General features: G+C 73.9%; 43 protein-coding genes, 1 pseudogene and 1 riboswitch. Of the genes and pseudogenes, 26 read left to right on the forward strand and 18 right to left on the reverse strand.

Annotation, left to right across the window (positions count from 1 at the left end; genetic code table 11):
• Nucleotides 1-152, reverse strand: a 152-nt coding sequence (locus tag ACH4EB_RS36140; RefSeq protein WP_398352682.1) for a glycosyltransferase, incomplete at its 3' end; no start/stop codon positions are given.
• 636 nt (nucleotides 153-788) lie between these two features.
• Between ACH4EB_RS36140 and ACH4EB_RS36145 the strand changes: the two genes are divergently transcribed.
• On the forward strand, nucleotides 789-1,523 hold the full coding sequence (locus ACH4EB_RS36145; protein WP_398352683.1) for a lysophospholipid acyltransferase family protein: 735 nt from the start codon (nucleotides 789-791) through the stop codon (nucleotides 1,521-1,523).
• A gap of 69 nt (nucleotides 1,524-1,592) precedes the next feature.
• Here ACH4EB_RS36145 and ACH4EB_RS36150 read toward each other — a convergent pair whose 3' ends face one another.
• The 7 genes from ACH4EB_RS36150 to ACH4EB_RS36180 all read right to left on the reverse strand — a co-directional run bounded on the left by ACH4EB_RS36150 (nucleotide 1,593) and on the right by ACH4EB_RS36180 (nucleotide 8,625).
• The gene (locus tag ACH4EB_RS36150) at nucleotides 1,593-1,814 is read right to left on the reverse strand and encodes a ferredoxin (RefSeq protein ID WP_398352636.1); all 222 of its coding nucleotides are present in this window, start codon (nucleotides 1,812-1,814) and stop codon (nucleotides 1,593-1,595) included.
• Nucleotides 1,815-1,818: 4 nt separating this feature from the next.
• Complete coding sequence (locus ACH4EB_RS36155; protein WP_398352638.1) at nucleotides 1,819-3,072, reverse strand: cytochrome P450; 1,254 nt, start codon at nucleotides 3,070-3,072, stop codon at nucleotides 1,819-1,821.
• A gap of 74 nt (nucleotides 3,073-3,146) precedes the next feature.
• Nucleotides 3,147-3,941, reverse strand: coding sequence for an ABC transporter permease (locus ACH4EB_RS36160; protein WP_398352639.1), 795 nt, complete (start codon nucleotides 3,939-3,941; stop codon nucleotides 3,147-3,149).
• The gene (locus tag ACH4EB_RS36165; RefSeq protein ID WP_398352640.1) at nucleotides 3,938-5,014 is read right to left on the reverse strand and encodes an ATP-binding cassette domain-containing protein; all 1,077 of its coding nucleotides are present in this window, start codon (nucleotides 5,012-5,014) and stop codon (nucleotides 3,938-3,940) included. The genes ACH4EB_RS36160 and ACH4EB_RS36165 overlap by 4 nt, the downstream gene beginning before the upstream one ends.
• 100 nt (nucleotides 5,015-5,114) lie before the next feature.
• Nucleotides 5,115-5,951 carry a DUF4097 family beta strand repeat-containing protein gene (locus tag ACH4EB_RS36170; protein ID WP_398352641.1) on the reverse strand — a complete coding sequence of 279 codons (837 nt, stop codon included), beginning with the start codon at nucleotides 5,949-5,951 and terminating at the stop codon, nucleotides 5,115-5,117.
• A 102-nt stretch (nucleotides 5,952-6,053) separates the two neighbouring features.
• Nucleotides 6,054-6,584, reverse strand: a complete 531-nt coding sequence (locus ACH4EB_RS36175) for a hypothetical protein (RefSeq protein WP_398352642.1) — start codon at nucleotides 6,582-6,584, stop codon at nucleotides 6,054-6,056.
• A 451-nt stretch (nucleotides 6,585-7,035) separates the two neighbouring features.
• On the reverse strand, nucleotides 7,036-8,625 hold the full coding sequence (locus tag ACH4EB_RS36180) for an alpha/beta hydrolase (RefSeq protein WP_398352643.1): 1,590 nt from the start codon (nucleotides 8,623-8,625) through the stop codon (nucleotides 7,036-7,038).
• A gap of 296 nt (nucleotides 8,626-8,921) precedes the next feature.
• Here ACH4EB_RS36180 and ACH4EB_RS36185 point away from each other — a divergent pair, with 296 nt between their 5' ends.
• From ACH4EB_RS36185 to ACH4EB_RS36225, 9 genes are all read left to right on the forward strand, one after another.
• The gene (locus ACH4EB_RS36185) at nucleotides 8,922-9,611 is read left to right on the forward strand and encodes a histone deacetylase (RefSeq protein ID WP_398352644.1); all 690 of its coding nucleotides are present in this window, start codon (nucleotides 8,922-8,924) and stop codon (nucleotides 9,609-9,611) included.
• A gap of 281 nt (nucleotides 9,612-9,892) precedes the next feature.
• Nucleotides 9,893-11,215, forward strand: a complete 1,323-nt coding sequence (locus ACH4EB_RS36190; RefSeq protein WP_398352645.1) for an MFS transporter — start codon at nucleotides 9,893-9,895, stop codon at nucleotides 11,213-11,215.
• 197 nt (nucleotides 11,216-11,412) lie between these two features.
• Nucleotides 11,413-12,930: a non-ribosomal peptide synthetase gene (locus ACH4EB_RS36195; RefSeq protein ID WP_398352646.1), complete on the forward strand. Its 1,518-nt coding sequence runs from the start codon at nucleotides 11,413-11,415 to the stop codon at nucleotides 12,928-12,930.
• 137 nt (nucleotides 12,931-13,067) lie between these two features.
• The gene (locus ACH4EB_RS36200; RefSeq protein WP_398352647.1) at nucleotides 13,068-16,271 is read left to right on the forward strand and encodes an amino acid adenylation domain-containing protein; all 3,204 of its coding nucleotides are present in this window, start codon (nucleotides 13,068-13,070) and stop codon (nucleotides 16,269-16,271) included.
• Entirely contained in the window at nucleotides 16,268-17,428 is a 1,161-nt protein-coding gene (locus ACH4EB_RS36205) for an acyl-CoA dehydrogenase family protein (protein ID WP_398352648.1), read from the forward strand. The genes ACH4EB_RS36200 and ACH4EB_RS36205 overlap by 4 nt, the downstream gene beginning before the upstream one ends.
• 83 nt (nucleotides 17,429-17,511) lie before the next feature.
• The gene (locus tag ACH4EB_RS36210) at nucleotides 17,512-19,419 is read left to right on the forward strand and encodes an amino acid adenylation domain-containing protein (RefSeq protein ID WP_398352649.1); all 1,908 of its coding nucleotides are present in this window, start codon (nucleotides 17,512-17,514) and stop codon (nucleotides 19,417-19,419) included.
• A 1-nt stretch (nucleotide 19,420) separates the two neighbouring features.
• Entirely contained in the window at nucleotides 19,421-21,274 is a 1,854-nt protein-coding gene (locus tag ACH4EB_RS36215; RefSeq protein WP_398352650.1) for a non-ribosomal peptide synthetase, read from the forward strand.
• Nucleotides 21,271-24,261 (forward strand): condensation domain-containing protein, encoded by a 2,991-nt coding sequence (locus ACH4EB_RS36220; protein WP_398352651.1) that lies wholly within the window; start codon nucleotides 21,271-21,273, stop codon nucleotides 24,259-24,261. Before ACH4EB_RS36215 ends, ACH4EB_RS36220 begins: the two co-directional genes overlap by 4 nt.
• 171 nt (nucleotides 24,262-24,432) lie before the next feature.
• Nucleotides 24,433-25,317, forward strand: a complete 885-nt coding sequence (locus ACH4EB_RS36225) for a trypsin-like serine peptidase (protein ID WP_398352653.1) — start codon at nucleotides 24,433-24,435, stop codon at nucleotides 25,315-25,317.
• A 25-nt stretch (nucleotides 25,318-25,342) separates the two neighbouring features.
• Here ACH4EB_RS36225 and ACH4EB_RS36230 read toward each other — a convergent pair whose 3' ends face one another.
• The 8 genes from ACH4EB_RS36230 to ACH4EB_RS36265 all read right to left on the reverse strand — a co-directional run bounded on the left by ACH4EB_RS36230 (nucleotide 25,343) and on the right by ACH4EB_RS36265 (nucleotide 31,410).
• Entirely contained in the window at nucleotides 25,343-26,182 is an 840-nt protein-coding gene (locus ACH4EB_RS36230) for an urease accessory protein UreD (RefSeq protein WP_398352654.1), read from the reverse strand.
• Entirely contained in the window at nucleotides 26,179-26,880 is a 702-nt protein-coding gene (gene ureG, locus ACH4EB_RS36235; protein WP_398352655.1) for an urease accessory protein UreG, read from the reverse strand. Before ureG ends, ACH4EB_RS36230 begins: the two co-directional genes overlap by 4 nt.
• A gap of 121 nt (nucleotides 26,881-27,001) precedes the next feature.
• The gene (locus ACH4EB_RS36240) at nucleotides 27,002-27,676 is read right to left on the reverse strand and encodes an urease accessory protein UreF (protein WP_398352657.1); all 675 of its coding nucleotides are present in this window, start codon (nucleotides 27,674-27,676) and stop codon (nucleotides 27,002-27,004) included.
• A gap of 43 nt (nucleotides 27,677-27,719) precedes the next feature.
• Complete coding sequence (locus ACH4EB_RS36245) at nucleotides 27,720-29,441, reverse strand: urease subunit alpha (RefSeq protein ID WP_398352658.1); 1,722 nt, start codon at nucleotides 29,439-29,441, stop codon at nucleotides 27,720-27,722.
• Nucleotides 29,434-29,745, reverse strand: a complete 312-nt coding sequence (locus ACH4EB_RS36250) for an urease subunit beta (RefSeq protein WP_398352659.1) — start codon at nucleotides 29,743-29,745, stop codon at nucleotides 29,434-29,436. Before ACH4EB_RS36250 ends, ACH4EB_RS36245 begins: the two co-directional genes overlap by 8 nt.
• Nucleotides 29,746-29,762: 17 nt before the next feature.
• On the reverse strand, nucleotides 29,763-30,065 hold the full coding sequence (locus ACH4EB_RS36255) for an urease subunit gamma (RefSeq protein WP_398352660.1): 303 nt from the start codon (nucleotides 30,063-30,065) through the stop codon (nucleotides 29,763-29,765).
• 588 nt (nucleotides 30,066-30,653) lie between these two features.
• Nucleotides 30,654-31,007 carry a type II toxin-antitoxin system Phd/YefM family antitoxin gene (locus ACH4EB_RS36260; protein ID WP_398352661.1) on the reverse strand — a complete coding sequence of 118 codons (354 nt, stop codon included), beginning with the start codon at nucleotides 31,005-31,007 and terminating at the stop codon, nucleotides 30,654-30,656.
• A gap of 100 nt (nucleotides 31,008-31,107) precedes the next feature.
• Nucleotides 31,108-31,410, reverse strand: a complete 303-nt coding sequence (locus ACH4EB_RS36265) for a hypothetical protein (RefSeq protein WP_398352662.1) — start codon at nucleotides 31,408-31,410, stop codon at nucleotides 31,108-31,110.
• 482 nt (nucleotides 31,411-31,892) lie between these two features.
• Between ACH4EB_RS36265 and ACH4EB_RS36270 the strand changes: the two genes are divergently transcribed.
• The 5 genes from ACH4EB_RS36270 (at nucleotide 31,893) to ACH4EB_RS36290 (ending at nucleotide 35,625) form a co-directional block, all read left to right on the forward strand.
• Nucleotides 31,893-32,528, forward strand: a complete 636-nt coding sequence (locus tag ACH4EB_RS36270; RefSeq protein WP_398352663.1) for an ATP-dependent Clp protease proteolytic subunit — start codon at nucleotides 31,893-31,895, stop codon at nucleotides 32,526-32,528.
• A 7-nt stretch (nucleotides 32,529-32,535) separates the two neighbouring features.
• On the forward strand, nucleotides 32,536-32,841 hold the full coding sequence (locus ACH4EB_RS36275) for a hypothetical protein (protein WP_398352664.1): 306 nt from the start codon (nucleotides 32,536-32,538) through the stop codon (nucleotides 32,839-32,841).
• A 546-nt stretch (nucleotides 32,842-33,387) separates the two neighbouring features.
• A riboswitch (cyclic di-AMP (ydaO/yuaA leader) is annotated at nucleotides 33,388-33,553 on the forward strand.
• A 3-nt stretch (nucleotides 33,554-33,556) separates the two neighbouring features.
• Nucleotides 33,557-34,027 carry a C40 family peptidase gene (locus ACH4EB_RS36280; RefSeq protein ID WP_398352665.1) on the forward strand — a complete coding sequence of 157 codons (471 nt, stop codon included), beginning with the start codon at nucleotides 33,557-33,559 and terminating at the stop codon, nucleotides 34,025-34,027.
• A 238-nt stretch (nucleotides 34,028-34,265) separates the two neighbouring features.
• Complete coding sequence (locus ACH4EB_RS36285) at nucleotides 34,266-34,874, forward strand: DUF6328 family protein (RefSeq protein WP_398352667.1); 609 nt, start codon at nucleotides 34,266-34,268, stop codon at nucleotides 34,872-34,874.
• A gap of 526 nt (nucleotides 34,875-35,400) precedes the next feature.
• Nucleotides 35,401-35,625: a hypothetical protein gene (locus ACH4EB_RS36290; protein ID WP_398352668.1), complete on the forward strand. Its 225-nt coding sequence runs from the start codon at nucleotides 35,401-35,403 to the stop codon at nucleotides 35,623-35,625.
• Between the two features lie 51 nt (nucleotides 35,626-35,676).
• Here ACH4EB_RS36290 and ACH4EB_RS36295 read toward each other — a convergent pair whose 3' ends face one another.
• Nucleotides 35,677-36,099: an ATP-binding protein gene (locus ACH4EB_RS36295; protein ID WP_398352669.1), complete on the reverse strand. Its 423-nt coding sequence runs from the start codon at nucleotides 36,097-36,099 to the stop codon at nucleotides 35,677-35,679.
• Between the two features lie 311 nt (nucleotides 36,100-36,410).
• Between ACH4EB_RS36295 and ACH4EB_RS36300 the strand changes: the two genes are divergently transcribed.
• Both ACH4EB_RS36300 and ACH4EB_RS36305 read left to right on the forward strand, forming a co-directional pair.
• The gene (locus ACH4EB_RS36300; protein WP_398352670.1) at nucleotides 36,411-37,298 is read left to right on the forward strand and encodes a helix-turn-helix domain-containing protein; all 888 of its coding nucleotides are present in this window, start codon (nucleotides 36,411-36,413) and stop codon (nucleotides 37,296-37,298) included.
• A gap of 10 nt (nucleotides 37,299-37,308) precedes the next feature.
• Nucleotides 37,309-37,545 carry a DUF397 domain-containing protein gene (locus tag ACH4EB_RS36305; protein WP_398352671.1) on the forward strand — a complete coding sequence of 79 codons (237 nt, stop codon included), beginning with the start codon at nucleotides 37,309-37,311 and terminating at the stop codon, nucleotides 37,543-37,545.
• 47 nt (nucleotides 37,546-37,592) lie between these two features.
• Here ACH4EB_RS36305 and ACH4EB_RS36310 read toward each other — a convergent pair whose 3' ends face one another.
• Nucleotides 37,593-38,849: an 8-amino-7-oxononanoate synthase gene (locus ACH4EB_RS36310; RefSeq protein ID WP_398352672.1), complete on the reverse strand. Its 1,257-nt coding sequence runs from the start codon at nucleotides 38,847-38,849 to the stop codon at nucleotides 37,593-37,595.
• Nucleotides 38,850-38,995: 146 nt separating this feature from the next.
• Between ACH4EB_RS36310 and bioB the strand changes: the two genes are divergently transcribed.
• The 9 genes and pseudogenes from bioB (at nucleotide 38,996) to ACH4EB_RS36355 (ending at nucleotide 49,192) form a co-directional block, all read left to right on the forward strand.
• Complete coding sequence (bioB, locus tag ACH4EB_RS36315) at nucleotides 38,996-40,192, forward strand: biotin synthase BioB (RefSeq protein ID WP_398352674.1); 1,197 nt, start codon at nucleotides 38,996-38,998, stop codon at nucleotides 40,190-40,192.
• Complete coding sequence (locus ACH4EB_RS36320; protein ID WP_398352675.1) at nucleotides 40,185-41,495, forward strand: adenosylmethionine--8-amino-7-oxononanoate transaminase; 1,311 nt, start codon at nucleotides 40,185-40,187, stop codon at nucleotides 41,493-41,495. The genes bioB and ACH4EB_RS36320 overlap by 8 nt, the downstream gene beginning before the upstream one ends.
• 80 nt (nucleotides 41,496-41,575) lie before the next feature.
• Nucleotides 41,576-42,268, forward strand: coding sequence for a dethiobiotin synthase (bioD, locus tag ACH4EB_RS36325; protein WP_398352676.1), 693 nt, complete (start codon nucleotides 41,576-41,578; stop codon nucleotides 42,266-42,268).
• A gap of 69 nt (nucleotides 42,269-42,337) precedes the next feature.
• Nucleotides 42,338-43,009: a class I SAM-dependent methyltransferase gene (locus tag ACH4EB_RS36330; RefSeq protein ID WP_398352677.1), complete on the forward strand. Its 672-nt coding sequence runs from the start codon at nucleotides 42,338-42,340 to the stop codon at nucleotides 43,007-43,009.
• A 159-nt stretch (nucleotides 43,010-43,168) separates the two neighbouring features.
• Complete coding sequence (locus ACH4EB_RS36335) at nucleotides 43,169-44,023, forward strand: ABC transporter ATP-binding protein (protein ID WP_398352678.1); 855 nt, start codon at nucleotides 43,169-43,171, stop codon at nucleotides 44,021-44,023.
• Nucleotides 44,024-44,027: 4 nt separating this feature from the next.
• A complete protein-coding gene (locus ACH4EB_RS36340; RefSeq protein ID WP_398352679.1) occupies nucleotides 44,028-46,604 on the forward strand; it encodes an ABC transporter permease in 2,577 nt (858 codons plus the stop codon).
• A gap of 150 nt (nucleotides 46,605-46,754) precedes the next feature.
• A complete protein-coding gene (locus tag ACH4EB_RS36345; RefSeq protein WP_398352681.1) occupies nucleotides 46,755-47,645 on the forward strand; it encodes an LLM class F420-dependent oxidoreductase in 891 nt (296 codons plus the stop codon).
• Nucleotides 47,646-47,698: 53 nt separating this feature from the next.
• Nucleotides 47,699-48,653: pseudogene (locus ACH4EB_RS36350) on the forward strand (IS5 family transposase).
• 65 nt (nucleotides 48,654-48,718) lie between these two features.
• Nucleotides 48,719-49,192, forward strand: a complete 474-nt coding sequence (locus tag ACH4EB_RS36355) for an NUDIX hydrolase (RefSeq protein WP_398352684.1) — start codon at nucleotides 48,719-48,721, stop codon at nucleotides 49,190-49,192.
• The last annotated feature ends 169 nt before the right edge of the window (nucleotides 49,193-49,361 follow it).

The raw sequence follows: 49,361 nt of genomic DNA on the forward strand, positions 1-49,361 counted from the left end.
CAGTCGTCAACAATCACCACCTCAACATCCCCGAACGACTGCCCCAACACCGAATCCACCGCAGCAGGCAACCGCTCGGCATCGTTATAGACGATGACAACTACAGATATCTCAGTCACAGCACACCATCTTCGAAGTAAAGGTTCGTCCATCCCTGTCGGACGCACCCATTTCTCACGGCCGGAGGACCCCACAGCCGATACCGATACCGAAAGGACACTGCGCACGGACGCTTTCGGGTCCGTGCGCAGGACGACCGTCGCGTCGGACGCACCCGGTCAGCAGGTCAGAACAGCAGGTTGGCGATGGACCGGCCTCCTCCGAACGGTACGGAGCCGCCGGACGGTACCGGGCCCCGGGCGCCCCCGCCCTCGCGCGGTGTCGGCAACCCGGTTCCCCCCTGTGAGACCTGCGTGAGCGCCGTCTTGCCCCTCATGTCCGGAAGACGGACGGCATCAGCCGCTTTCCGGGACGATACCTCCAGTTGACCGATTGGCGGGCCCGGGATGAGCGCCTGTGACGGAACGATCGAATAACAGGACCGTCCGTCACCGCGTGGCCACGGTGCGCGTACACGCGCCCGCCCGACCGCCACCACCCAAATGATCATGGGATCAATCGGCCGTCCGTCGGGCGGATCGGCCTCCGGACGCATCCGGTCCCCGACGGGTGGTTACGGAATGCCGGTGCCCGCACCTAGACTATTTGCCCTTGCACCTCGCCTGACCTGCGAAAACAAGGCGCCCGACGCCGTTGATCCGGTCCCGGAGAGTGAGGGGGAAAGCCCTGTGTTCTACCAGGTCCTCAAGTACGTGATTCTGGGGCCGTTGCTGAGGCTGCTTTTCCGGCCGCACGTGGAAGGGCTGGAGAACGTACCGCCGGAGGGAGCGGCGATCATCGCGGGAAATCACCTTTCGTTCTCGGACCATTTCGTGATGCCGGTGATCGTGCCGCGCCGGGTCACCTTTCTGGCGAAGGCCGAATACTTCACCGGCCCCGGAGTGCGGGGCCGGCTGACCGCCGCTTTCTTCCGCGGTATCGGCCAGATTCCGGTGGACCGGTCCGGCGGTAAAGCGGCACAGGCCGCTCTGCGGTCCGGGCTGGCGGTGTTGCGTAAAGGGCGGGTCCTGGGAATTTATCCGGAGGGCACGCGGTCGCACGACGGCCGGCTGTACAAAGGCCGTACGGGCGTGGCGGCGATGGCGATCACGGCGCAGGTGCCGGTGGTGCCGTGCGCGATGATCGGCACCTTCGAGGCGCAGCCCACCGGGCGGCGGCTGCCGCGCGCCATGCGCATCACGATCCGTTTCGGCAAGCCGCTGGAGTTCGAAAGGTTCGCCGGGCTGGACGGCGAGCACGCCGCGCTGCGCGCCGTGACCGACGAGATCATGTACGAGATCCTGCGGCTCTCCGGTCAGGAGTACGTGGACATGTACGCGAACGAGGCGAAGGCGCGGCAGCAGGCGCCACGCGGGCTGGCCCGGCGCTTCCGCCCGGAGCGCGGCGTCCCGTCTTCGGATTGAACTCCGGCCCGGGTGGGCCCGACGGCGAAACAGCCGCCCGGGCGGGGGCGGCTGTTCGTCGTGCTCGGTTCACGGTGTGGCGGACGCGTTCTCGTCCTCTTCGGTGACGGTGATGGTGGCGGCCGGGCAGAGCCAGGCCGCCTCCCGGGCGCCGGCGTGGTGCTCGCGCGGCGGCCGTGGGTCCAGGAGCCGTACCCGGCCGTCCTCGGTGTCCTGGTCGAAGAGCGCGGGGGCGGTCAGCGCGCACATTCCGGCGCCGTGGCAGCGGTCGCGGTCGACGCTCAGTTCCATGGGTCTACTCCCCGTCCCAGGTGACCGGGAGCCGGCGCACACCGTAGATGTTCGCGTTGGTGCGCAGCGGTACCTCCTCGGGCGGGACCGCCAGGCGCAGCGTCGGGAACCGGGTGAGGAGCGCGGGGAAGGCCACGCGCATCTCGACGCGCGCCAGTTGCTGGCCCAGGCACTGGTGGGCGCCGTGCCCGAAGGCCAGGTGGCCGGTGGCCTTGCGGCGCAGGTCGAGGGTGTCGGGGTCGGGGAACCGTGCCGGGTCGCGGTTGGCGGCGTGGAGGGAGAAGGTGACGGTCTCGCCTGCCTTGATCGAATGGCCTGCCAGTTCCAGGTCCTCCCGTGCCGTGCGCGCCCCTGTGTCGGCGATGGTGAGGTAGCGCAGCAGCTCTTCGACCGCCTGGTCGGCGAGGCCCGGGTCGGTGCGCAGGACGGCGAGCTGGTCCGGGTGACGGAGCAGGGCGAACGTGCCGTGCGCGAGCATGTTCGCGGTGGTCTCCAGACCGGCGCCGAGCAGGAAGGCCCCGGTGCCGGTCAGCTCCTCGTCGGTGAGGTCACTGGTCGCGAGGTCGCTGAGCAGGTCGTCGGTGGGGGCGGCCCGCTTGGCCAGCACCAGTTCCCGCAGGTAGTCCTGGAGCACCGTGAAGGCCCTGGCGTTCTCGTCCGGGTCGAGGCTGTGGTCGGACAGGATGTCCTCGTACGCCAGGAAGTCGGCACGCTCGGTGTAGGGCACGCCCAGCAGTTCGCAGATCATCAGGGCGGGTACGGGGCGTGCGAACGCCTGCACGAGGTCCACCGGCCCTCCATGGCGCTCCATGGCGTCGAGGTGGTCGGCGGTTATCCGCTCCACGCGTTCGGTGAGCTGCCGCATCCGGCGGACGGTGAACTTGCCGGTGAGCAGGCGCCGGTAGCGGGTGTGCTCGGGCGCGTCGACCCCGCTGAGGTCGCCGGCGGAGGCCGGCGGCAGGACGTCGGGGCCGCCCGGGATCGGGAGGTGCAAAAGCTCGTACCGGGCCGAGAAGCGGGGGTCGGCCAGGACGGCGCGGATCACGGAGTGGCCGGTGGCCAGCCAGCCGAGGTGGCCGTCGGGGTAGCGCATCCGGCGGAGCGGGGCTTCCTCGCGCAGCCGCGCCATGCCGTCGTACGGGTCGAAGGGGCAGCCGGCGGCGCGGGTCATCGGCAGTTCGGTGAGGGGTGCCGGCTGTTCCGTGCCATCGGCGGCGGAAGTGGGAGCGGCCGGGGCGGTCGACGGTTCGTTGTGCATGGCGTCCTCCGGTGAAGGGCGAAGTGCGGTGGGCAGCGGCATGGTGGGTGGGGGCGGGGTGCGGGCGGGGCGGCTCACCGCTGGGCGGAGCGGTCGAAGACCTTGCGGGCCCAGAGGTAGCCGGCCAGCGTGAGGCCGACGCACCAGGCGAGGGCGGCGAGTCCGCTGCCGCCGATCTCCGTGCCCGTCAACAGGCCGCGCAGCGTCTCGATGACCGGCGTGAACGGCTGGTATTCGGCGAACCAGCGCAGCCCGGTGGGCATGGACTCCGGCGGGACGATCGCGCTGCCGAGGAACGGCAGGAACGTGAACGGCATGGGCAGGTTGCTGGCCGTCTCCGGGGTCTTCGCCATCAGCCCCATTGCCGCGGACACCCAGGTCAGGGCCAGGCTGAGCAGCGCCAGCAGGCCGGCGGCCGCGAGCCATTCGACGGGGGTGGCGGCGGGCCGGAAGCCCATGAGCAGGGCCGCGCCGACGACGAGTGCGATGCTGAACAGCGTCTGGAGGACGGTGCCCACGACATGCCCGGTCAGGAATGCCGCGCGGGAGATCGCCATGGTGCGGAACCGGTTGACGATGCCCTCGGTCATGTCGACGCAGACGCTGACGGCGACGGCCACGGAGCCGGAGGTCGCGGCCATCAGGATCATGCCGGGCGCGATGTAGTCGATGTACGCGGTGCTGCCGCCGGCGGGCGCCCCGCCGATTCCGCTGCCCAGGGCGCCGCCGAAGACATAGTTGAAGAGCAGCAGCATCAGCAGGGGCATCGCGACGACGGAGACCGTCATGCTCGGGTAGCGCAGCGCGTGCTTGAGATTGCGCCGCAGCATCGTCACGGAGTCACTGACGGCGTAGGTCAGGGTGCTCATCGGGCGTGGCCTTTCCGGGAGTCGGCCGAGGGCAGGTGCTCGGCACCGCCGCGGTCGGTGAGGGTGAGGAAGACGTCGTCGAGGTCGGGCGTGTGCACCGTCAGCGACTCGGCGCTGATCAACGAGGTGTCCAGGACGTCCAGGACGGCGCGCAGGGTGGCGATGCCGCCGTCGCCGGGCACGTGCAGGGTGAGTGTCTCGCTGTCGCGCGTACCGGTCCCGAACAGGGCGGCGGCCGCGTCGAGGTCGTTCTCGTCGGCGAACCGGAGGCGGATGTGGCTGCCGGGCACCAGCCGTTTCAGCTCCTCCGCGGTGCCCTCGGCGACCAGCTTGCCGCGGTCCAGGACGGCGATGCGGTCGGCGAGTTGGTCGGCTTCCTCCAGGTACTGCGTGGTCAGGAAGACCGTGACGCCTTCGTCGGCGACCAGCGCGCGGATGATCTCCCACATGGTGCGGCGGCTGCGCGGGTCGAGGCCGGTGGTCGGTTCGTCGAGGAAGATCACGCGTGGCGCGCCGACCAGGGTCATCGCGAGGTCCAGCTTGCGGCGCATACCGCCGGAGAAGGTGGCGACGGGCTTCGTGGCCGCGTCGGTCAGGTCGAAGCGGCGCAGCAGTTCGGCGGCGCGGCGGCGGCCCTCGCGGCGGCCGAGGTGCCGCAGGTCCGCCATGAGCAGCAGGTTTTCGCGGGCGTTCAGCAGGTTGTCCAGGGCCGCGAACTGGCCGGTGACCCCGATGGCCGCGCGGACGGCGTCGACCTCCCGCGCCAGGTCGTGGCCCGCGACGCGCGCCTCGCCCGCGTCGGCGGAGATCAGCGTGGAGAGGATCTGGACGGTGGTCGTCTTGCCCGCGCCGTTGGGCCCGAGCAGCGCGAAGACGGAACCCTCCGGGATGCGGAGGTCGATGCCGTCGAGCACCACCTTGTCGCCGTAGGACTTGGTGAGGCCGTCGGCGGTGAGGGCCGGGGGTGCGGTGGCCGGGGGCGCCCAGGCCGGGGCGGTGGTCGTGGAGGGAGCGGGCGCGGTGCCGGTGGCGTACCCGGCCGGGGCGGGGTGCGGCGCGTGCTGTGCGGTCATGTCGGTGGTGCCTCTTCTCCGTGGTGGTGGTCGGGAGCGGCGTACGGGCCGATGCGGCGAACGCGTCGATACGGCGGGCGCGTCGGGACCGGCGTACCGCTCAGGAGCGGTGGATCACGATGTCGCCGATGCCGGTACGGGCCCGCACCTCGACGGTTTCCTCGTCGGCCGCGGGGCCCTCGGCCGGACCGAGGTCGTTGCGCACGCGGCCGAGCTGGGTGTTCACTTCGATCCAGGCGGTGGTGGACGGGCGGATGCCGACCGCCAGGTCGCCGGCCGCGGTCTGCAGGACGGCCCGGCCGCGGGCCACTTCCCCGATCCGGATGCCGCCGTTCGCGGTCCTGGCGTCGACCCCGGCGTGCGCGATGTCGACGGAGACGCGGCCGGCGGTCGCGTTGACCCGCAGGTCACCCATGACCTCGCCGACCGTGGTCTCGCCGCTGCCGTTCTCGATCGTGGCGCTGCCGGTGACCTCGCCGACGGTGATCCGGCCCGCCGCGACGATGTCGACGTCGCCGGCCACGCGGTCGATGCTGACGTCGCCGTAGCCGCTGCGCAGGTCCACCGTCGCCGCCGTGGCGAGCTGGAGATGACCGGCCGAGGTCTCGATGCGGCACGCGCCGAGCGGCCCGGCGCAGCGGAAGTCCGCCGCCGGCGAGTTGCCCCGGATGTCCGACCCGGCCGGCAGGTCGACGCTCACGTCGATCGCGCCGGACTTGCCGAACGGGGAGCGTTTCCTGGGCCCCTGGACCAGCAACGTGCCGCCCGAGCAGGTGACGGCGGTCTGCTGAGCGGCCCGTACGTCCGCTGTGTCGGCGCTGTTGACCGGCCGTACCTCGACGACCGTGTCCGTGCGCTCGCTCGCGGTGATCCGTACCGACGCGATGTCGAAGTCGAAGGTGGCCGTGATCGGTTCCGGGGTGTCAAAAATTGGCATGGCTGTTCCGTCCTCATGGCTGTGGAGTGCGTTCCCGCCGGTGAGGCGGGTGAAGGTGGAGTGGGGCGGGGCGGCCCGGCGGTCAGGGTGCCGGGCGCCCGGTCAGCGGGCCCGGCCCGTGCGGTCCGGCCGGCCTGTGGGGTGCCGGGGCCCGGCCGGGCGGCCGTGCTCGCCGGGTTCCAGTGCCGTGGCGACGGCCCGTACGAGCCAGGCGTTGACCGACAGTCCCTCCTGGCCCGCCACGTCCTCGGCCCGGGCCTTGAGGCGGGCGGGCAACCGGAAGTTGATACGGGCCGTGCCACCGTCGCCGCCGTCCGGGGGGATGGACGGCGCGGCCGTCCGGGCCTCGCTCGGCGCGCTCGCGCGCCCCTCCTCGTACGGCTGTGGGGCCGGCGGCGGTGTCACCACGAACTCGGGGTCGAGTCCGCGCAGCCGTACGTCGACGGATCCCGGCGCGAGGTCACGGGTGATGTCCCCCATGGCGGCGGACAGCGCGTTGAGCAGGGTGAGACGGACGGCCGACTCCAGCGGCGCGGTGAGCCGCTCGGCGAAGGCACGGGCTTCGTCTCCCCCCGCGTCCGCGGCCACCGCGAGTTCGCGTCGTAGGTTGTCGACGAAGGGCGTCAGGTCCATGGCGTCATGATGGCACACAAGTGGCACCACTGCCAGTCATGACAGGTGGGCGCTGGCGCCACAGTTCGCCCGGCGGAGCGAACGGATACCTCCGCAGGACCTACGACCTGCGAGTATGGCCAGACCTGGCGGCCCGGCGCCCGTACCGGGACATCCTCATGCCCGACCACGAGCAGCGACGGATACGCGCCCTTGAATACCGACGAAGGTGGCAATACGGCACCCACCCGGCACCATGAGCGCCACCCCAGGCGCCATCTCAACGCCACATGCGACGCCAAAGGAGTCAGGGCGGCGCCACTCCATTTCGCACCTCCTCTACACATCCTCTACGTGGCACCACGGCGGCACCCCGCAGCGCCTCGCGTACCACGCCGTGAACGCACCGGGCCCCGTGCATCCGCAGGCTTTTCAGCCGCGGGTGCACGGGGCCCGGTGGGCAGGCGGTCGGTTAGGCCTTGCTCGGCTCCGGGGTGGCGTGCGGCGCGCACGTCACGTCCTTGGAGCCGGTCCTCCCGGTCAGGAAGTAGGTGTCGACCCGGTCGTTGATGCAGGGGTTGACCAGGCTGGTCACCCCGTGCGAGCCGGCGCCCTTCTCGATGATCAGGCGCGAGCCCTTGAGGCGCTGGTGCAGCTCGACGGCGCCTTCGAACGGGGTCGCCGCGTCCCGGGTGCTCTGCACGATCAGGACGCTGGGCAGGCCCTTGCCGGTCTTGACGTCCACCGGGGTCCGCTGCTTCTCCGGCCAGGTGGCGCAGGGCAGGTTCATCCAGGCGTTGGCCCAGGTCATGAACGGCGCCTTCTGGTGGATGCGGGTGTTGTCCCGGTCCCACTTGCGCCAGCTCGTGGGCCACTTGGCGTCGTTGCACTCGACGGCCGTGTAGACCGCGTTGCTGTTCTCGGAGGCGGCGTTGCCCGCGGTGTCGCCCATGTCCGGGCCCGCGTTCTGGATCAGCGGCTTCTCGTCACCCGACAGGTACGCGCTCCACACCTGGGCGGTCGAGGCCCACGCGGAGTCGTAGTAGGGCGCGTTCTGGAAGAAGCTGGTCAGCTCGGCCGGGCCGACGACGCCACCGATCGGGTTCTTCTTGGCCGTGGCGCGCAGGCGCTCCCACTTCGCCTGGACCTTGGCCTCGGTGTTGCCGATGTGGTAGACGGCGTCGTGCCGGGCGACCCACTTCTTCCAGTCGCTCCAGCGCGTCTCGAAGGCCAGGTCCTGGTCGAGGTTGGCCTGGTACCAGACGCTCTCCCGCGACGGGTTGACGACGGAGTCGACGAGCATCCGGCGGACGTGGTCGGGGAAGAGCGTCGCGTACACGGCGCCGAGGTAGGTGCCGTAGGAGACGCCGAGGTAGTTCAGCTTCTTCTCGCCCAGGGCGGCGCGGATCACGTCCAGGTCGCGGGCCGTGTTCGGCGTCGTCAGGTGCGGCAGCAGGGCACCGCTGCGCTCCTTGCAGCCGAGCGCGTACTCCTTGGCCAGTTGGCGCTGGGCGCGCTTGTCGGCCTCGCTGTCCGGCACCGGGTCGGCCTTGGGGGCCTTGACGAATTCCTGCGGGTCGGCGCAGGAGATCGGGGCGGAGTGGCCCACGCCGCGCGGGTCGAAGCCGACGAAGTCGTACGCCTTCGCGGTCTTCGCCCACACCGCGTTCTTGCCGGTGACGCGGGTCGGGAACTTCATGCCCGAACCGCCGGGGCCGCCGGGGTTGTAGATGAGGGAGCCCTGGCGCTCCTTCTTGCCGCCGGTGTTGCCGATACGGTCCACGGCGATCTCGATGGTGCGGCCGCCGGGCTTGGCGTAGTCGACCGGGACGGTCACATAGCCGCACTGGATGGGGGCCTTCAGGCCCCAGTCGGCAGGGCAGGCCTGCCAGTCGATGCCCTTCTCGGCCGCGCGGGCGGCGGCGATCCGCACGCCGCGGTCCTCGGCCGAGTCGCGGTGGTGCTGCTGGCCCGCGCTGGCGGGCGTGGCGGCTATCGCTCCGGCTATGAGCGTGCCGGTCACCAGGGTGCCGGCGGCGCCGAGCACTGCTGTTCGTCTCACGTGGGGGTCCCCCTGCATAATGCGCCGCGCGCGGCGGCGGTGATCACAGAGCTGCACGGTGGATCCTGGTCCCTGCCACCCTCCCCTGAACAGGGCTCACTGCCATTTCTTTACCAAACCGCAGGATTCGTTCAGCGATCTGCGGTACCGGCGGGCGCACCATGGCGTACGACTCGGCCTCTGCCCCGGCGTACGGCGCGACGTGGCAATCGCCCGGGTCGGGCGGTGTGTTCGGTTGGTGCGGGTCGGGAAGGTTGTGCGGCTTGTCCCGGGTCCGCGGGCGAAGGGACGATGCGGTGCACGTCTGGTACGTGTCGTACGGCTCCAACATGCACGGCGCACGGCTGCGCCACTACTTGGCGGGCGGGCGCCCGCCGGGCGGCATGCGGACGTGCCCGGGGTGCCGCGATCCCCGCCCGCCGGCCCGTTCGGTGCCGGTCGTGCTGCCCGGAACCATGTACTTCGCGCTGGAGTCGCTGAACTGGACGGGCGGGGTGGCGTTCTACGACCCCGACGGGCCCGGCGAGGTGTGGGCCCGCGCCCATCTGGTGACCCGGGGCCAGTTCTCCGACATCGCGGCCCAGGAGATGCACCGGGCCCCCGCGGCGGACCTGGACCTGGCCGAAGTGCTGGAGCGCGGCCGGGTACGGCTCGGCCCCGGCCGTTACGAGACGCTGGTGTGTCCCGGCTCGCTGGACGGGCTGCCGCTGCTGACCTTCACGGCGCCGTGGAGCGCGGGTGAGGTCCCGCGTACCCAGCCGACCGACGCCTATCTGGCGCATCTGACGTCAGGGCTGCGGGAGGCGGGCGGGTGGGACGACGAGGAGATCACGGAGTATCTGGACCGGTGCCGGCTGGGTCTGACCGTACGCCCGGGGACGGGCCGCCGGGACCGGCGTTCCCGGGGCGCGGTACCCCGGGCCCTGGAGCCGGACCGCCGGGCCGGGTTGCCGCCTCGGGAAGTCGGGGGTCCGCGGCCACGCTGAGTTCACGGCTCGTAACACACTTCGCTCCGCACGTCAGCAGTCCTTACGGATTCTGAACACATCCCTATGCACTAACCGGACATTCACTCGACGACCGAAAATCTGGTCGCGTGGTGAACGTTTGGTGAGGATGTAGCAGGTCACCTCAGGGCAGGGTGGACCGGAGAGAACGGACGGTTTACGACAAAACCTTCAGACGGCGTCCGGAATGCGGATCAAGCTGTCCGGAAAACCTACGGTCGTTTTGACCCGCCCCCTCTTCATCACCAAATGTCAGCCATGTGACCACCTCACGAGCCTCCGGCAGCGGCGCCGGTGACGGGCTCCTCCGCCATCGCGACTTCCGACTGCTGCTCGCCGGGGCCGCGGCCAGCCAGGCAGGCACCCAGGTGGCCCTGGTGGCCCTGCCCTTGGTGGCCGTCGTCGGACTGCACGCCTCGGCCTTCGAAGTGGGCCTGCTCACCGCGGCCGAGACCGCCGCGTTCCTGCTCATCGGCCTGCCGGCGGGCGCCTGGGTGGACCGGGTCCGGCGGCTGCCACTGCTGATCCGGACGGACATGGTGCGCGCGGTGGCGATGGGCAGCGTGCCGCTCGCCGCGGCGTGCCACGCCCTGACGATGACTCAGTTGTACGTGGTGGCCTTCGTCACCGGTGTCGCCACCGTGTTCTTCGACGTCGCCCACCAGAGCTATCTGCCGAGGGTACTGCCCGGCCCCCGGCTCGTGGCGGGCAACGGAGCGCTGGAGACCGCGCGTTCGGCGGCGCAGGTGGCCGGGCCCGGGCTCGGCGGCGGTATCGTCCAGTTGCTCGGGCCGCCGGTGGCCGTGCTGGCCAACGCGGCCGGATACCTCGCCTCCGCCCTGTTCCTGCGCGGCATCCGGGTACCGGAACCGAGGCCCGAGGCCACGCCGGGTGTGTCGCTGTCGGCACAGGTCAAGGAGGGCCTGGCCTTCGTGCTGCGGCACCCCCTCCTGCGAGTGATCGCCCTGACGACCGGGGTGGCGAACTTCTTCTCGGCGATGCTCGTCGCCGTACAGACCGTCTTCCTGACGCGCGAACTGGGCCTGCCGCCCGGCGTGCTGGGGCTGATGCTGTCCGCGTCCGCCGTCGGCGGCCTGGCCGGGGCGCTGTGCGCAGGCCCGGTCGCCCGGCGGCTGGGGCAGGCCCGCATCATCTGGCTCGCCCCCGTGGTCACCGGGCCGTTCGCCCTGCTGTGGCCGCTGTCGGGGCACGGTGCGGCCGCCGGATGGTTCGCGCTCGGCTCCGGGGCCGTCTTCTTCGGCGCCGTCGTCTACAACGTGGCCCAGGTGAGCTTCCGGCAACTGCTCTGCCCCGACGCCCTGCTGGGCCGGATGAACGCCACGCTGCGGTTCATGGTCTGGGGGACCATGCCGCTCGGCGCGCTGGCCGGTGGGTCCATCGCCGGGGCGGCCGGTCCGCGGGCCGCCGTGTGGGGGTGCGCGGTCGGATTCCTGCTCGTACCGCTGCCGTTGCTGCTGTCGCCCCTGCGGAGGCTGCGGGACCTGCCGGCGACCGGGGCGGCGTCCGGAGCCGGCTCCGGGCCGGCCCCCGAGGCAGTTGATGCGCCCGGAGCGGCCGGCTGACCCGCGCCTCGGCGCGGGTGGGCGGCCGGTGAGCCGGAGCCGGTGGCCCGGCCGACCGTGATCCGCCGTGCGCGGCTACGCCCGCACTCCTGTGCTCCTGCACGCCTCACATCTTTCATTTTTCATTCTCATTCATCCCGTCCGTCACACACGTCTCGTAGCGACGCCCTGTCCGCGGCGGCGCGAGGGAGGTCATCGTGGACCCCAGCACGACAGCCGGCATCAGTACCGGCTCACCGGCCGGCTTCGGCATCCGTACCCACTTCGCCACCGGGACCGGCGACCGGCCCGGCCCCCGCACCACTGCCCGGCCGGGCACCGTCGACATCACGGAGCAGTACCTCACCCGCTACGAGAAGGCCGCCGCCGGCGTGCGCGACCCGGAGGCGCTGCTGCCCGTCACCGGCGCGCAGCGGCGGTTCCTGCTCGCCCGGCGGCTGGCCCCCGGCGGCCGGCCCGATGTCGTACCGCTGTTCTTCGCCTTCCCGCGCGGCACGATCGACCTGGCGCGGCTGCGCGCCGCGGCCGGTCATCTGGCCGCCGCGCACCCCGCGCTCCGTACCCGGCCCGATGTCCTGCGCGGCGCGCCCGTACAGCGGCTCGGTGCGCCGGAGGCGCAGGTGGACCGGGTGGTTCCGCGCCCCGGCGAGAGCGCGGCGGCGGCCCTGCGCCGGACGCTGCTGGCCTGGACGGCCGAAGGCCCGCCGCTGCGGCTGTTCCTGGCGGATGCCCACGGCGATGCCCCGGCCGGGATCCAGGCACCGGACGCCGGGGGCGCCGTGGAGATCCTGGCCCTGGCCCTGGACCACGCCGTGTGCGACGAGCAGTCGCTCGGCCGGATCTCCGCTGACCTCGGCGCGGCGTACGAGCAGGGGCTCGGCCCCGGCGAGGTGCCGCGGGACCGCGCCGCGGCGGACGTGGCCGGGTACCGGGAGGCCGTACACCTGCAACTCGCCGCGGAGCAGCGCGCGTCGGGGCCGGCCGCGCTCGCGTACTGGGCGCGCCGGATCGCCCCGGCGCCGACCGGCGACGGCGCGGCTCCCGGGCGGCGCACGGCGCGGCCGGTGGCCGCGGCGGAAGCGCCGCGTCCCACCGGAGCGCTCCAGGCGCGCCTGCCGATCCGTACCGGCGACGGGCGGGCCACGGCCTTCCCCGTCCTGCTCGGGGCGTGCGGCAACGTCGCGCGCGCCCTGGGGGAAACGCGCGCGCCCGGCCGTACGCCGCTGCTCGGCTACCCCTGGGGCGGCCGGCCCGCGGCCGCGGCGCCGGTCCTCGGCTGCTTCCTGAACACCGTCGTCCACCCGGCCGCCGCCTGCGGCCCGGACGACCTGACCACCACCTGGTGGGACGACCTCGACCACGCCGACACCCCGTTCGACGAGGTGGTCCGCGCGGCCCGGGCGGCCGGCGACCCCTGGACGGGGGAGCTGGACGGCCTGCTGACCTTCGAGGACCTGCACCGCCGGCCGCCGCTGCGGCTGGGCGGCGTCGCGGGCCGGGAGGTGCACATCGACGGGCGGCCGCTCCAGGCGCCGTTCGCGGTCTCCGTCTCGTACGGGGCCGACCTGCTCGTACGGCTGGCCTGGGACCGGGACGCCTTCCCGGACGGCCTCGTCCACGACGCCTTCGCCGCCCTGACCGCCGACCTGTCCGGCCACCCGGCCGGAAGCGCGGCGGGCCGGCGGGACGAGAACACCGCCACCCCCGTGTCCTGACCCGCACGCCGGCGGCCCGGCCCCCACCCGGGGCCGGCACCGGCTCCGCTCCCACCGCGCCACCCTCCCGGCCCCGCGTCCGACCGACGGCGGGCACCGGGCCGCGCTCCCCTCATCCACCACCCGAAGGATGGACCATGTTCGGACTCTCACCGTCCCAGGACGTCGTCTGGCTGCACGAGCAGATGCTGCCGGGCAGCCGCGCCTACAACTTCACGGCCTCGATCGACCTCTGGGGCCGGCTCGACGAGGCGGCCCTGCGCAACGCGCTCGGTGCCGCACTCGACCGGCACGCCGGCCTGCGCCTCGAACTCGTCGAGCAGCCGGGCGAGGTCCCGAAACAGCGGGTGCGCGAGCGATGTGAGCCACGGGTGCGCACGGTGGACCTCTCCCGGGAGGCCGACCCGGAGGCCGCTTTCCAGGAGCTGCTGCGGACCGAGGCCGAGACGCCGCTCGACACCTGCGAGGCGCCGTTGCTCCGTTGGTGCCTGGCCAGGCTGGGCGAGCGGCACCACCGGGTCGTGCATGTCGAGCACCACCTCATCCACGACGGGCACTCCTTCGCGATCCTGCTGCGCGACGTGTTCACCGCGTACCGCGGGCAGGTGCTCGGCGAGCCGGTGGAGCTGTCGGCGGCACGCTCGTACGAGGACCACGCGCGCGCCGCGGCCGACGCCGACCGGCGGGCGAGCCTGGCGCACTGGACGGCGGAGCTGTCGGACGCCACCTTCGACCTGCCGCTGCCCGGCCTCGCCCGGCCCGGTGCGCGGCGCCGGCACGCGGGCGGGCAGCTTCGCCAGGCCATCGGCGCCGACCTGGCGGAGCGGCTGCAGGAGAGCAGCCGTGCCCAGGGGCACACGCCGTTCTCCACGCTGCTGAGCCTGTTCGCGGAGCTGCTGCGGCGGCACAGCGGACGGACCGACATCGTTGTCGGCACGGCGGTGGGCAACCGTCCGGTGGGCTTCGAGGGCACCGTCGGGATGTTCGTCAACACCATCCCGCTGCGCCTGCGGCTGGACCCGGCGGCCGGGGCGCTGGAGGCGGTGGACGAGGTCACCGACACCCTGATCCGGGCGCTGCCGCACCAGGAGGTGCCGGTGCAGGAGCTGACGCGGGCGCTCGGCCGGCACACCACCGGCGCGGACAACCCGCTGTTCAGCGTGATGTTCAGCGCGCACGACGCGGCGCTGCCGGAGATCGAGGTGCCGGAGCTGGAGGTGGCGCTGTACGAGGGGTTCAACACCGGCACCACGCGTTTCGACCTGGACCTGGTGCTGATGCCGGACGACCGGCGGACGGTCGGTCCGCGGCAGGGCGCCGCGGGGATGACGCTGGTGTGGGACTACGACCGCGACCTGTTCGGCGAGGACGTGGTCCGGCTCCTGTCGGAACGTTTCCTCGATGTCCTGCGCGCCTACCTGGAGACGCCGGAGGCGCCGCTGGCCGCGCTGGCGGCCGCCTCGCCGGCCGCCTCGCCGGCTGCCCCGGCCGACCGTGGCATCCCGGCCACCGACGCCCTCGCGGCCGTCCCCACGGACGAGGTGCTCGACCCGGTCGCCCGCCAGGACCCCGCCCGCCCGGCGCTGGTGGGCGGTGCGCAGAGCCTGTCGTACGGTCAGCTCGGCGCCCGCGTCGACGACCTGGCGCGCCGGCTCCGCTCGGCCGGGGTGACGGCGGGCCGGCCGGTGGCCGCCGTCCTCCCGCGCGGCACGGACTCCGTCGTCACGCTGCTCGCCTGCCTGCGCACGGGCGCCGTGTACTGCCCCCTCTCCCCCAACGACCCGGCCGCGCGCCTGCACAAGCTGCTGGAGCGGCTGGACCCCGCGCTGGTGCTGGCCACCCGGGAGAGCGCGCTGTCCCTCCCCGCCGCAGGGCTCCCGCTGGCGCTGCTGGACGGTCCCGGCTTCCCCGAGGCGGCGGCCCCGGGCGAGGACACGGGCCCGGACGCCTTCAAGGACGCGGCGTACGTCATCCACACCTCCGGCTCCACCGGTCTGCCCAAGCCGGTCGTGGTCGGCCGGGCGGCGCTGGCGCAGCACGCCCGTGCCACGGCGGTCCGGTACGGCCTGACGGAACGGGACCGGGCGCTGCTGTTCGCCCAGCCGTCCTTCGACGTGGCGCTGGAGGAGGTGCTGCCGTCGCTGCTGGCCGGTGCCTGCCTGGTGCTGCCGCAGCGCGAGGTGCCCACCCCGGACGAGCTGACCGCGGTCCTGGCGGCCCGGCGCGTCACCGTCGCCAACCTGCCGACCAGCTATTTCCTGGCCGTACGGGAGGAGTTGGGCGAGGCTTTGCGGGACGGCCGCTGGGCGCCGCGGATGATCGTCCTGGGCGGTGAGCGGCTGCCGGTCGGTGCGCTGCGCGAGCTGTTCGACGCCGTGGACACCGCCGCCGGGTCGCCTTCGGTCACCGTGCTCAACGGCTACGGGGTGACCGAGGCGGCGATCACCAGCACCGTCCACGAGGTGACCCGGGAGGACCTGCGGGACGGCGCCGAGGTGCCGCTCGGCACGGAACTGCCGGGCAGCCGGGTGCGGGTGCTCGACGCCGGGCTGCGGCCGCTGCCCGCGGGCGCGGTCGGTGAACTGGCCGTCGCGGGCGCCGGGCTGGCCGACGGCTACCTCGGCAACGCGCGGGCCACCGGCGAGCGCTTCGTGACGCCGGACACCCTGGGCGGCGAGCGGGTGTACCGCACCGGCGACCTCGGCTACCGCGACCTGGCCGGGCGGCTGTGCTTCCTGGGCCGCCGCGACAACCAGGTCAAGCTGCGCGGCCACCGCATCGAGCTGGAAGAGGTGGAGGCCGCGGCCTCCGCCGAGCTGGGCGGCCGGTCGTCCGCTGTCGTGCTCGACAAGGACGGCCCCGCCGGGCCGCGGCTGATCGGCTTCCTGGAGTCCCGCGCCGGGGACGACGCCGGTCCGGACGAGCAGGAGCTGCACGCCGCGCTGTCCCGCCGGCTGCCCACCGCCCTCGTACCGGCCCGCTGGGTACGGCTGGACGCCATGCCGACGCTACAGGGCGGCAAGCCCGACCGGGCGGCCCTGGCACGCCTGGTGGCCGAGCTGCCGCCCGAGGAGGCGGCCGGGCGCGGTGCGTCCGAAGGCCCGGCCGAACCCGTCGACCCGCAGGTGGCGCTGCTCGCCGAGGGCTGGCGCGAGGTGCTGGGGCACGACGACTTCACCCCCGCGTCGCACTTCTTCCAGATCGGCGGACACTCCCTGCTGGCCGCGCAGCTCGCCGCCTGGCTGGAGCCCCGGCTCGGCGGCCGGCCGCCGCTGCGGCTGTTCTTCCAGAACCCGGTGCTGGCCGACCAGGCCCGTGCGGTGCGGGAGGTCGCGGCGTGAGCACCCAGCCCTCGTCGGTCCTGGAGGCCGACCACCGGGAACTGACCGCCTCCTTCGAGTCGTTCATCCGCAAGGAGCTGGTGCCGCTGGCGGCGGACCTGCCCGAGGACACCGACCTGCCGCCGGCCGAGCTGCGCGACTACGTACGCCGTCGTTCGGCGGCCCTCGGCTTCTACGCGGGCGACTATCCCGAGGAGCTGGGCGGCTCCGGCATGCCGTTCACGGCCGTGGTGCTGCTGCACCACGCGGCGGGCCGCAGCGGCTGCCCCCTCGCGCCGTACGCCCTCGCCGGCTCCGACGGCCCGAGTCCGCTGCTGCGGCACGGCACGAAGGAGCAGATCGAGCGCTATCTGAAGCCGCTGGTGCGCGGCGAGGCGGTGCGCTGTCTGGCGCTGACCGAACCACACGCCGGCTCGGACGCGTTCCAGCTCACCACCACCGCCGTGCGCGACGAGGCCACCGGCGAGTGGGTCCTCAAGGGCCGCAAGACCTTCGTGAGCAACGCCGAACGGGCGGACTTCACCCTGGTCGTCGCGTCGGCCGGGGGTGAGCCGACCGCCTTCGTGGTGGAGGCGGGCAACCCGGGGCTGCGGATCGGGCAGCGCTACGACGGCATGTCGGGCGAGCCGCTGCACGAGCTGCTGCTGGAGGACGCGCGGGTACCGGCGGACGCGGTGATCGGCGGTCCGGACGGGGTCGGTTCGGCGCTCGGCAACGGCATGGACAGCCTGTCGCGGGGCCGGCTGGTGGTGGCCGCGATGTGCGACGGCATCGCCGAGTACGCGCTGGAGCAGGGCATCGCGTACGCCCGTGAGCGGCGGGCCTTCGGTGCGCGCATCGGCACGTACCAGCATGTGCAGGAGCACCTGGTGACCAGCCGCGCGGAGATCGAGGCGGCCAAGCTGCTGACGCTGGCCTGCGCGCGGCTGGTGGACGGCGGCACGGAGGCGCCGGAGAACGCCGCGCTGGCCAAGCTGACGTCGTCGGAGACCGCGGTGCGGGTGGTGGACCGGGCCCTTCGGGTGCATGGCGCCACGGGCTGGGTGCGGGGGCATCCGCTGGAGTTCCTGTACCGCCATGTCCGGATGATGACGATCATCGAGGGGACCTCGGAGATCCAGAAGGTGATCGTCGCCCGGTCCATGGGGCTCGGCTGAACCGTCCGCCCTCCGGGGGCCGGACGACCGCCCCCGGCCCCGCTCCCTTACGAATGCGTGAACTTGCGAACCGCAGAGGAATCATGAGTACTTCAGCGCACGAGCGTCCCGGCAGCAGTCCGCAGGACGACCGGCTCAGCATCGCGTACGGCTCCGCCCCGGTCACCGCGGCGGAGGGTCCGGACCGTTCGGACATCCTCGCCCGGTACGAGCACTGGGTGCACGGCGCCCCCGACGCGCCCGCCGTCGAGGACGGCGAACTGTCCTGGAGCTACGCCGAGGTGGACGCCCTGGCGCGGGTGGTGACCGAGTCGCTGCGCGGCCGGGTGTCCCCCGGTGACCTGGTCGGGGTGTGCCTCGACCGGTCGGCCGCGCTGGTCGCGGTGGCGGTCGGGCTGGCCCGGCTCGGCGCCGTCTACCTGCCGCTGGGGCCGCGCCCCGGCGAGAACCGGCTGGCGACGGTGACCGAACGGCTGGGTGTGCCCTGCCTCGTCGGCGACCCCGCGCTGCTGCCCGCGGCGTACCGTACCGGTCAGGCGGTGTCCCTGCCGGTGCCCGCCGAGGGCGCCAACGCGGCCGGCAGCGTCGTGGCCGCGTTCCGCGCCGCGCCGGCCGCCGCCACCGCGCGGTCCACGCCGCCGGGCACCTTCTACGCCGTACTGACCTCGGGCTCGACGGGCACTCCCAAGGCCGTCGCGGTGGGCGGCGCGTCGCTCGGCTCGCTGCTCGACTGGTACCACGCGTACACCGGGGCCCGGCCCGGGGACCGGCACAGCCTGCTCGTCGGGGTCTCCTTCGACCCGCACGTCAAGGAGCTGTGGGCGGCGCTCACCTCCGGTGGCACGCTGAGCGTGCCGCCCGAGGAGGTGCGCTGGGACCCGGACGCCCTCACCGACTGGTGGCGGCGCGCCGCGGTGTCCGTCGCCGTCCTGCCCACCCCGCTCGCCGAGACCGTCCTCGAACGGCCCTGGCCCGACCTGCCCGCCCTGCGCCACCTGATGGTGGGCGGCGACCGGCTGCGCCGCAGGCCCGCGCCGCAGGTCACGGCCCAGGTGCACAACGCGTACGGCCCCGCCGAGGCCACCGTCGTCACCACGGTCCACCACGTCGAGGCCGACGACCGCGCCACCGCTCCGCCGCCCATCGGCACCCCCGTCGACGGTGCCGTCGTCTGCGTCACCGACGAGGCGGGCCGCGTCGTCCCGCGCGGCGAGTCCGGTGAACTGCGCGTCGGCGGCGACGTGCTGTCGCTGGGGTACCTGGACGCGGACCTGACGACGGCCCGCTTCGTGGCCCCGCCGGCCGGCGTCCGGGGCACCGGCCGCGTCTACCGCACCGGCGACCGGGTGCGGATGCGGCCCGACGGGGTGCTGGACTTCCTCGGCCGGCTGGACGACCAGGTCAAGGTCAGCGGCGTACGCATCGAACCCGCCGAGGTGGAGGCCGCGTTCGAGCACCACCCGGGCGTGCGGCGGGCCGCGGTCGCCGCACGGGCCGCCGTGGGCGAGCTCACCCGGCTCGTCGCCTTCGTGCTGCCCGTCCCCGGTGCGCCCGTACCGGCCGCGGACGAGCTGATCCGCGAGGCGCGCGGCTGGCTGCCCGAACAGGCCGTCCCCGCCGTCGTGCGGTTCCTCGACAGCTTCCCGCTCGACGCCAACGGAAAGGTCGACCGGGCCGCACTCCTGGCGGCCGAAGAGACGCAGGCCGCCGGGGCCACGGCCCCGGAGGACGACGGCGCACCGCAGCCGCCGACCGAGGAACTGGTCCTGCGCCTCTGCCGTGACCTGCTCGGCAGCCGGACCCTCGGCACGGGCGACGGCTTCGCCGCGGCCGGCGGCAACTCGCTGGCCACCGCCCGGCTGCTCACCGGCATCGAGGAGCACTGCGGCGTACGGCTGCGGGCGCCCGAGGTGCTGCGCCAGCCCGACCTGCGGGCGCTGGCGGCCCTGGTGGACGCCCGGCGCGCCGCCGCCGACCCGGCGGGGGTGTGAGATGACCACCTCCACGGCCGGCCTGCCCGGACTCGTCGCGCACTTCGCCCGCACCACCCCCGCCGCCCTCGCCGTGACCGACGGCGAAACCTTCCTGACCTACGCGGAACTCGCGGCCGCGGCCCGGGACTTCGCCCGGGCGCTGCGGGACCGGGGGGTGCGCCCCGGTGACGCCGTCGGCGTACTGCTGCCGCACTCGGTGCCCACCGTGGTCACCCAGCTCGCCGTCTGGTGGGCGGGCGGGCACTACGTACCGCTCGACGCCGAGTATCCGGCGCCGCGCATCGCCACCATGCTGGAGACGGCCGGGGCCGTACTGACGGTCGGCGACAAGGACCTGGTGGAGGCGGCGGGCATTCCCGGGGAGCGGGCGGTGCCCCCGCCCGTGCGCCCGGCGGAAGGCGCCGGGGCCGACGCGCCCGCTCCCGCCGAGGACGCCTACGACCCGGACGCCGTCGCCTACGTGATGTTCACCTCCGGCTCGACCGGCCGGCCCAAGGGCGTGGCCGTCACCCACCGGGGCATCGCGCGCCTGGCGCACCGGCCGGAGTACGTGACCGTCACACCGCGCGACCGGGTGCTGTTCCACTCCCCCGTCACCTTCGACGCCTCCGCCTTCGAGGTGTGGGGCGCGCTGGCCAACGGCGCCGCCGTCGCGGTGTCCACCGCCGACCGGCTCTCGCCGACGGGCCTGGCGCGGGACGCGGAACGGCTCGGCGCGACCGTCACCGTGCTGACCACCGCGCTCTTCCACCACCTGGCCGCCCGGCGCTCCCCGCTCTTCGGGGTGCTGCGCGGCGTGCTGACGGGCGGCGAGGCACTGTCCGCGCAGCACGCGCGCTCCGTGCTGCGCGCCCACCCCTGGCTGGAGCTGGTCAACGGTTACGGGCCGACCGAGGCGACCACCTTCGCCACCACGCGCCGCGTGACGGACGCCGACTGCGACGGCCCGCCGCCCATCGGCCACCCGGTCGCCGGGACGACCGCGTACGTCATGGACGAGCACGGCGAGCCGGTGGCGCCGGGCGCCCGCGGCGAGTTGTGGCTCGGCGGCCCGCGGCTGGCGCTCGGCTACGTCGGGCAGCCGGACCGGACGGCGGAACGTTTCATCGACCACCCCACGGCCGGCCGGCTCTACCGCACCGGCGATGTGGTCTCGGCGCGCCCGGACGGCACGCTGGACTTCCACGGCCGGACCGACGACCAGGTCAAGGTCCGGGGCTTCCGGATCGAGCCGGGCGAGATCGAGCACGCGCTGCGCGAGCACCCCGGGGTCGCCGACGCCGCCGTGGTCGTCCAGCGGCCGGCGCCCGACGACGCGCGGCTGGTGGCCTTCGTCGTACGGCAGGACGGTGCGGCCGCCGGAGCGGAGGCGCTGCGCGCCCACCTGGAGCACCGCCTCCCGGCCCACCTGGTGCCCAACGCGTGGGCGTTCGTGGACGCGCTCCCGATGACCGGGGTCGGCAAGGTGGACCGGCGGGAGCTGGCCGGCAGGCCGGTGGACGGAGTCGCCCCCGACGGGCCGGAGGCCGAGGACGCCCCGGCCTCCGGCGGCCCCCTCTCCCCCCTCCAGCAGGTCGTCGCCGACCTGTGGGGCCAGGCTCTGGGCCACCCCGTGGACGACCCCGAGGCGGACTTCATCGCGCTCGGCGGGCACTCGCTGCTGGCGCTGTGCGTCGTGGAGGACCTCCGCGAGGACCTCGGGGTGGAGATGTCGCTCGCCGACTTCTTCGCCGCTCCCACGGTCGCCGCGCAGGCGGCCCATGTCGAGCGGGCCCTGCTGCATCTGCACGAGGACCCGGGCACGCCCGGTGACGAGACGGCCGCCCCGGCCGCTTTGGAGGACCGACGATGACCAGCGCTCCGGACACCGCCCGGGAGGCGGCGCTGCTGCGGATCGCCCGGCAGCGGCAGGCGGCCAAACGCGGTGGTGCGGCCCGTACGCCCGCCGAGGCCCCGGCCGGCCCCGCGCCGCTCTCGGCCGCGCAGCGCCGCATGTGGCTGATGGACCGCCTCGGCGGCAGCGGCGCCGCGTACCACGTACCGTTCGCGACCCGGGTGCGCGGGCCGTTCGACCCGCAGGCCCTCGGCCGGGCGCTGACCGCGCTCGTACACCGTCACGAGGTGCTGCGTACGCGCTACGGGCAGCGCGACGGCGAGCCGTACCAGGAGGTGGCGGACGCGGTGCCGGTGCCGGTCGAGGTGGTGACGGCGGACGGTGACGCGGCGGAGCTGCTGCGGGAGGCCGCGGCGCGCCCCTTCGACCTGGCGAACGGCCCGGTGCTGCGCGCGCTGGCCGTACGGCATGCCGCCGAGGACCACACGGTGCTGCTGACGCTGCATCACATCGCCATCGACGGCGGCTCGCTGGCGGTCGTCGCGCGGGAGCTGGGCGCCCTGTACGGGGCGGCCCTGGACGGCGACGAAGCGCCGGGCGGCGAGCTGCCGGGGACGTTCGCGGGCCCGGCGCCGCAGTACGCGGACTTCGCGCGCCGTGAGCACGCCGCCACTGACGCCCTGGAGAACGGGCTGGAGTTCTGGCTGGGGCGTCTCGCGGGCGCCCGGCCGGTGCCGCTGCCCGTCCCGGCCTCGGACTCCGGGGCCCCGGCCCGGCGCGGACAGGCCGCGCTGCTCGCCGAGCCGCTGCCGCCCGCCGTCCTGGAAGGGCTGCGTGCGGTGGGCCGGGAGCACCGGAGCACCCTGTTCACCGTCGTCCTGGCCGCCGCGTACGCCGCCCTGCTGGAGGCGACGGGCCGCACGGACCTGGTGCTCGGCTGCGCGAGCAGCCACCGCGACCGGGCGGGGGTACGGGACCTGGTCGGCCTGTGCGTGAACACGCTGCCCGTACGGGTGGACGCGCGGAGCGCCGGCGTCTTCGGCGATCTGCTGGACCGGGTACGGGACGCGCTGCTGGAGGCGCAGCAGCACCGGGACGTGCCGTTCGACCTGATCGTCGAGCGGCTCGGCGCGGCGGCCCGAGGGGCCGACGGCCACCCGCTGGTGGACGTCACGGCCGACGTGCTGCGGGCGCCCGTGGCCCTGGAACTGCCCGGCCTGGTCAGCGAACCGGTCGAAATCGATCTGGGGACGGCCAAGTTCGGTCTCGGCTTCTACGTGGAGGAGGGCCGGGGCGACGGCGGGACGCCACGCTGCCTGGTGCAGTACGACCGGGCGCGGCTCGACGCTCGGACGGCCAGGCGGCTGCTGCGCGGCTTCGCCGGTCTGCTGGCGGCGGTGGCCGCCGACCCCGGCCACCCGCTGACCCGGCCGCGGCCCGCAGCCGCCGCCCGGGACGGCGCAGCGGGCAGCGCCTCGGGCAGCGGGGGAACGCTTCACCCGGCAGAGCTGCTCCTCAAGGACCGGCCGGAGGTCGCGGAAGCCTTCCTGCTGGAGATCGGCGGCCGGCCGCCGCTCGCGTACGTCGTACCGAGCGGCACGGGATCGCTCGAACCGATGGGCCTGCGGGCCGCTTTGCGCGCGAAGCTGGCACCCGAACTGGTCCCGGCCGCGGTGACGGTCCTGGACACGCTGCCGCGTACGGACGACGGGGCCGTGGACCGCGACCGCCTGCCGGGAGCGCCGGCGACGGCTGCGCCGGCCGACGCCGCAGGAGCACGGGAGCAGGCCGTCCTGGAGGCATTCACCGAACAGTTGGGCCGACGGCCCGCGCCGGACGACGACTTCTTCCTGCTCGGCGGGCACTCACTGCTGGCGGTGCGACTGGCCGACCGGCTCCGCGAACGGCTGGGCCTGCCGCTGACCGGCCTCGATGTGATGGAGCACCGCACCCCCCGCGCCATCGCGGTCCTGCTGGACGGGCGGGGCCGGGAGCGTGCCGCGGCACGGGCCGCCGTCCGGGCCGCGGCCCGGCCCACGGCCTCCCCCGGCTCCCGGCCCACGGCGGCCCGCACCGGAACGGTGCTGGTCACCGGTGCGACCGGCGGCGTGGGCGGCTTCGTGCTGCGGGAGCTGGCGGCGCGGGGCCGTCCGGTACGGGCTTTGGTACGGCCCGAGTCGGCGCACCTCCTCGCGTCGGACGGCGTCGAGGTGGCCGAAGGGGACCTCGGCGACCCGGACAGCCTGCGGGCGGCCGTCGCCGGCGCGGACGCCGTGATCCACGCCGCCTGCACCTTCACCTCCCCCGAGGTGGACCTGGCGGCGATGCGTGCCGCGCTGGACGGGTGGCGGCGGGGCTCCTTCGTCTTCGTCAGCAGCGTGGACGCGTACGGGCAGCCGCCGGTCACCGAGGTGACCGAGGAGACCGCGCCCGCCGGCCCGTTCACCGCGTACGGCCGGGCCAAGCTCGACTGCGAGCGGATGCTGCTGGAGGCCGCCGGGAGCGGCGGGCGGGGCGCGGCCGGCGTGGTCCGGGTGCCCATCGTGTGGGGACCGCACGCCCGGCTGCGCGACCAGTTGCGCTGGGGCGCCACCGGCCAGTTCTTCCAGGCCGCGCGGAACGGCGAGCCGATCGAGCTGCCCGCACGGGACCGCGGCTGGTACGGCGCGCCCTGGGTGCACGGTGCCGCGCTGGCCCGCGTACTGGCCGGTTGTGTGGAGCGGCCGCCGGGAGGTGTGGTGAACGCGGTCGGCGGCCACGTCGACTGGCGTGACTTCGCCGCGGAGCTGATCCGGCTGCTCGGCAGCTCCAGCGAGATCCACGCCACGCACGCGGGTCCGGACGCGGACACCACGGCGGACCACGGGGCCGGGGAGGCGGCCGGGCCGGGCTTCCTCCTGCGCCACCGCCGCCACTACCGCCCCGCCCGCGCGCTCGCCGGCGAACTGACGGAGCGTCCGGGCGAGGACTGGCGGTCGGTGCTCGCCGCGATGCTGGACGGCTGACGGGCTTTTCCTGCTTTTTGCAGATTCCTGTCACCGCGACGGCACCGATTCCGCGTGGCGGCCGTCTTGTCGGGTGCGGCGCCGCTCTCTCCCCCAGGAGCGGCGCCGCGCCGTCATCAGGGAGCGCCCGTCCGCTCCCGCCCCCGCCCCCGTCCCAGGAGATGCCGCCCGATGCGCGTTGCCCCGTCCCTCCCCCGTACGCTCGCCGCCCTGGCCCTGGCCGTCGTCCCGGCCCTGGTCACGGCGCTCCCCGCGACGGCCGCCGAACCCGCCGCCACCGACACGGTCACCTACCCGGCGCAGGAGCGGCGGGCGGCCCTGGCCCACTGGACTCCGGCCCGTATGAAGGCGGTCGGCGGCGCCGTCGACCTCGGCCCGACCGGTCCGCTGACCAAGAAGTGGACCGGCGCGCCGGTGCGGACCGTCGGCCGGCTCTTCTTCGTCAACCAGAAGGGCGAGGACACCTACTGCACCGCCACCGCGGTCAAGAGCGGCAACCGCTCGGTGGTGATGGCCGCCGGCCACTGCGCCCGGCTGCCCGCCTCCCCCGACACCACCTACACCGACCTGGTCTTCGTCCCGGGGTACGACAAGGGCGCCCGCCCGTACGGCGTCTTCCCGGTGCGTGCGTCCGTCACCCCGCGCACCTGGGCGCGGGACGGGGAGAACGACATCGCCGCGTTCGCCGTGGACCCGGTGGGCGGGCGCGCGCTCACCGACACGGTCGGCGGCCAGCCGGTGGCCTTCGGCCGCCCGGCGGGCGGGCGGGTCACCGCGTTCGGCTACCCGGCCACCCGGCCACAGCGCGGCGAGGAACTGCTGTACTGCGCGGGCCCGTCGAAGGCCGCGCCGCACCAGGAGCTGAGCGTCGCCTGTGACCTGAGCGGCGGTGCGAGCGGAGGCCCCTGGCTCGCGGACCTCGACCCGCGCACCGGCCTGGGCACGCTCGTCTCGGTCAACAGCCACGGCGACGCCCTGGACCACAGCACCGCGATGTTCGGGCCCGTCCTCGGCGCCACCGCGCGGCAGGTGCACGACCGGGCCCAGCACGCCTGACGCCGCGGCGGGCCCGGCGGGCCGCTCACTCCGGAGCCGTGCCCGCCGCGTCCAGGAGGCGCCGCACCCGCAGGGCGTCCGGTGCGACGGCGGTCGTCAGCACGGCGGGCCCGGCGAGCGGGCCGCGGACGCCCTGCCCCTCCCCCGGGCCCGCGCCCAGCAGCAGGGCCTCGGGGGGCCGGCCGTCGTACGCCGGGTCCACGACGAGGAGTTGCCCGGTGGCGCGGTTGCCGCCGAGGACCGCCGCGGTGTCCCAGCCCGGGACGCCGGGCCCGTACGCCGTCTCCTGGTCGAGGAGCGTGCGCCCGGCGCGGCGGACCGTGAGGCGGCTGCTCAGCCGCCCGGTCCGTTCGCCGCTGCGCCCCAGCACCTGCTCCTCGCGCAGCACCAGGCTCGCGGTCGGCGCGAGGTGCACGGTCGTCGTCATCCGCAGGTCGCTGCCCTCGGCGGAGATGAGCGGTTCGGGCAGCCACTCCAGCCGGGCCCCTTCGCCGACGGTCAGCTCCACGTCGTACGTGGCGTGCGCGGCGGTCCGCCCCGGCAGGGCGACGGTCGCCGCGGCCGCCGTGACGCACAGACCGGCGCCGTCCTCGGCGGTCGCCTCGATGCGCAGCCGGTCGCCGCCGAGCGGGGCGCTCATGGCACCGACGACACACACCCGGGCCTGCGTGCCGTACGAGCGGACGCGGCGCAGCGCGAGCGGACCGGCGCCGTCCAGGACGGGCAGGCCGGTCACACCGTCCGCGCCGGTCCGGGCGGTGATGCGGGCCGTGGCGCGCAGGCCGTGGGCCGCCGGAGCGGGGGCGGGCACGCGGGCCGGCTCGGGGGCGCGGGGCCGGGCCCGCTCGGGAGGCGCGAGGGTCATGCGGGGCCCGCGGTCCAGTCGGTGAGACGGGCGCGGACCCAGTCCGAGACCGGCCGCACGCCGTCCGCGGCCTTGAGGGAGGTGAAGACGACGGGCAGGTCGCCGCGCTGGGCCTTGGCGTCGCGGGCCATGCCCTCCAGGTCGACGCCGACGTACGGGGCGAGGTCCGTCTTGTTGATCACGAGGAGATCGGCGGTGGTGACACCGGGACCGCCCTTGCGGGGAATGTCGTCGCCGCCCGCCACGTCGATGACGAAGATCTGGGCGTCCACCAGGCCCTTGGAGAACGTCGCGGTGAGGTTGTCCCCGCCGGACTCCACCAGGATCAGGTCCAGCGGGCCGACCGCGTCCTCCAGGTCCTCGACGGCTTCGAGGTTGGCGGAGATGTCGTCCCGGATGGCGGTGTGCGGGCAGGCCCCGGTCTCCACGGCCGTGATGCGCTCGGCCGGCAGCACCGCCTCCCGCAGCAGGAACTCCGCGTCCTCACGGGTGTAGATGTCATTGGTCACCACCGCCAGCGACAGTTCGTCGCGCAGCGCCCGGCACAGCGCGGCCACCGTGGCGGTCTTGCCGGTGCCCACCGGCCCGCCCAGCCCGATCCGCAGCGCGCGCCGGGAGCCGTCGGGGCGCTCGGGGCCGGCGGCGCTGTAGCTGTGACGGTGCGGGAAACGCTGGTCGAGCTCGTGATCGAGATGCATGACAGCTCCATGATCGGATGCGGATGCGGATGGGGGTACGGGGACGGCGCGGCGCGCGGGGGCGGCCGTGCGACGTGCCCGGTCGCGGACGGCGCCCGCACCGCGGGCCGGGCGCCGCGGTTCACGAGGCGAACAGCCGGACCGGCCACGCCGCGTGCTGCTCGGCGGTGATGTCCAGCAGCGGCGCCGACACCGCCGGCAGCGCGCCGGTGCCCTCCACGGCCACCCGGCGCGCCGCCGCGACGGCCTGCCCGGAGACCTGGTCCAGCGGCGCCGCCAGCCGGGCCAGCACCGCGGTCGCCTCGAACGGGTCCAGGCTCAGCAGCCGTACCGCGGCGGTCGCCGGGCCGCTGACGCTCTCGTACGCGGCGGCGCAGGCCGCGTCCAGCGGCTCCAGCCCCGCCGACCTGGCCGCCAGCCCCAGCACCACCGGCTGGTGCGCGCCGCGCGGCCGGGCGGTGGCCAGCGCGTCCAGCCCGGCCGACGGCCAGGTGGACCGGGCCGCACGCATCATCTGCCGCCCCAGCCGGCGCGCCGTGCGCCGCAGCGCCGGCACCGGGGTCCGGGCGTCGGCGGCCTCGTCCAGCTCCAGCGGATCGCATCCGGCCGCCGCCGCGGCGGCCAGCGCGGCAGCGACCAGGCCCGCGGTGTGCAGCCGGCCCCGGCAGAACGCCTCCAGGTCCGCCGCGTCCCGGATCCGCCCCGCCTCGACGGCCGCCTCGGCGCCGCCGGAGTGGGCGTGCCCACCCGCCGGGAACCGGCCGTCCGCCAGGACGAGGAGCGCCGCCCTGCTCATCGCCGCACCTCCTTCTTCGGCCGCTCGCACATGTCCGGGTCGCTCAGAAGAGGAAGTAGCGCTGGGCCATGGGCAGTTCGGCGGCCGGGGCGGGCTCGACCACGTCGCCGTCGATGGTGACCGTGAAGGTGTCGGGGTCGACGTGCACGCGGGGCAGCGCGTCGTTGTTGCGCATGTCCGCCTTGGTCACGCCGCGGGTGCCGCGGATGGCCCGGAAGGACTTCGTCAGCCCGAGCCGTTCCGGCAGCCCGTCCGCGACGGCCTGCTCGGAGACGAAGTTGACGGAGTTGCTGCCCGGCGCCCTGCCGATGGCCCCGAACATCGGGCGGGGCAGCACCGGCTGCGGGGTGGGGATCGAGGCGTTGGCGTCGCCCATCTGCGCGTACGCGATCTGTCCGCCCTTGAGGACGAGCTGCGGCTTGACGCCGAAGAACGCCGGGTCCCACAGCACCAGGTCGGCCAGCTTGCCCTCCTCGACCGAGCCGACCTCGTGGTCGATGCCCTGGGCGACGGCGGGGTTGATGGTGTACTTGGCGACGTAGCGGCGGGCGCGGACGTTGTCCGCGAGCAGGTCGCCGGGCAGGGCGCCGCGCCGCTTCTTCATCACGTGCGCGGTCTGCCAGGTCCGCAGGACGACCTCGCCGATGCGGCCCATCGCCTGGGCGTCGGACGACATGATCGAGATGGCGCCGAGGTCGTGCAGGATGTCCTCGGCCGCGATGGTGGAGGGCCGGATACGGGACTCGGCGAACGCCAGGTCCTCGGGCACGGCCGGGTTGAGGTGGTGGCAGACCATCAGCATGTCGAGATGCTCCTCGACGGTGTTGACGGTGTGCGGCCGCGTCGGGTTGGTGGAGGCGGGCAGCACGTTCGGCTCGGAGACCATGGCGATCATGTCGGGCGCGTGCCCGCCGCCGGCGCCCTCCACGTGGTACGCGTGGATGCCGCGGCCCGCGATGGCCGCCAGGGTGTCCTGGAGGAAGCCGGCCTCGTTCAGGGTGTCGGTGTGGATGGCCAGTTGCGCGCCGCTTTCCTCGCAGACGCGCAGACAGGCGTCGAGGACGGCGGGGGTGGCGCCCCAGTCCTCGTGGATCTTGAAGCCGAGGGCGCCCGCGCGCAACTGGTCGCGCATCGAGGCGGCGGACATGGTGTTGCCCTTGCCCAGCAGACCGACGTTGACCGGCAGCCCGTCCATCGACTCGAACATCCGGGCCACGTGCCAGGCCCCGGGCGTGATGGTGGTGGCCTTGCTGCCCTCGGCCGGGCCGGTGCCGCCGCCGACCAGGGTGGTCACCCCGGAGGCGAGGGCCTCGTCGACCTGCTGGGGGCAGATGAAGTGCACGTGGGTGTCGATGGCGCCGGCCGTGAGGATCTTGCCGTTGCCCGCGATGACCTCGGTTTCCGGGCCGATCACGAGGTCGGGGTGGACCCCGTCCATGGTGTCGGGGTTGCCGGCCTTGCCCAGCGCGGTGATCCGGCCGTCCCGTATGCCGATGTCCGCCTTGATCACACCCCAGTGGTCCAGGACCACCGCGCCGGTGACGACGGTGTCGGGCGCGCCCTCGGCGCGGGTGGCACGGGACTGGCCCATCGACTCGCGGATCACCTTGCCGCCGCCGAAGACCGCCTCGTCACCGGCGCGGCCCGGTCCGCCCGCCCGGTCCTCGGTGATCTCGACGAGGAGGTCGGTGTCGGCCAGCCGTACGCGGTCGCCCACGGTCGGGCCGTACAGGTCGGTGTAGGCGGCGCGGGTCAGGTCAGCCATCGAGCGGGCCTCCGGTCTCGCCGCGCAGGCCCGCGACGATCCGCTTGCCCCCGACGGGGACCAGTTCGACCTCGGTGGGGATGCCTGGCTCGAAGCGCACGGCGGAGCCGGCGGGAACGTTCAGCCGCTTGCCGTGCGCGGCCGCACGGTCGAAGTCGAGGCCCGGGTTGGCCTCGGCGAAGTGGTAGTGGGAGCCGACCTGGACGGGGCGGTCGGCGGCGTTCAGGACGGTCAGCCGGGTGACGGGGAGCCCGGGGTTCAGGCGTACCGGGTCGGCGGCGTGCAGGATCTGGCCGGGAATCATGGTCGCTGCCCCCGCGCTCAGTTGATGGGCTCGTGGACGGTGACCAGCTTGGTGCCGTCGGGGAAGGTCGCCTCGACCTGGACGTCGTGGATCATTTCCGGGACGCCCTCCATGACGTCGTCGCGGGTGAGCACCTTGCGCCCGGTGGACATCAGCTCGGCGACCGTACGGCCGTCCCGCGCGCCTTCGAGGATGTGCGCGGTCAGCAGCGCGACGGCCTCCGGGTGGTTGAGCCGTACCCCGCGGGAACGCCGCTTCTCCGCCACGTCGGCCGCCACGTGGATCATCAGGCGTTCCTGCTCGTGCGGGGTCAGTTGCATACCTTCACCTCACCGTCTTCGAGCTGGGCGCAGCCGCCCAGGTCACGGGTGGTGATACACCCGCAAAAGCAGATGTATCACACAGTAATTAAAGGAGGAGCAAACTGCTCTCCAGCTCCGCTCCATCAATGACCCGTCGGCCGCAGGTTAGTTCGGCGCCGTTTCACCGGCGTTAACGCGGCGGGTCGGCCGCGGAACTTCACCGGTTGAGCCCTGCCACCGCCATCCGGGCAGGTCGCCGCGCCGCTCGGAGCGGGCGTGTCACCGCGGGCCGGTGCACCACTTCGGGTCGGCGTACCGCTCCCGGCACCCTGTGAACGGGCTGCCCGGCGACGGCTGCGGGACGGTCGCCGCGCCCCTGAACTTCGACGTGCCCGGCTCGCCCGACCCGGGCTGCTGCGTGTACGGCGACGCGCGCTCGAAGAGCTCTTCCGGGGCCACTTCGCGGCCAAGGCCGTCGACAACACGGCGCCGGGCGTCCACACCGACGCCGTCGCCGCCGCGGTTCGGCGGCTCGGCTTTGGACGCCGACCCGCCACTGTCCCTCGCCCGGTCGCCGGGCAGCGGCGGCCCGCCCGCGCCGTCCGGTCAGCGCTCCCCGGCGCCCTGGCCGCCGTGCTCGCCCGTCACACCCTGTCCGCCGGGCGCCCCGCGGTCGCCCGCCGTACCGCGGTGTTCCGCCGCGATGCCGAAGCGGCGCCACTCACCGGGCGGGGCCGGGAACGGCCGCACCGAGGAGACCGTGCTGATCATCTGCTCCTCCGCCGCGGCCGCCTCCGCCTCCCGGTACGCTTCGAGACGCTCCAGGTCGGCGGCGGACACCAGGCCCACCAGCGGCTTGCCGTGGCGCGTGACGACCACCCGCTCGCCGCCGTAGACGACACGGTTGATCAGGTCCGCCATCTCCGCCCGGGCCTGCGTCACCGGGATCTCATAAGCCATGGCTCCAGCTTAGGCCGCGGCACCGGCATCCCGGCAGGGTGGCGGCGCCGGGCGCACACCGGCGGCCCGGCAGTGCTGCCGGGCCGCCGGCGCGAGGCGCTCAGGTGGTGGTGCGGTCGGTGGGTTCGCGGCTGCCGCACTTGGCCAGACCGCGACTGATCATGTATCCGACGGTCAGCAGCGTGACATAGAGCCACGCCTGGTCGGCGGGGAAGACGTCCACATCGGTGGCGCCGCCACCGACGACGGCGGAGGCGACCAGCACCGCCGCGACGGCGGCGAGGTAGACGAAGAACTCGGTGCTCTTGAACGCGGGCTTGGTCTCCGCGCTCGCGAGCCGCTCGGTACGGGTGGCCCGGGAGCGGCCGGATTCCGGATAGCCGGCGGATGAAGCGGTAGCCATCGCGTCCTCCTGGACTCGTCTCGGCCCGAGGAACTCGGGTCCGACCGGCGGGTACCCGGGCGGTCCGGGCCGGAACGGCACTCTCCGTACGGGCGGATTCCGCAAGGGCCCCTTTGGCCAGGGGTTCGCGCGTCAGGTGTCGCCTCGCGCTGCCCCGGGGACTGCCGGCGCTGACGCGTGGGGCGGCGGAGAAGGTCCGGCACACCGCGCGCCGGGCCTGCGCCGGATCGCGCGGGGCACTTCGGCCGGAACGTTGCACCGGCGGCGCGCGGGATCACGCGCCCCTCTGAAGACACAAAGCTCACGTCCGATCAGCCTGGCGCGCTCGCAACACCCCTGACGGCCCATGGGCTTTCGCTCTCAGCGAGCGCCCGCACTTCACCCACCGAAGGCATTGCTTTGGGCCAGTGCGCCGTGCTCCCATCTAGCCATACGTACGTCCTGTACATTTTTTACAGGCGCCCAGGGAAGAGGAGCTCCCCATGAACGGCCCCCAGGCCCGTCACGTCCTTCCGGAGTTCACCGAACACACCTCCTACGGGGCCCGCACCATGGACCCGTACTCCAAGCTGCTCAGCGAGCGGATCGTCTTCCTCGGCACCCCGGTCGACGACGCCAGCGCCAACGACGTGATCGCCCAGCTCATGCACCTGGATTACGACGCGCCCGACCGGGACATCTCGCTCTACATCAACTCCCCCGGCGGCTCGTTCACCGCGATGTCCGCGATCTACGACACGATGCAGTTCGTGGGGTGCGACATCGAGACGGTCTGCCTGGGCCAGGCCGCCTCCGCGGCCGCGGTGCTGCTGGCGGCCGGCACGCCCGGCAAGCGCCTCGCCCTGCCGGGCGCCCGCATCCTCATCCACCAGCCCTCGTTCGGCGAACCGGTGCGGGGGCAGGCCGACGACCTCCGGATCCAGGCGGACGAACTGCTGCGCACCCGCGCGCTTCTGGAGGAACTGCTCGTACGGCACACCGGCCGCCCCGCCGAACAGATCACCCAAGACCTCGAACGCGACAAGGTCTTCGACGCCGCGGCCGCCGTGGAGTACGGCCTCGTCGACGCCCTCACCCGCAGCCGCAAGCAGCACCCCACACCGACCGGCGCCAGGTGAGCCCGGGATGCTGCCACCCGAACTGCCGCCGCTGCCCGCGCTGACGCGCGCCGAGGGCGAGGTCATCGACAGTTACCTGGCGGTCGTGGACCTGCTGGGCCGCATCAACCCTGGTCGCGGTACGGACACGTACGGCGGACTGCGCGCCGCCCAGGCCCTGGTCGGCAAGTCCACCGCGCTGCGGGACGCGTTGGCGCTGATGCACGACCGGGGCGAGCGCGAGCTGCACGCGGGGACGCTGGCGCGGGCCTTGCGCGTACTGGACGGCGAGCGCCGGGCGCGGCTGGTCTGCGTACCACCGCCGCGCGGTTGACGCGACGGGGCGACGCCGCGGCCCTCACCGGCGGGATGAGGCCGTGTCACGAGCGCGCGGCCGTACCGGCGCCGCCGCACAGACCGGGAGGGTGTCCGGACGGGGGTCGGACGCCCTCCCTCCCCCTCCGGCACACGAGAACCCCGTCCCCCCGCGCGACACACGCCAGGCAGGGCGGACAACGGCGGCCATGAGGTGCCACCGCGGCGCGGGGACCCACCCGAATGCCGACACGAAGCCCGATCGGGCTCGCCCGAACGGCGTATCCGCGAGGCCCCGCGCTGCGCCACACGGCTTGCGCGGCATGCGTACGTGTCGCCCGGAATGCCTCGTTCCGGGGCTGGTACGCGGGTCCTCACCCGGCACGGATTTCCCTCACATGGCCTCCCGTCCACCCGAACGGCGCAGACGTGACCAAGCTCACATCCATCCGTTTCTGCTCGGAATCCGGCCGCGAGGTGCGCAACGATCGCTTCGACGACAAGCCCCCGCCACAGCGGTGGGGCGGTCCGGACGGACGCCCAATCCTGCCGCCGTACCGGATGCCTGGTCGATGTGCCTGGACCGGCAGGAGCGGAGGACCCGAGCACGACGGGACCGCCGGCCGACACGCGCCGGACGGCCCCTTGGGGTGAAGTCACAACCACGACCGGGCATCTTCGCCTGCCCGAACCCGACAGGTACTCCTTCGCAGGCGGCTGACGAAGGGTTGCGCATGACTGCGCGTACCACCACTTCCCCCCTGCCGGCGCGGGTCCGAGTGATCTCCTTCATCGCCCTCGCCACGCTCGGCGGAACACTGGTCGTACCAGGGGCCACCGAGGACGCGGAAGCCGCGCCCTCGGCTTCCGCGCTGCGGGTCGCCGCCTCGAAGAAGGGGGCGCCTTACAAGTACGGAGCCAGCGGACCCCACCGTTTCGACTGCTCGGGACTGACGCTGTACTCGTTCAAGCGGGCCGGCAAGCGGCTGCCGCGCACCGCGGCGGCCCAGTACAACCGCACCCGGCACCTGTCCGCGTCCGCGCGCCGCCTCGGTGACCTGGTCTTCTTCCACTCCCGCCGCGGCATCTACCACGTGGGCATCTATGCGGGGAACGGCAAGATCTGGCACGCGCCCAAGCCCGGCACCGTGGTGCGGCTGGAGCGGATCTGGTCACGCAGCGTTTCGTACGGGCGGGTGCGCTGAGGCGCGGGCCGTCGGGGGCGCGGGCCGCTGATGCGTTGATCCGCTGAACCTCGGTTGCGGAGTCCCGGGTCCCGGTTCCGGGTCCCGGGTTCCGTGAGGGCGTACGCGCGGGGCCCGTGTGGCCGCGGAGGTCCTTGCCACCCGTGCGCGACACCTCCCGTGCGTACGCGGGTGCGAACTCCCGTACGCGCGTGTGCCTTCGAGGAGTGATCAACGCGTCGGCGGATACCCGCACGCAATGGCCCCCCTCACCGACGACGACCGGCACGATCTGTCCGAACCCACCGCACCGCCGGGGACATCCGGACCGCCCGAGCCGCACCGGCCGCCGGACTCCGCCCGGTACACCGCGTGCGCGGACCGCAACGAGACGCCCTTGGAGCGCTACGACCGCAACTTCGGCGAACTGCTCCAGGAGCTGCGCGTCCTGCAGACCGGTGTGCAGATCCTGTTCGCCTTCCTGCTGACACTGGCGTTCACCCCGCGTTTCGTGTCCCTGGACCCCACGCAACGCGCGTTCTACGTGGGTACGTTGTTGCTGGCCGTCCTGGCGACACTGCTGCTCACCGCGCCTGCCGCGGTGCACCGGGTACTGTTCCGGCGGCGTGCGAAGGGGCTGATCGTGGAGGTCTCCGCACGGCTGACGGCGGCCGGTATGGCGGTGCTCGCGCTGGCCCTGGCCGGTGCCGTCCTGCTGGTCGTCGATGTCGTACTGGGGCGCGGGGCGGGCGTACTGGCGGGTTCGGTGACGCTGGTGACGTGCGGCGGCCTGTGGGCGCTGCTGCCCCACGTGGTGGGCCGGCTGAACGGGCACATCAAGCCGCCGGCCCGCGACTCGTCCTCCTGAGCGCCCGGCGCCCCTCCGGAGGCCGCGGGGCGAGGGCGCCGCGCCGCCGAGATCTTTTGTGACCTGGTCGTCCTTGCTTTGGCGACGGCGAACCGATGAAGTCTCCTTAGCACGTGAGGAGACCCATGCACCGGCACCCGCCCCAGCGCTCGCACCCCAGGACCGACTCGTGAACCTGCGCGGACTTCTGCGCCGCCACTCCCCCGCCACCCCCTGCCCGGCCTGCGGCAGCACGGACGTGCTGTGGGAGGACGAGGGTGTCTACGGCGCCGGCGAACTGCTGTGGTGGTGCGCCTCCTGCCTGCACCAGTGGCACCCGGGCGACCTCGGCACCGGCCCGGCCGTGGGTCCCGCGACTCCCGTGGGCTCCATGGGTTCCGCGTCCCCCGAAACTCCCGTAGACCCCGCACCATTCACACCTCCCACACCACCCGGGCCCCTCCCACCTGCCGCACATTCAGGGCCCCCCACCCCTCCCGGCCCCCCGACGATCCCGCCGCCCCCGCTCCACCCACCACCGGGCGCGGTGCCGACCACCCCCGGCCCCGCCACCGTCGCCGAACGCGCCATGTACGCCGCCGGACTGACCCCTCTGGTCCCCTGCCCCGGCGCCTACGAGCCGTGGCTGTGCCGCTGTTCGCGCTGCGGCCGCGAGACCAGCCCCACGTACCGGCAGGTACGGGACGACGGTGTGGGCTGCGCGTGCGGTACGGGCCGTCGCCGGCGGCCGCGCTTCCGCACCAAGCCCTGAGGCAGCCGTACGGAGCACGTGGGGGTGACCCGAAACCGGCGAAACGTGCCGCTACGGCAGCTTCCACGGCAGGGTGATCCAGACGGTCTTGCCGCCGGATGCGGTGGGCTCGACCGTCACCTGCCCGCGGAACTCCGCGGTGAGGAAGCGGACGATCGCCATGCCCCGTCCGCTGTCCTGCTGCACGGCGGCCGGCAGCCGTTTCGGCCAGCGCGGATGGTCGTCGGTGACACCGATCCGCAGCCGTTCGTCGCGGTCCAGCCGGACGTCGACGGTGAACGCCGGCGACCGGCCGAACGTGTGCTGCACGGCATTGGTGGCCAGTTCGGAGACGATCAGACGCAGGGTGTCGGCCGTCTCCGTCCCGTCCGGCAGGCCCCATTCGGCCAGCACGCCGGTGACGTACCTGCGGGCCGCCGCGACCGATTCCGGTGCGCTGGGCAGAGTGAGTGAGGATTCCTGGTGGTCTGCCATCGCGACGCCGTCCCTTTCCCACCGAGGCTCGACTCCGGCCCGCCGCCGAAGGGAGCCGTCATCGCAACCGGCCCCCGGGCCCTTTCCGGTCCCTTCGGCTCCGGCCTCGGACTGCTGCTGTGCGCCAGCCTGCCACTCCCGCCGCGACGGTGCCGCGTCATCCACCAAGAAGTGCATATATCTGTCGCCCGAAGCGGTGAACTCTGCTACGCGAGACCGGATTTGCGCGGCACACTGTCGGATCGAAACCAGCCACCCGGGGCCGGGCGCACCCATGGCGCTCCCCCGTGGACCAGTAAGGAGGCCGCGGTATGCGGTACGGACCGGCGGTGCGCCGCCGCAAGCTGGGGGCGGAGTTACGGCGTCAGCGGACGCTGGCCGGGTTCACCAGCGGCGAGGCGGCCCGTCTCGTCGGGTGGCACCAGTCCAAGGTCAGCCGCATCGAGACCGGGCGCAGCGGTGTCCGGAAGGCCGACGTCGAACTGCTGCTGGACGCGTACGGCGTGCGTGACGCGGAGTTGCGCGCGCTGCTGGCGGCGCTGTGCGGGGGCGGGGCGCGGAACGGCGGCAGCGGGCGGCAGGGCTGGTGGCACACGTACCGCGACCTGTTGCCGCCGGAGTACCGGGACTTCATCAGCCTGGAGTACGGGGCGTCCCGGGCGCGCACGCTGGAGACGACGGTGGTGCCGGGGCTCTTGCAGACGCCGGACTACGCGCGGGCGGTGACCCGCGCCACGCTGTCGGACCTGCCGGCGGACCAGGTCGAGGAGCTGGTGGAGGTGCGCATCGCCCGCCAGGAGGTGCTGCGCGGCGAGCGGCCGCTGGAACTGTGCGCGGTGCTGGACGAGGCGGTGCTGCGCCGGGAGGTCGGTTCGCCCGGGGTGATGGCCGCGCAATTGCGGCACATTCTGGACGTGGGGCAATTGCCGCATGTGCGACTACAGGTGCTGCCCTTCACGTCCGGTGTACACATCGGCATCACCGGCCCTTTCGTTATCTTCTCTTTTCCGCTCACTTCTGACTTGGATGTGGTTGTTCTCGACCATTTGACGAGTAGCCTCTATTTGGAGCAGCAAGCAGACCTCAGGGCGTACAGCGATGCGTTCGACACGCTGCGGGGGCGCGCCCTCTCATGCGAGAAGTCAGCGCAATTCATCGCCAGGACCGCCGAGACCTCTTGGGCCGGCGCCGGCGTCTGAGGAGGCAGCCATGTCACTTCCGCCAGGGCAGGGTCCCGTCCGCGCCGCGCTGCACGGCGCGCGGTGGCGGCGCAGCAGCCGCAGCACCGGGATGAACAACTGCGTCGAGACGGCGCGGATCGGCCCCGGACTGCTCGCGGTACGCGACTCGAAGAACACCGCCGGTCCGGCGCTGCTGTTCACCACGACGGCCTGGACGGCCTTCGTCGACGGGCTGGGCGACCGCCGCTTCGCGAAGGTCGGCTGAGCCGGCCCGCCGGCCGGCGGGCGGCCGGGACCGGCGGATGACCGGCCCTAACCCGTGACCGGCGCGGTCCGTACGACGGTCCGGACCGCTTCCCTCGCCTGCCGGGGCGTCAGGTCGGCGCGGGCGGTGAGGCGCAGCCGCGAGATGCCGTCGGGTACGGACGGCGGCCGGAAGCAGCCCACCACGAGGCCCGCGTCCCGGCAGTCCGCGGCCCACCGGACCGCCTGTTCCGGCGAGGGCGCCCGCACCGAGACCACCGCGGCGTCCGGGCGCACGACCGTCAGCCCGGCGGCGCCGAGCCGCTGGTGCAGCTCCGCCGCCACCGCCCGGACCCGGCCGACGCGTTCCGGCTCGCGGCGCAGCAGGCGCAGTGCCGTACGGGCGCCGCCGACCGCCGCGGGGGCCAGGCCGGTGTCGAAGATGAAGGTCCGCGCGGTGTTGACCAGGTGCTCGATCACCCGGGCCGGGCCGAGGACCGCGCCGCCCTGACTGCCGAGCGACTTCGACAGGGTGGCGGTGGCGACCACGTCCGGGGCACCGGCCAGCCCGGCCGCGTGCACCGCGCCGCGTCCTCCGTCCCCGAGGACGCCCAGGCCGTGCGCGTCGTCGATGAGCAGGGCCGCGCCGTGCGCCCGGCAGGCGTCGGCGAGGGACTTCAGGGGCGCGGCGTCGCCGTCCACGGAGAAGACGGCGTCGGTGACGGCGAGCGCCGGACCGCCGTGGCCGTCCAGGGACTTGCGTACCGCGTCCGGGTCGGCGTGCGGGACCACGACGGTTCTGGCCCTGGCCAGCCGGCAGCCGTCGATGAGGGAGGCGTGGTTCCCCGCGTCCGAGACGATCAGGCCGCCGGGGCCGCCGAGCGCGGTGACGGCGGCGAGGTTGGCCGCGTAACCGGAGGACAGTACGAGGGCGGCCTCGAAGCCGCAGAACTCGGCGAGTTCGGCCTCCAGGCGGGCGTGCAGTTCGGTGCTGCCGGAGACCAGCCGGGACCCGGTGGCACCGGCGCCCCAGCGGTGCGCGGCCTGCGCGGCGCCGCGGGTGACCTCGGGGTGCCGGGCCAGGCCGAGGTAGTCGTTGCTCGCCAGGTCCAGCAGCGGGGACTCGACCGGCCGCGGCCGCAGCGTACGGACGAGGCCGGCCCGGCGGCGCTGTTCGCGGGCCGCGTCGATCCAGCCGAAGGCGGCGGCCCGCGCGTCGGCACCCTGCCCGGTGCCGCGGCCGGGTGCGGGTGTCCCGGCGGACCCGGCGTGCGGCGGCGCCGGGACGTCGCGGAGCAGGGGCGGCGCGGGGTCGTCCTGATGCATCGGCTTCCTTCGCGTTTGTGGGCTGTCGATAGACGTTAGCGGTCGTTACACCGTCCTACGGTGTGGCCATGCACACACACCGGATCAGCGCCCTTGTTGGGTTCCTCCATGGTCGTCGGCCAGGGGCGTACGCCAGGATCGTCGCCATGGATCTGCTGACAACGCTGGTGGACAAGGGGCTGCGGCGCGAACCGCCGACCCGCGAAGAGGCGCTCGCCGTGCTGGCGACGTCCGATGACGACCTGCTCGATGTGGTGGCCGCGGCCGGAAAGGTGCGCCGCCGGTGGTTCGGGCGGCGGGTGAAGCTGAACTACCTGGTCAATCTGAAGTCCGGGCTGTGCCCCGAGGACTGCTCGTACTGTTCCCAGCGGCTCGGCTCCAAGGCCGGGATCCTCAAGTACACCTGGCTCAAGCCGGAGGAGGCCTCCGAGGCGGCCGCGGCCGGGGTGGCCGGCGGCGCCAAGCGGGTCTGCATCGTGGCCAGTGGCCGCGGGCCGACGGACCGCGACGTGGACCGGGTGTCGCAGACCATCGCCGCCATCAAGGAGCGGAACGAGGGCGTCGAGGTGTGCGCGTGCCTCGGCCTGCTCTCGGACGGCCAGGCGGACCGGCTGCGGGCCGCGGGCGCGGACGCCTACAACCACAACCTCAACACGTCCGAGGCCACCTACGGGGACATCACCACCACCCACACCTACGCCGACCGGGTCGAAACGGTGCAGCAGGCGCAGGCAGCGGGGCTGTCCGCCTGCTCGGGCCTGATCGCGGGCATGGGCGAGAGCGACGCGGACCTGGTCGACGTGGTCTTCGCGCTGCGCGCGCTGGACCCCGACTCGGTGCCGGTGAACTTCCTGATCCCCTTCGAGGGCACCCCGCTGGCCAAGGAGTGGAACCTCACGCCCCAGCGTGCGCTGCGCATCCTGGCGATGGTCCGCTTCGTCTGCCCGGACGTGGAGGTGCGGCTGGCCGGCGGGCGCGAGGTGCACCTGCGCTCGATGCAGCCGCTGGCCCTGCACCTGGCCAACTCCATCTTCCTCGGCGACTACCTGACCAGTGAAGGCCAGGCGGGCAAGGACGACCTGGCGATGATCGCGGACGCGGGTTTCGAGGTGGAGGGCACGGACACCACCACCCTGCCGGAGCACCGCGCGGACGCGCTCGCGGGCGGCTGCGGCGGGCACGGAGGCGGCGGCTGCGGGCCGTGCGGGGACGGCGACGCGGCGGCGGACGCGACCGTGCCGGCCGAAGTGGACGCCGGCGCCGTCCCGTCCGGTGAGGCCCGTACGGACCTGGTCTCCGTACGCCGTCGCGGCGCGGGTACGGAGCTGCCGCCGAATGCCTGAGGCCGCCCAGCTCTCCGTCCCCGAACTGCTGGCCCTCGACCGGCGGCACGTCTGGCACCCGTACGGCCCGATGCCGGGCCGGGCCGAGCCGCTGGTGGTCGCGTCGGCGTCCGGCGTACGGCTGCGGCTGGCCGAACCGGTCGAAGGCCGGACCGAATTGGTGGACGGAATGTCCTCCTGGTGGTCGGCGGTGCACGGATACAACCACCCCGTGCTCAACGAGGCCGCCCGCGGCCAGTTGGACCGGATGAGCCATGTGATGTTCGGCGGGCTCACGCACGAGCCCGCCGTACGGCTCGCCGCCCGGCTGGCCGAGATCACCCCGGACGGTCTGGAGCACGTCTTCCTCACCGACTCCGGATCGGTGTCGGTCGAGGTCGCCGTCAAGATGTGCCTCCAGTACTGGCGCTCGGTCGGACGGCCGCGCAAACAGCGGCTGATGACCTGGCGTGGCGGCTACCACGGCGACACCTGGCAGCCGATGTCGGTGTGCGACCCGGACGGCGGCATGCACGAGCTGTGGCAGGGCGCCCTGCCCCGGCAGGTGTTCGCGGACGCGCCGCCTCCGGGGTTCGACGCCCCGCCGGACCCCGCGTACGAGGCGCATCTGCGCGAGCTGGTCGCGCGGCACGCCGACGAACTGGCGGCGGTCGTCGTGGAACCGGTGGTGCAGGGAGCGGGCGGTATGTCCTTCCACTCCCCCGGCTACCTGCGGGTGCTGCGCGAGGCGTGCGACGAGCACGGCGTCCTGCTGGTCCTCGACGAGATCGCCACCGGCTTCGGCCGTACGGGGTCACTGTTCGCCGCCGGGCACGCGGGCATCACACCGGATGTCCTGTGCCTCGGCAAGGCTCTCACCGGCGGGTATCTCACCATGGCGGCGACGCTGTGCACGCCGGCCGTGGCGGACGGGATATCCCGCGGCGACGTGCCGGTGCTCGCGCACGGGCCGACCTTCATGGGCAATCCGCTGGCCGCCGCGGTCGCCAACGCCTCGGTGGACCTGCTGCTTTCCCAGGACTGGGCCCGCGAGGTCAAGCGGATCGAGACCGGACTGCGGGACGGCCTCGCCGCCGCCACCGCCGTCGAGGGCGTACGGGACGTACGGGTCCTGGGCGCGATCGGCGTCGTCCAGCTCGACCGCCCGGTGGACATGGCGGCCGCCACCCGGGCGGCCGCGCGGGAGGGCGTGTGGCTGCGCCCGTTCCGCGACCTCGTGTACGCGATGCCGCCGTACATCACCGGCGACGAGGACGTGGCCCGCGTCTGCGCGGCGATGTGCGCGGTGGCGCGCGAGGGATGAGGAGCGGGCCCGGTGGCGCACCGGGCCCGCCCCCCGGGGCAACCAGACCCATGCATGATCGATGACAGGAGAACCCAGTCGTGTCGGTGCTGTTCGTGACCGGAACGGGCACGGAGATCGGAAAGACCGTGACCACGGCGGCCCTGGCCGCGACCGCGCTCGCCCAAGGGCGTTCGGTGGCCGTGCTCAAGCCCGCCCAGACGGGCGTCGGCCCGGACGAACCGGGTGACACGGCCGACGTCGTACGCCTGGCGGGCCCCCGGGTCACCACCGCCGAACTCGCCCGCTACCCCGAGCCCCTGGCGCCCGAGACCGCCGCCCGCCGCGCCGGCCTGCCGCCCGTACGCCCCGGGGAGGTCGCCGAAACCGCGGCGAAACTGGCGGCCTCGCACGACCTCGTCCTGGTCGAGGGCGCGGGCGGCCTGCTCGTACGGTTCGACGAGCAGGGCGCGACCCTCGCCGACGCGGCGCGGCTGGCCGGGGCCCCGGTGCTCGTCGTGGCGCAGGCCGGTCTGGGGACGCTCAACGCGGTGGCGCTCACCGCGCTGGCCCTGCGCACGCACGGGGTCGACTGCCCTGGAGTGGTGGTGGGCAGTTGGCCCGCGTCGCCCGGCCTCGCCGCCCGCTGCAACCTCGACGACCTTCCGCGGGCGGCCGGTGCCCCGCTGCTGGGGCTCGTCCCCGAGGGCTCGGGGCGCCTGCCGCAGGCGGAGTTCCGCGCGCAGGCGCCGGGCTGGCTGGCACCCGCTCTCGGTGGCACCGCCACGCTGTGACAGTGGTGCCCCGGCGCGGCACGGCGGACACTCGAACCGGCGAACGTCGTACGGCGAAGGGATCCAGCCATGCCACAGCGCACGAGGGTCGAGCGAGGAGTCGTGCACCATCCGGTCTTCGCCCAGTGGTACGCGCGCGTCGCGGACCACCGCACGGGGCTCACGGCCCTGCGGCGCGAGATGCTGGCCGGGCTCTCGGGCCGGGTGATCGAGATCGGCGCCGGTACGGGGGCGAACTTCGCCCACTACCCCCGGACCGTCGCGGAAGTCGTGGCCGTCGAGCCCGAACGCACGTTGCGGCGCCGGGCCCTGACCGAGGCGGCGCGCGCCGGCATCCCGGTGGACGTGGTTCCGGCCACGGCGGAGGCCCTGCCGGTCAAGAGCGAGGCCTTCGACGCGGCGGTGGTGTCACTGGTGCTCTGCTCGGTACGCGACGTGCAGCGCTCACTGTCGGAGCTCCGGCGGGTGCTGCGGCCGGGCGGCGAACTGCGCTTCTTCGAACACGGCCGCTCGCTGCGCCACGGCCCCGCCACCGTGCAGCGAGCCCTGGACCGTACGGTGTGGCCCCTGCTGATGGGCAACTGCCACCTCTCCCGCGACCCCCTGACCGAACTGCGGACCGCCGGCTTCGTCCTCGGCACCTACCGCCGCAGCCGCGTCCTGGGCCCTGGGCCCGCCCTGCCATGGACGGTGACGGGGGTCGCCCGGCGGGCAGGGAGAGGCCGGCCGGAGGAGGACTAGCGAGGGGCGCTCCGCGGCGGCGACTCGCGGCCCCGCGCCCGGGCGGCCGTCCACTCCGGCCCGCAGGGGGATGTCGGGTCGGCGGAAGCTGCCCTACTGTCGTGGGCCATGCGGGAGTCACCGCCCCGTGCGGTACGGGGCCGACGTCGGGAGGCTGACGTGTCCACACCGGTCCCGGGCGAGGCACGGGGCACCACGGCAGGCGGCGAGGCGGCCGCGCGGGCGGTGGCCCTGGTCAAGACGTACGGGACGGGCGAGGCCCAGGTCGTGGCCCTGGACGGCGTCGACGTGGCGATCGGCCGGGGGCGGTTCACGGCGGTGATGGGCCCGTCCGGTTCGGGGAAGTCCACGCTGATGCACTGCCTGGCGGGCCTGGACACGGTCTCCGCCGGGCGGGTCTGGCTGGGTGACCGGGAGATCACGGGCCTGGACGACCGGCAACTGACCCGGCTGCGCAGGGACCACGTCGGCTTCGTGTTCCAGTCGTGCAACCTGCTGCCCACGCTGACGGCCGAGGAGAACATCACGCTGCCCCTGGACATCGCGGGCCGCGTACCGGACCGGGAGTGGCTGCACGAGGTGATCGGTACGCTCCGGCTCGGCGACCGCCTGCGGCACCGGCCCTCCCAGCTCTCCGGCGGGCAGCAGCAACGGGTCGCGTGTGCCCGGGCGCTGGCCGCCCGCCCCGCGCTGATCTTCGCGGACGAGCCGACCGGCAACCTGGACTCCCGCTCGGGTCTGGAGGTGCTCCGGTTCCTGCGGGCGGCGGTGGACGACCTGGGGCAGACGGTCGTGATGGTGACCCACGACCCGAACGCGGCGGCCCACGCCGATCTCGCGCTCTACCTGGCGGACGGCCGGATCGTGGACGAGATGACGCGGCCCACCGCGGAGTCCGTGCTGAGGCGGATGCAGGTCTTCGCGGCGGGCCCGCGGCCGGCCCCGACCGCGCCCACCGGCCCCGCCCCGGACCGGCCCCCGGGCCCCGCCCCCCGCCACCACCGGAACGGCTGACCCCGTGTTACGGGCCACGCTCCGGAGCTTCTTCGCGCACAAGGGGCGGCTGGTGCTCTCCGCCCTCGCCGTGGTGCTCTCGGTGGCGTTCGTGGTGGGCAGCCTCATCTTCTCGGACACGACGACCGTCACCTTCAACCGCCTCTTCGCCTCGACCGCTTCGGACGTGCAGGTCGCACCACGGCAGGACTTCGGCGCGCCGGGCGGCATCGGTGCGGCCGGGCCCCCGACCGTGCCGGCCGCCCTGCGGGGCCGCGTCGCCGGCGTGCGGGGAGTGGCGGCCGCCCGGCTCGACGTGCGGGTGGAGCGGATCACCGTCACCGACACCCGCAACCGGCCGGTGGGGCCGACGCGCAACGCGCCGTCCACCGTCGCCAACTGGGAGCCGGGCGGGCGCAGCCCGGTACGGGTGACCGGCGGCCGGCCGCCGCGCGGCCCCGGCGAGGCGATGATCGACCAGGACACCGCGGACCGGGCCGGCGTACGGATCGGCGACACCCTGCGCGTCGCCGCCCCGACGGGCACCTTCCCCGTACGCGTCGTCGGTGTCGCCGCCTTCACCACCACCAACCCGGGCTCCTCCCTGGTCCTCCTGGAGACCGCGGCCGCGCAGCGCGGTCTGCTGGGCCGTACGGACCAGGCGACCGGGGTGTCCGTGGACGCCGCGCCCGGCGTACCGGACGGCGTGCTCAAGGGCCGGATCGTGACCGCGCTGGGCGCCGAAGCCGCCGGGTACGACGTCCGGACGCGGGCCGAGCAGAAGAAGTCGCAGGCCGAGCAATTGGGTGAGGTGCTGAGCGTCCTGAAGTACATCATGGTGGGCTTCGCGGGCGTCGCCGTCCTCGTCGGTGTCTTCCTGATCGTCAACACCTTCTCGATGCTGATCGCGCAGCGCACCCGGGAGCTGGGCCTGCTGCGGGCGCTCGGCGCCGACCGCCGCCAGGTGCGGCGTTCGGTGCTGCTGGAGGCGCTGCTGCTGGGCCTCTTCGGCGCCACGGCCGGGCTCGCGGCGGGCGTCGGGCTCGCGGTGCTGCTGGTCGTCGCGATGGGCTGGATCGGGCTGCGGCTGGACACCGCCGACCTGGTGCTGAACTGGCCGGCCGTGGTCGCCGCGTACGCGGTCGGGGTGGGCGTGACCTTCGTCGCCGCGCTGCTGCCCGCGCTGCGGGCGGGCCGGGTCTCCCCCATGGCCGCGCTCGCCGACGTGGAACTCCCCGGCGCCGGGCGGCCGTTGCGGCTGCGCGCCGCCGCCGGAACACTGGTGGGTGTGGCGGGTGTTGCCGCGCTGGCAGGCTGCGCGCTGAGTGACCGTACGGCGGTCGCCGGGTCGCTGCTGGCGCTCGGTGTCCTGCTGACGCTGGTGGCCGGGGTGATCGCGGGGCCGCTGCTGGTGCGCCCGGTGATCCGGCTGCTCGGGCGGGGCCTGGAGCCGGCGTTCGGCGCGGTGGGCCGGATGAGCCGCCGCAACGCGCTGCGCAATCCCCGCCGTACGGGGGCGACGGCCGCGGCCCTGATGGTCGGGCTGGCGCTGGTGGCCGGGCTGTCGGTCGCCGGGGCCTCGGCGGCCGCGTCGGTCGCCCGGCAGATCGACCGGGCGCTGGGCGCCGACTTCGTCGTGCAGAACGCGTCGTTCGTACCGTTCTCCGAGGAGATCACCGAGCGGGTGCGCGCGACCCCGGGGGCCGGCACGGTCGTACGCCAGCGGCTCGTCCCCCTGAAGCTGCGGCTGCCGGACGGCCGGTCGGTCACGACGGTGGCCGGGGCCTTCGACCGGGACCTCGACGCCGTGGCGAACGTGACGTACGCGGCGGGCGACACCGCGGCGGCGCTGGCGCCCGGACGGGTCGGCGTCCAGGAGACGTTCGCGCGCGAACACGGCCTGCGGGTGGGCAGCCGGCTGGACGCGGTCCTGCCGTCCGGGAGGCCCGCCCGCTTCACGGTCGGCGCGCTCACGCAAGACCCCGGCTCCGGGCCCGGCACCCAGGGCGGCGTCTTCATGGGGATGGCCACCCTGGAGAGGTACCTGCCGCGCGGGCAGGAATCCGTGCTGTACGTGAACGCCGCGGACGGCACCGTCCCCCAGCGGCTGCGGGCCGCCCTGGAGCGGACGCTCACACCCTTCCCGCAGGTCCAGGTGCACGACCAGGCCGACTACAAGGAGCTGGTCGGCGGCCGGATCCAGGGACTGCTCAACCTGCTGTACGGGCTGCTGGGGCTGGCCGTCGTCATCGCGGTGCTGGGCGTGGTCAACACGCTGGCCCTGTCCGTCGTGGAGCGCACCCGCGAGATCGGGCTGCTGCGCGCACTCGGCCTGTCCAGGAAGCAGTTGCGCCGGATGATCCGGCTGGAGTCGGTGGTGATCGCCCTGTTCGGCGCGGTCCTCGGGCTCGGCCTCGGGCTGGCCTGGGGAGCCGCGACCCAGCGGGTGCTGGCGCTTGAGGGCCTGACGGCGTTCGCGGTCCCGTGGTCCACGGTGGCCGCGGTGGCGGTCGGATCCGTCCTGGTCGGGCTGCTGGCGGCGCTGCTGCCCGCGCTGCGCGCGTCCCGGCTCGACGTACTGGCCGCCATCGCCCACGAGTGACCGGCATGCCCGTCCGCCCGGTTCCCACCCATGGCGCCCCACCGCCCGCCGGGCCCGTGCGCCAACGACCTCCGCTCACCCGCCGCCCGCACCACGCGAGCGCCCCACGCGCCGGCCCACCGCCGCGCGCACGCATCCCGAGGAGGCCCCATGCCCCGTCCGTTCCGCTTCGGCGTCAACATGCTCACCATCGAGTCGGGGGCCACGTGGCGGGAGAGGTGCCGCCGGGCCGAAGCCCTCGGGTATGACGTGCTGCTCGTACCGGACCACCTGGGCATGCCCGCGCCGTTCCCCGCCCTGGTCGCCGCCGCCGAAGCGACCGAGCGCCCGCGCCTGGGCACCTTCGTCCTCAACACGGGCTTCTGGAACCCCGCCCTGCTCGCCCGCGAGGCGGCCACCACCGACCTGCTCACCGACGGCCGCCTCGAACTGGGCCTGGGCACCGGATACGTACGCGCCGAGCACGACAAGGCGGGCCTGCCCTGGGGAACTCCCGGCGAACGGGTGGACCGCCTCACGCGTACCGTCGAGGAGCTGGACCGCCTCCTGAGGGACCCGGAACTCGGGCCGACGGCGGCCCAGCGGCCCCGGCCGCCCCTGCTGATCGGCGGCAACGGCCCGCGCGTACTGCGCCTCGCCGCCCGGCACGCAGACATCGCGGCCTTCACCGGCGGCCGGGCCGCCCCCGGCAAGCCGGAAGGCACCCTCGAACTCCTGACGCCGGACGCACTCGACGCGTCGCTGGCCGTCTACCGCGCGGCCGCGGCGGAGCGCGCGACGCCGGCCGAGCTGAACATCCTGGTGCAGCGGGTCCTGGTCACCGACGACCGGCGCGCCGTCGCGCGTGACCTCGCCGCGCACGGCATCGGCGTGGACCGGGAACAGGCCCTGCGCGTACCGACGTTCCTGTTCGGCACGGTCGCGCAGATGGCCGAACAGCTCCGCGAGCACCGCGAACGCCACGGCTTCTCGTACATCACCGTCCTGGACCCCTGCATGGAAACGTTCGCTCCGGTCATCGAGGAACTGAAGGGCGGCTAGGACTTGTCCGGTCGATCACGTGACGAGTCCCTGGCCGGGTCGTTGGTGTTGGCATGGGGCGGGGTGCTCTGACCAACGCGGAGTGGGAACGGCTGAAGCCGTTTCTGCCGGTCAGCAGCAGGCGTTGTGGCAGATGGCGGGATCACCGGCAGGTGGTTGACGGGATTCTGCACCGGGTCCGGACCGGTGTGCAGTGGCGCGACCTGCCCGAGCGGTTCGGGCCGTGGAAGACCGTCCATGAACGCCACCGGCTGTGGTCGGCCGACGGGACGTGGGAGCGTCTGCTCCAGCAGGTACAGGCCGCCGCCGATGCCGCCGGCGAGATCGACTGGGACGTCTCGGTCGACTCCACCATCGTCCGCGCACACCAGCATGCGGCCGGTGCCCGCACCGGTCCCCCTCCGGTTTCGGCCTCAAAGGGGGCCGAATCGCCGGAACACCAGGGCGAAAGCGCGTGGCAGTGCCTCGTCGCCCGCCTGGTGGAGGTGGTGCCGGAGGTGAGGGCCTGGGCCGCTCGCGGGGCGGGTTCACCAGCAGGCTCCACTGAGCGCCGACGGCCGATGCCGTCCGCTGTCCCTGATCGTCACACCCGGGCAGCGGGCGGACTGCATGCAGTTCAAGTCGGTACCGGAGAAGATCCGCGTCCCGCGGACCGGCCTGGGAGGACCCCGCAGGAAGCCCGGCAGCCTGGCGGCGGACAAGGCATACAGCAATGGGCCCTGCCGTGATTACCTGCGACGGCGGGGCATCCGGCACACCATCCCGGAGAAGATCGACAGCCAGGCCGCCCGCCTTCGCAAAGGCTCACACGGCGGACGGCCACCGGGCTTCGACGAAGAGATGTACAAGAAGCGCAACACCGTGGAACGGGCGATCAACCACATGAAGCAGCACCGGGCGGTCGCCACCCGCCACGACAGGCGCGGCTATGTCTTCCTCGGCACCGCGACAGCGGCAGCCCCTCGTCATCCGGCTGCGAACGTAACCGGCGGGACAAGTCCCGGGTGACGGACAGCAAAACTAGCGACGCGCGGGTCTTGGACTTCGGGGTAGCGTCCGGTGGGGAGGTTGGGATGAGTTTCCGGCTGGCGGCGTACGCCGTGTGCATCGAGGACAGGCGGGTGCTGCTCGCCTGTCACGTACCACCGAAGGGCGGGACCAACTGGACCCTTCCGGGCGGAAGGGTCGAGCACGCGGAGGATCCGTTCGACGCGGTGATCCGGGAAGTCGCCGAGGAGACCGGCTGCGACGCGGTGGTCGAACGCCTGCTGGGCGTGGACTCAAGGATCATCCCCGCAGCCGAACGCGCCATCCCCGGTGGGCCAGAACACCAGAATGTCGGCATCTTCTACCAAGTCCGCATCACCGGCGGGCAACTCCGGCCGGAGCCGAACGGCGAAATCGCCGAGTCGACCTGCACTCCGATCCCCGACGTCGCCGGCCTGCGCCGGTCGTCACTTGTCGACATCGGCCTCACCCTGGCGCAGACCCTTCCGGCAACCGGCCACGTCGCGTCCATCCCGGTCGGCGGCCTGATCCAGCACTGAGGAAACCACCAACGTCCACTCCTGCTTGACCGTCACCTGGCTCACATGATCGGCCGGACACGCTCTAGTGACCCGAGTCGGAGGTTTGTCGTTGGTTGGGTATGAGTCGTCCGGGTCCGAAGATTGCGCCGTTGTCGGTCACTGATGCCCAGCGGGCTGTGCTGGAAGG

The sequence above is a fragment of the Streptomyces sp. NPDC018045 genome, from assembly GCF_044327445.1.
GTDB lineage: Bacteria > Actinomycetota > Actinomycetes > Streptomycetales > Streptomycetaceae > Streptomyces.

What these genes read in the sequence shown, in the direction of transcription:
- ACH4EB_RS36150 (WP_398352636.1), bottom strand. Translation starts at nt 1,814, where the DNA reads ATGGAACTGAGCGTCGACCGCGACCGCTGCCACGGCGCCGGAATGTGC.
- ACH4EB_RS36155 (WP_398352638.1), bottom strand. Translation starts at nt 3,072, where the DNA reads ATGCACAACGAACCGTCGACCGCCCCGGCCGCTCCCACTTCCGCCGCC.
- ACH4EB_RS36160 (WP_398352639.1), bottom strand. Translation starts at nt 3,941, where the DNA reads ATGAGCACCCTGACCTACGCCGTCAGTGACTCCGTGACGATGCTGCGG.
- ACH4EB_RS36165 (WP_398352640.1), bottom strand. Translation starts at nt 5,014, where the DNA reads ATGACCGCACAGCACGCGCCGCACCCCGCCCCGGCCGGGTACGCCACC.
- ACH4EB_RS36170 (WP_398352641.1), bottom strand. Translation starts at nt 5,951, where the DNA reads ATGCCAATTTTTGACACCCCGGAACCGATCACGGCCACCTTCGACTTC.
- ACH4EB_RS36175 (WP_398352642.1), bottom strand. Translation starts at nt 6,584, where the DNA reads ATGGACCTGACGCCCTTCGTCGACAACCTACGACGCGAACTCGCGGTG.
- ACH4EB_RS36200 (WP_398352647.1), top strand. Translation starts at nt 13,068, where the DNA reads ATGTTCGGACTCTCACCGTCCCAGGACGTCGTCTGGCTGCACGAGCAG.
- ACH4EB_RS36210 (WP_398352649.1), top strand. Translation starts at nt 17,512, where the DNA reads ATGAGTACTTCAGCGCACGAGCGTCCCGGCAGCAGTCCGCAGGACGAC.
- ACH4EB_RS36215 (WP_398352650.1), top strand. Translation starts at nt 19,421, where the DNA reads ATGACCACCTCCACGGCCGGCCTGCCCGGACTCGTCGCGCACTTCGCC.
- ACH4EB_RS36220 (WP_398352651.1), top strand. Translation starts at nt 21,271, where the DNA reads ATGACCAGCGCTCCGGACACCGCCCGGGAGGCGGCGCTGCTGCGGATC.
- ACH4EB_RS36225 (WP_398352653.1), top strand. Translation starts at nt 24,433, where the DNA reads ATGCGCGTTGCCCCGTCCCTCCCCCGTACGCTCGCCGCCCTGGCCCTG.
- ACH4EB_RS36230 (WP_398352654.1), bottom strand. Translation starts at nt 26,182, where the DNA reads ATGACCCTCGCGCCTCCCGAGCGGGCCCGGCCCCGCGCCCCCGAGCCG.
- ureG (WP_398352655.1), bottom strand. Translation starts at nt 26,880, where the DNA reads ATGCATCTCGATCACGAGCTCGACCAGCGTTTCCCGCACCGTCACAGC.
- ACH4EB_RS36240 (WP_398352657.1), bottom strand. Translation starts at nt 27,676, where the DNA reads ATGAGCAGGGCGGCGCTCCTCGTCCTGGCGGACGGCCGGTTCCCGGCG.
- ACH4EB_RS36245 (WP_398352658.1), bottom strand. Translation starts at nt 29,441, where the DNA reads ATGGCTGACCTGACCCGCGCCGCCTACACCGACCTGTACGGCCCGACC.
- ACH4EB_RS36250 (WP_398352659.1), bottom strand. Translation starts at nt 29,745, where the DNA reads ATGATTCCCGGCCAGATCCTGCACGCCGCCGACCCGGTACGCCTGAAC.
- ACH4EB_RS36255 (WP_398352660.1), bottom strand. Translation starts at nt 30,065, where the DNA reads ATGCAACTGACCCCGCACGAGCAGGAACGCCTGATGATCCACGTGGCG.
- ACH4EB_RS36260 (WP_398352661.1), bottom strand. Translation starts at nt 31,007, where the DNA reads ATGGCTTATGAGATCCCGGTGACGCAGGCCCGGGCGGAGATGGCGGAC.
- ACH4EB_RS36265 (WP_398352662.1), bottom strand. Translation starts at nt 31,410, where the DNA reads ATGGCTACCGCTTCATCCGCCGGCTATCCGGAATCCGGCCGCTCCCGG.
- ACH4EB_RS36270 (WP_398352663.1), top strand. Translation starts at nt 31,893, where the DNA reads ATGAACGGCCCCCAGGCCCGTCACGTCCTTCCGGAGTTCACCGAACAC.
- ACH4EB_RS36275 (WP_398352664.1), top strand. Translation starts at nt 32,536, where the DNA reads ATGCTGCCACCCGAACTGCCGCCGCTGCCCGCGCTGACGCGCGCCGAG.
- ACH4EB_RS36280 (WP_398352665.1), top strand. Translation starts at nt 33,557, where the DNA reads ATGACTGCGCGTACCACCACTTCCCCCCTGCCGGCGCGGGTCCGAGTG.
- ACH4EB_RS36285 (WP_398352667.1), top strand. Translation starts at nt 34,266, where the DNA reads ATGGCCCCCCTCACCGACGACGACCGGCACGATCTGTCCGAACCCACC.
- ACH4EB_RS36295 (WP_398352669.1), bottom strand. Translation starts at nt 36,099, where the DNA reads ATGGCAGACCACCAGGAATCCTCACTCACTCTGCCCAGCGCACCGGAA.
- ACH4EB_RS36300 (WP_398352670.1), top strand. Translation starts at nt 36,411, where the DNA reads ATGCGGTACGGACCGGCGGTGCGCCGCCGCAAGCTGGGGGCGGAGTTA.
- ACH4EB_RS36305 (WP_398352671.1), top strand. Translation starts at nt 37,309, where the DNA reads ATGTCACTTCCGCCAGGGCAGGGTCCCGTCCGCGCCGCGCTGCACGGC.
- ACH4EB_RS36310 (WP_398352672.1), bottom strand. Translation starts at nt 38,849, where the DNA reads ATGCATCAGGACGACCCCGCGCCGCCCCTGCTCCGCGACGTCCCGGCG.
- bioB (WP_398352674.1), top strand. Translation starts at nt 38,996, where the DNA reads ATGGATCTGCTGACAACGCTGGTGGACAAGGGGCTGCGGCGCGAACCG.
- ACH4EB_RS36320 (WP_398352675.1), top strand. Translation starts at nt 40,185, where the DNA reads ATGCCTGAGGCCGCCCAGCTCTCCGTCCCCGAACTGCTGGCCCTCGAC.
- ACH4EB_RS36330 (WP_398352677.1), top strand. Translation starts at nt 42,338, where the DNA reads ATGCCACAGCGCACGAGGGTCGAGCGAGGAGTCGTGCACCATCCGGTC.
- ACH4EB_RS36345 (WP_398352681.1), top strand. Translation starts at nt 46,755, where the DNA reads ATGCCCCGTCCGTTCCGCTTCGGCGTCAACATGCTCACCATCGAGTCG.
- ACH4EB_RS36355 (WP_398352684.1), top strand. Translation starts at nt 48,719, where the DNA reads ATGAGTTTCCGGCTGGCGGCGTACGCCGTGTGCATCGAGGACAGGCGG.